This is a genomic window from Flavobacterium adhaerens, assembly GCF_040045115.1.
GTDB classification, from domain to species: domain Bacteria; phylum Bacteroidota; class Bacteroidia; order Flavobacteriales; family Flavobacteriaceae; genus Flavobacterium; species Flavobacterium adhaerens.
Genome location: NZ_JBDLZX010000003.1, coordinates 288,358 through 346,028 on the forward strand (window position 1 = coordinate 288,358; position 57,671 = coordinate 346,028).

The 57,671-nt window shown below is 34.5% G+C and carries 54 protein-coding genes (2 of these 54 only partly in view); 31 read left to right on the forward strand and 23 right to left on the reverse strand.

All coding sequences use genetic code 11. The features are described from left to right. Positions 1-58, forward strand: the 3' portion of a protein-coding gene (locus tag ABEB18_RS05805) for a S41 family peptidase (protein ID WP_348798219.1). 1,583 nt of this gene lie to the left of the window's left edge; only the last 58 of its 1,641 coding nucleotides appear in the window; its start codon lies off the left edge, out of view; its stop codon occupies positions 56-58. A gap of 72 nt (positions 59-130) precedes the next feature. Here ABEB18_RS05805 and ABEB18_RS05810 read toward each other — a convergent pair whose 3' ends face one another. The 6 genes from ABEB18_RS05810 to ABEB18_RS05835 form a co-directional block, all read right to left on the reverse strand. After that, complete coding sequence (locus tag ABEB18_RS05810; RefSeq protein WP_348798220.1) at positions 131-688, reverse strand: DUF4256 domain-containing protein; 558 nt, start codon at positions 686-688, stop codon at positions 131-133. Between the two features lie 146 nt (positions 689-834). After that, complete coding sequence (locus ABEB18_RS05815) at positions 835-1,281, reverse strand: GNAT family N-acetyltransferase (RefSeq protein ID WP_348798221.1); 447 nt, start codon at positions 1,279-1,281, stop codon at positions 835-837. A gap of 54 nt (positions 1,282-1,335) precedes the next feature. Then, entirely contained in the window at positions 1,336-2,304 is a 969-nt protein-coding gene (locus tag ABEB18_RS05820; protein ID WP_348798222.1) for a DUF4837 family protein, read from the reverse strand. A gap of 48 nt (positions 2,305-2,352) precedes the next feature. Further along, entirely contained in the window at positions 2,353-3,021 is a 669-nt protein-coding gene (locus ABEB18_RS05825; RefSeq protein ID WP_348798223.1) for a 3-keto-disaccharide hydrolase, read from the reverse strand. Positions 3,022-3,043: 22 nt separating this feature from the next. Further along, the gene (locus tag ABEB18_RS05830) at positions 3,044-5,050 is read right to left on the reverse strand and encodes a LysM peptidoglycan-binding domain-containing protein (protein ID WP_348798224.1); all 2,007 of its coding nucleotides are present in this window, start codon (positions 5,048-5,050) and stop codon (positions 3,044-3,046) included. A 288-nt stretch (positions 5,051-5,338) separates the two neighbouring features. After that, on the reverse strand, positions 5,339-6,526 hold the full coding sequence (locus tag ABEB18_RS05835; RefSeq protein ID WP_348798225.1) for a phosphoglycerate kinase: 1,188 nt from the start codon (positions 6,524-6,526) through the stop codon (positions 5,339-5,341). A gap of 347 nt (positions 6,527-6,873) precedes the next feature. On the opposite strand from ABEB18_RS05835, the gene ABEB18_RS05840 reads away from it, so the two are divergent. The 5 genes from ABEB18_RS05840 (at position 6,874) to ABEB18_RS05860 (ending at position 10,810) form a co-directional block, all read left to right on the forward strand. After that, positions 6,874-7,989, forward strand: coding sequence for a sensor histidine kinase (locus tag ABEB18_RS05840; RefSeq protein ID WP_348798226.1), 1,116 nt, complete (start codon positions 6,874-6,876; stop codon positions 7,987-7,989). Continuing rightward, a complete protein-coding gene (locus ABEB18_RS05845; protein WP_348798227.1) occupies positions 7,986-8,675 on the forward strand; it encodes a LytR/AlgR family response regulator transcription factor in 690 nt (229 codons plus the stop codon). Before ABEB18_RS05840 ends, ABEB18_RS05845 begins: the two co-directional genes overlap by 4 nt. Positions 8,676-8,817: 142 nt before the next feature. After that, positions 8,818-9,570 (forward strand): dioxygenase family protein, encoded by a 753-nt coding sequence (locus tag ABEB18_RS05850; protein ID WP_348798228.1) that lies wholly within the window; start codon positions 8,818-8,820, stop codon positions 9,568-9,570. An 18-nt stretch (positions 9,571-9,588) separates the two neighbouring features. Then, on the forward strand, positions 9,589-10,284 hold the full coding sequence (locus tag ABEB18_RS05855) for a pirin family protein (protein WP_348798229.1): 696 nt from the start codon (positions 9,589-9,591) through the stop codon (positions 10,282-10,284). A gap of 4 nt (positions 10,285-10,288) precedes the next feature. After that, complete coding sequence (locus ABEB18_RS05860; protein WP_348798230.1) at positions 10,289-10,810, forward strand: hypothetical protein; 522 nt, start codon at positions 10,289-10,291, stop codon at positions 10,808-10,810. A 64-nt stretch (positions 10,811-10,874) separates the two neighbouring features. Here the strand turns inward: ABEB18_RS05860 and ABEB18_RS05865 are convergent, their stop codons facing one another. From ABEB18_RS05865 to ABEB18_RS05885, 5 genes are all read right to left on the reverse strand, one after another. Continuing rightward, on the reverse strand, positions 10,875-13,286 hold the full coding sequence (locus ABEB18_RS05865) for a M20/M25/M40 family metallo-hydrolase (RefSeq protein WP_348798231.1): 2,412 nt from the start codon (positions 13,284-13,286) through the stop codon (positions 10,875-10,877). Positions 13,287-13,303: 17 nt separating this feature from the next. After that, positions 13,304-13,651 carry a hypothetical protein gene (locus ABEB18_RS05870; protein ID WP_348798232.1) on the reverse strand — a complete coding sequence of 116 codons (348 nt, stop codon included), beginning with the start codon at positions 13,649-13,651 and terminating at the stop codon, positions 13,304-13,306. 145 nt (positions 13,652-13,796) lie between these two features. Next, on the reverse strand, positions 13,797-14,969 hold the full coding sequence (locus ABEB18_RS05875; RefSeq protein WP_348798233.1) for an acetyltransferase domain-containing protein: 1,173 nt from the start codon (positions 14,967-14,969) through the stop codon (positions 13,797-13,799). Positions 14,970-14,986: 17 nt separating this feature from the next. Then, positions 14,987-15,538, reverse strand: a complete 552-nt coding sequence (locus ABEB18_RS05880) for a YfiT family bacillithiol transferase (protein WP_348798234.1) — start codon at positions 15,536-15,538, stop codon at positions 14,987-14,989. A 1-nt stretch (position 15,539) separates the two neighbouring features. Further along, positions 15,540-17,066, reverse strand: a complete 1,527-nt coding sequence (locus ABEB18_RS05885) for a GNAT family N-acetyltransferase (RefSeq protein WP_348798235.1) — start codon at positions 17,064-17,066, stop codon at positions 15,540-15,542. A 173-nt stretch (positions 17,067-17,239) separates the two neighbouring features. Here ABEB18_RS05885 and ABEB18_RS05890 point away from each other — a divergent pair, with 173 nt between their 5' ends. From ABEB18_RS05890 to ABEB18_RS05900, 3 genes are all read left to right on the forward strand, one after another. Continuing rightward, entirely contained in the window at positions 17,240-17,800 is a 561-nt protein-coding gene (locus ABEB18_RS05890) for a helix-turn-helix domain-containing protein (protein WP_348798236.1), read from the forward strand. Between the two features lie 84 nt (positions 17,801-17,884). Further along, on the forward strand, positions 17,885-20,386 hold the full coding sequence (locus ABEB18_RS05895) for a heavy metal translocating P-type ATPase (RefSeq protein WP_348798237.1): 2,502 nt from the start codon (positions 17,885-17,887) through the stop codon (positions 20,384-20,386). Positions 20,387-20,570: 184 nt separating this feature from the next. Next, entirely contained in the window at positions 20,571-20,903 is a 333-nt protein-coding gene (locus tag ABEB18_RS05900; RefSeq protein WP_348798239.1) for a single-stranded DNA-binding protein, read from the forward strand. Positions 20,904-20,982: 79 nt separating this feature from the next. Here ABEB18_RS05900 and ABEB18_RS05905 read toward each other — a convergent pair whose 3' ends face one another. The 3 genes from ABEB18_RS05905 to ABEB18_RS05915 all read right to left on the reverse strand — a co-directional run bounded on the left by ABEB18_RS05905 (position 20,983) and on the right by ABEB18_RS05915 (position 23,115). Next, positions 20,983-21,603, reverse strand: a complete 621-nt coding sequence (locus tag ABEB18_RS05905; protein WP_348798240.1) for an outer membrane beta-barrel protein — start codon at positions 21,601-21,603, stop codon at positions 20,983-20,985. 117 nt (positions 21,604-21,720) lie between these two features. Next, on the reverse strand, positions 21,721-22,377 hold the full coding sequence (locus tag ABEB18_RS05910; protein ID WP_348798241.1) for a CoA transferase subunit B: 657 nt from the start codon (positions 22,375-22,377) through the stop codon (positions 21,721-21,723). A gap of 39 nt (positions 22,378-22,416) precedes the next feature. Next, complete coding sequence (locus ABEB18_RS05915; RefSeq protein ID WP_348798242.1) at positions 22,417-23,115, reverse strand: CoA transferase subunit A; 699 nt, start codon at positions 23,113-23,115, stop codon at positions 22,417-22,419. 400 nt (positions 23,116-23,515) lie between these two features. Between ABEB18_RS05915 and ABEB18_RS05920 the strand changes: the two genes are divergently transcribed. The 4 genes from ABEB18_RS05920 (at position 23,516) to ABEB18_RS05935 (ending at position 29,882) form a co-directional block, all read left to right on the forward strand. Beyond that, complete coding sequence (locus ABEB18_RS05920) at positions 23,516-23,884, forward strand: hypothetical protein (protein WP_348798243.1); 369 nt, start codon at positions 23,516-23,518, stop codon at positions 23,882-23,884. A gap of 202 nt (positions 23,885-24,086) precedes the next feature. After that, on the forward strand, positions 24,087-25,169 hold the full coding sequence (locus ABEB18_RS05925; RefSeq protein ID WP_348798244.1) for an efflux RND transporter periplasmic adaptor subunit: 1,083 nt from the start codon (positions 24,087-24,089) through the stop codon (positions 25,167-25,169). 23 nt (positions 25,170-25,192) lie between these two features. Continuing rightward, the gene (locus ABEB18_RS05930; protein ID WP_348798245.1) at positions 25,193-28,438 is read left to right on the forward strand and encodes an efflux RND transporter permease subunit; all 3,246 of its coding nucleotides are present in this window, start codon (positions 25,193-25,195) and stop codon (positions 28,436-28,438) included. Further along, on the forward strand, positions 28,431-29,882 hold the full coding sequence (locus ABEB18_RS05935) for a TolC family protein (protein WP_348798246.1): 1,452 nt from the start codon (positions 28,431-28,433) through the stop codon (positions 29,880-29,882). The genes ABEB18_RS05930 and ABEB18_RS05935 overlap by 8 nt, the downstream gene beginning before the upstream one ends. A gap of 103 nt (positions 29,883-29,985) precedes the next feature. On the opposite strand, the gene ABEB18_RS05940 is transcribed toward ABEB18_RS05935, so the two are convergent. The 6 genes from ABEB18_RS05940 to ABEB18_RS05965 form a co-directional block, all read right to left on the reverse strand. Continuing rightward, the gene (locus ABEB18_RS05940) at positions 29,986-30,384 is read right to left on the reverse strand and encodes a hypothetical protein (protein WP_348798248.1); all 399 of its coding nucleotides are present in this window, start codon (positions 30,382-30,384) and stop codon (positions 29,986-29,988) included. A 290-nt stretch (positions 30,385-30,674) separates the two neighbouring features. Next, complete coding sequence (locus tag ABEB18_RS05945) at positions 30,675-31,457, reverse strand: enoyl-CoA hydratase/isomerase family protein (RefSeq protein WP_348798249.1); 783 nt, start codon at positions 31,455-31,457, stop codon at positions 30,675-30,677. 10 nt (positions 31,458-31,467) lie between these two features. Beyond that, the gene (locus ABEB18_RS05950) at positions 31,468-32,940 is read right to left on the reverse strand and encodes a sensor histidine kinase (RefSeq protein ID WP_348798250.1); all 1,473 of its coding nucleotides are present in this window, start codon (positions 32,938-32,940) and stop codon (positions 31,468-31,470) included. Between the two features lie 85 nt (positions 32,941-33,025). Further along, entirely contained in the window at positions 33,026-33,583 is a 558-nt protein-coding gene (locus ABEB18_RS05955; protein ID WP_348798251.1) for a CopD family protein, read from the reverse strand. Positions 33,584-33,697: 114 nt separating this feature from the next. Beyond that, positions 33,698-34,711, reverse strand: a complete 1,014-nt coding sequence (gene hemH, locus ABEB18_RS05960; protein ID WP_348798252.1) for a ferrochelatase — start codon at positions 34,709-34,711, stop codon at positions 33,698-33,700. Positions 34,712-34,855: 144 nt separating this feature from the next. Next, positions 34,856-35,728 (reverse strand): helix-turn-helix transcriptional regulator, encoded by an 873-nt coding sequence (locus tag ABEB18_RS05965; protein ID WP_348798253.1) that lies wholly within the window; start codon positions 35,726-35,728, stop codon positions 34,856-34,858. A 229-nt stretch (positions 35,729-35,957) separates the two neighbouring features. Between ABEB18_RS05965 and hemA the strand changes: the two genes are divergently transcribed. From hemA to hemF, 5 genes are all read left to right on the forward strand, one after another. Beyond that, positions 35,958-37,208: a glutamyl-tRNA reductase gene (gene hemA / locus ABEB18_RS05970; RefSeq protein ID WP_348798254.1), complete on the forward strand. Its 1,251-nt coding sequence runs from the start codon at positions 35,958-35,960 to the stop codon at positions 37,206-37,208. 95 nt (positions 37,209-37,303) lie between these two features. Further along, entirely contained in the window at positions 37,304-38,230 is a 927-nt protein-coding gene (gene hemC / locus ABEB18_RS05975; protein ID WP_348798256.1) for a hydroxymethylbilane synthase, read from the forward strand. A gap of 11 nt (positions 38,231-38,241) precedes the next feature. After that, positions 38,242-38,895 (forward strand): uroporphyrinogen-III synthase, encoded by a 654-nt coding sequence (locus ABEB18_RS05980; protein WP_348798257.1) that lies wholly within the window; start codon positions 38,242-38,244, stop codon positions 38,893-38,895. Between the two features lie 66 nt (positions 38,896-38,961). Next, complete coding sequence (gene hemE, locus ABEB18_RS05985; RefSeq protein ID WP_348798258.1) at positions 38,962-39,987, forward strand: uroporphyrinogen decarboxylase; 1,026 nt, start codon at positions 38,962-38,964, stop codon at positions 39,985-39,987. Positions 39,988-40,058: 71 nt separating this feature from the next. After that, positions 40,059-40,961 (forward strand): oxygen-dependent coproporphyrinogen oxidase, encoded by a 903-nt coding sequence (gene hemF, locus ABEB18_RS05990; RefSeq protein ID WP_348798260.1) that lies wholly within the window; start codon positions 40,059-40,061, stop codon positions 40,959-40,961. A 157-nt stretch (positions 40,962-41,118) separates the two neighbouring features. Here the strand turns inward: hemF and ABEB18_RS05995 are convergent, their stop codons facing one another. Both ABEB18_RS05995 and ABEB18_RS06000 read right to left on the reverse strand, forming a co-directional pair. Beyond that, positions 41,119-42,966 (reverse strand): hypothetical protein, encoded by a 1,848-nt coding sequence (locus tag ABEB18_RS05995; RefSeq protein ID WP_348798262.1) that lies wholly within the window; start codon positions 42,964-42,966, stop codon positions 41,119-41,121. An 8-nt stretch (positions 42,967-42,974) separates the two neighbouring features. Then, positions 42,975-43,610 carry a hypothetical protein gene (locus ABEB18_RS06000; protein WP_348798263.1) on the reverse strand — a complete coding sequence of 212 codons (636 nt, stop codon included), beginning with the start codon at positions 43,608-43,610 and terminating at the stop codon, positions 42,975-42,977. A gap of 242 nt (positions 43,611-43,852) precedes the next feature. Here ABEB18_RS06000 and hemB point away from each other — a divergent pair, with 242 nt between their 5' ends. Together hemB and ABEB18_RS06010 are read left to right on the forward strand one after the other, a co-directional pair. Then, entirely contained in the window at positions 43,853-44,851 is a 999-nt protein-coding gene (gene hemB / locus ABEB18_RS06005; RefSeq protein ID WP_348798264.1) for a porphobilinogen synthase, read from the forward strand. Next, positions 44,851-45,246: a c-type cytochrome gene (locus ABEB18_RS06010; protein ID WP_348798265.1), complete on the forward strand. Its 396-nt coding sequence runs from the start codon at positions 44,851-44,853 to the stop codon at positions 45,244-45,246. Before hemB ends, ABEB18_RS06010 begins: the two co-directional genes overlap by 1 nt. A gap of 154 nt (positions 45,247-45,400) precedes the next feature. Here ABEB18_RS06010 and ABEB18_RS06015 read toward each other — a convergent pair whose 3' ends face one another. Then, entirely contained in the window at positions 45,401-46,108 is a 708-nt protein-coding gene (locus tag ABEB18_RS06015; protein WP_348798266.1) for a class I SAM-dependent methyltransferase, read from the reverse strand. A gap of 180 nt (positions 46,109-46,288) precedes the next feature. Between ABEB18_RS06015 and ABEB18_RS06020 the strand changes: the two genes are divergently transcribed. The 11 genes from ABEB18_RS06020 to ABEB18_RS06070 all read left to right on the forward strand — a co-directional run. Further along, the gene (locus tag ABEB18_RS06020) at positions 46,289-47,182 is read left to right on the forward strand and encodes a LysR family transcriptional regulator (RefSeq protein WP_348798267.1); all 894 of its coding nucleotides are present in this window, start codon (positions 46,289-46,291) and stop codon (positions 47,180-47,182) included. After that, entirely contained in the window at positions 47,172-47,657 is a 486-nt protein-coding gene (locus tag ABEB18_RS06025; protein ID WP_348798268.1) for a methylated-DNA--[protein]-cysteine S-methyltransferase, read from the forward strand. Before ABEB18_RS06020 ends, ABEB18_RS06025 begins: the two co-directional genes overlap by 11 nt. A 151-nt stretch (positions 47,658-47,808) precedes the next feature. Further along, entirely contained in the window at positions 47,809-48,522 is a 714-nt protein-coding gene (locus ABEB18_RS06030; protein ID WP_348798269.1) for a 3'-5' exonuclease, read from the forward strand. 78 nt (positions 48,523-48,600) lie between these two features. Then, entirely contained in the window at positions 48,601-50,040 is a 1,440-nt protein-coding gene (locus ABEB18_RS06035) for a nucleoside recognition domain-containing protein (protein WP_348798270.1), read from the forward strand. A 494-nt stretch (positions 50,041-50,534) separates the two neighbouring features. Next, positions 50,535-50,993 carry an FKBP-type peptidyl-prolyl cis-trans isomerase gene (locus ABEB18_RS06040; protein ID WP_348798271.1) on the forward strand — a complete coding sequence of 153 codons (459 nt, stop codon included), beginning with the start codon at positions 50,535-50,537 and terminating at the stop codon, positions 50,991-50,993. A 28-nt stretch (positions 50,994-51,021) separates the two neighbouring features. Further along, positions 51,022-51,816: a polysaccharide deacetylase family protein gene (locus ABEB18_RS06045; protein WP_348798273.1), complete on the forward strand. Its 795-nt coding sequence runs from the start codon at positions 51,022-51,024 to the stop codon at positions 51,814-51,816. A 90-nt stretch (positions 51,817-51,906) separates the two neighbouring features. Continuing rightward, positions 51,907-53,979, forward strand: coding sequence for a methionine--tRNA ligase (gene metG / locus ABEB18_RS06050; RefSeq protein WP_348798274.1), 2,073 nt, complete (start codon positions 51,907-51,909; stop codon positions 53,977-53,979). Positions 53,980-54,060: 81 nt separating this feature from the next. Continuing rightward, positions 54,061-54,945 carry a DMT family transporter gene (locus ABEB18_RS06055; protein WP_348798275.1) on the forward strand — a complete coding sequence of 295 codons (885 nt, stop codon included), beginning with the start codon at positions 54,061-54,063 and terminating at the stop codon, positions 54,943-54,945. A 63-nt stretch (positions 54,946-55,008) separates the two neighbouring features. Further along, on the forward strand, positions 55,009-55,713 hold the full coding sequence (locus ABEB18_RS06060; RefSeq protein ID WP_348798277.1) for an HAD family hydrolase: 705 nt from the start codon (positions 55,009-55,011) through the stop codon (positions 55,711-55,713). 133 nt (positions 55,714-55,846) lie between these two features. Next, positions 55,847-56,476 (forward strand): CatA-like O-acetyltransferase, encoded by a 630-nt coding sequence (locus tag ABEB18_RS06065; RefSeq protein ID WP_348798278.1) that lies wholly within the window; start codon positions 55,847-55,849, stop codon positions 56,474-56,476. A gap of 50 nt (positions 56,477-56,526) precedes the next feature. Next, on the forward strand, positions 56,527-57,671 hold the 5' portion of the coding sequence (locus ABEB18_RS06070; RefSeq protein ID WP_348798279.1) for a hypothetical protein. The gene runs 223 nt beyond the window's last position; only the first 1,145 of its 1,368 coding nucleotides appear in the window; its start codon is at positions 56,527-56,529; the stop codon falls past the right edge of the window.

A 57,671-nucleotide genomic window follows, 5' to 3' on the forward strand; every position in this document is an offset into this window, starting at 1 on the left:
GAAAGCCGTTTCTATCCTAAACTCTACTGCTGAGTACAATGCTATTTTGAAAATTTAGTTCACACACCCACCAATATTTATGAACCTGCAGGCATCGCCAAAACTGTGTAACCTGCAAGTTCTAAAAAAATTATACTCTTAGAGAAGCCCGAAATCCTCGGGCAGCATAATACGATTCGGCTCCATTGTGATATACAAATACAGTTTCATATCTAAAATCTGAAAAGAGTGCACCACCGAGTTTTCTAATAGCCGCTGGAGTCACTATCCAACTTGAAGTTTTGCTGTCAAACTTTCCTAATTTTTGCAAATCTCGATATTCGACTTCAGACAATAATGCAACTCCCATTTCGGTGGCTACATCAAGAACATTATTTTTGGGTTTGTTTTCTTTTCTTTTATCTAAAGCTTCTCGGTCATAGCAAAAACTTCTTCGCCCCGATGGACTTTCGGCGGAACAATCAACAAAAAGAAATTCGTTTTTACTTGCATCATAACCAACAACATCTGGCTCCCCTCCTGTAGCTTCCATTTCATTAAGGGACCATAATTTATCAGGATTAGATTCTAATTTTGCCTGTACTGTATTCCAATCGATGTCTTGATGCCTGTTGGTGTTTTTCTCAAAACGTCCTTTAAGGGTCTTCAACAAACCTTCTCTATTTGCTATTGACAATTCTTTTTTCATGATTTTCCCTTTATAAATCGTTAGCTAAAAATATACAATTACCCCAATTTTATGATTATGTATTTGATATAAAGATCAATACAAATTTATACTGTTTCTTTGGCTGTGTCATCAAAATAGTTTGTCAATAGATTTCAAATCAAAAATTAATCTTTCAGCATTTCGATATGAGGAATACCATCTTCTAGATACATTTCGCTAGTCTGTACAAAACCATGTTTTTCATAGAATTTCTTGAGGTATAATTGCGCTCCAATGGTAATTTGGCTTTCGCCAAAATATTCCAAAATTGCAGCAATCGCCTTCTCCATCAATTCATCCCCCCATTTTCGATCTCTATAACCCGCATCGACCACTACTCTTCCTATCGAAGCTGTATCAAACGAAATTCCAGGCTCAAAAAGTCGAGCATGGGCAACAATTTTAGAATCATAAATTCCCAAAAGATGCAAAGCTTGTTTGTCCTTTCCATCAATATCAAGATAGATACAATTTTGCTCCACCACAAAGATCTCACTTCGCAATTGAAGCATATCATACAACTCATTCACCGTTAAAGCCTCAAAAGACTTAATTTTCCATTCTATAGACATTGTTCATTTTTAAAATAATCAACAAAGATAAAAGTTATGAAGCGAGCTAAAAAATCAATTCAATTTCACCCCTTTGATGATCGACTCTAATTCATGCATATAATCACGTCGCTCTCTAGATGGAACATAACTGAATCCTTCAAGAGATACTATTCTGTCGTTTTTAGGATCCAGTATCAAATAGGTGACAAAAGAACCAAACATAAAACTATCACTTAATCTCCAAATCCCCTTAATCTCATAGGCTGGTTTACTATCGATTTTTATTTTTGAAACATAATATGGGTATGACTTATCAATATACAAACAGGACGAAGGCATTTTATCTTTTATATAAAAAGCATTAATAGAATCGTGCACTTTCGTGACCAAATTCATCACTTCATCATTAGATTGTATGGGCTTTAAAGGATATTGGGTCAACAAAAGGTTGGTGTTTCCATACGGAAACTCATGTTTAAGCCAAATGAAGTTGTGACCGTTAAAGTCTATAGAATAGTGTTTTGGAACTTTTAAATCTAATTGAAATTGTTTTGGAATTTCGTTCGAATTATTTAATGAATCATTCAGTAAGAGTTGATGTGCCTTAATTTCACCTTCTTGAATGATTTTAATGATTAATGGACTCTTCATTTCTATCGTATTCAATAAATCGGTAAGTGATTTCCCAGTAATCTGTATTAGGGTTTGCGGTGTAGCATAAACATTTCTTTGAATTTCAAAATGGTTAGTTGCCCCTTTTTTGACTACAATAATTGTTCTGGCTTTGGAGACAAAACCTTCCATAACACTTATGGGATACTGATTAATATCGAATAAAGGCTCTTCTTTGGACAACCCTTCAACTGGTCGGGCAAATTTATTTCGAATACTATCACCGATACTTCCATTCCATAACTGATCGTCCATCACTAGTGAAATGGTATTAATAGCTCCAATAGAGTTTTTGGAATTATTTTCGTCTTTCTTAAAACAAGAAATAAATAAAAACGATAGGCAACAGAAAAAGAAAATTTTATTCATTGATTGGATAATTAATAATCAAAAATAAAAAAGCCTTTTGATATACTTTTAGTTTTTGTCTTTGGAAATGGATTTTAGTTTGATATTTCTAAAATCGATAGGAGATCCTTCGTAATTTAACGAAATTTTCCCTTCTGTAGAAGAAGCTTCGGTACATTGGTTCACCAACTTACCATTGAGATATTGAGTAATTTTTCCGTTAAATGAACGTACAACAACGGTATTCCATTCCCCATAAGGATTTTCGTTAGCCAAAAATTTAGCAGAAGTGACACTTGCTCCAGCTGCAACTAATTTTCCGTTGACAACTGCCGTAATGTTATCCAAAAAAATGAAATCACCCGTAGTATGCTCCTTCATTTGAAATTGAATTCCTTTTGGCCAAATATTATCAGGAGAATCAGTTGGTATATTATACATCAAACCACTATTTTTTTTGGCTTTACTGGGATTCCATTTTTCATCGATATTCCATCTAAACTCCAGTGATAATTCAAAATTTTTATAACTCTTATTGGTCATCAAATAACCAATATTATCCCCATACATCCGAATCATTCCTTCGGAAAACTCATAAACTTGGGAAGGTTTTACTATTCGTTCTTTGTTGGCTTTGGTAAAAGCATACCAATTTTTTTCTGAAAAGTCATTATGCTGAACGGCACACGAAGCCGTAAGCACTAAAAGGGCAATAACAAAGCTGTTTTTTTGAAGCATTAATGAGAAAATTTCACGAAACTTATCCTTTTATTTTTAAATCCATTCCTGGTTTTAAATCGTCTCCCGTGATATTATTCCATTTTTTTAAATCAGAAACGGTTACACCTGGATATTTCTTAGAAATACTAAATAGCGAATCCCCTTTTTGTACTAAATAATTACTTTCAGTACCTTTTGATGCATCTTTCTTTTTAAAAGAACTTACTGTAACATTATTAGTATTTATTGCCACTTCATTCTTGGCTACAACTAAAACATTTCCAACAATCAAATTGTTTGAGTGTAAATTATTCCACTCTTTCAATTCAACAACTGAAGATCCAAATTTCTTAGAAATACTACCTAAATTATCTCCTTTTTGTACTCTATATTCGATGTTTTTTAATTCAGAAACAGGAGTAACGACAGCTGCAACTTCATTGTTTTCAACAACACTATTACTTACTTGTAGTGATGCTCCTAATTTTATACTAGATGAAGTTAAGTGATTCCATTCTTTGATTTCAGCAACTGTAGTATTGTGTTTTTTGGCAATTGTGTTTAGATTATCTCCTTTTTGAACCACGTAATAATTAGTGCTATTGGTAACTAAAGTATCATTTTTACCTGTTTTGGATTCAGTCGTAACCACTACATTCTCTTTTACAACAGCGGTTTTTGAAGCAATTGCCTCGGTAGGAGTGGTTTCTTTTTCGATAATTATTTTTAATGATTTGCCAGCAACCAGCGCATTACCCTTAATTCGATTCCACTTTTTCAAATCCGAAATGGCAACATCATAGTTTTTAGCAATTTCACTTAGATTGTCACCTCTTTTTATTCTATAGTATTTTACTTTACTATTAGAAGCCAAAGCAGTATTATCTTTTATTAGGGATGGTTTTTTGTACTGATTTGTTTTTTCTTTTGCATCTAACTCATGTTGTACATAAGCGTAAATTTTATCTTCATTAGATGTAAAAACGGCTACTTTGCACAACGGGAGGGTTAAGAAATGGTTCTTACCATCATAATTTGGAATAACATTTCGTTTATAGGATGGGTTTAAAGCTTGCAATTGCTCTACTGGAACATCTAATAAATTAGAAATTTGATCAAAAGACATCTCTTTTTTTACCATAACGGTATCCGTTTCAAAATGTCTTACCAATGCTTCTTTTGGGGTTATACCATGCTCATTGTGGTATTTATAAATGTACATCGTAGCCAAAAAAGCGGGTACATAACCTTGCGTTTCTAATGGTAAATGCCTTTTGATATTCCAAAAATTTTGCTGTCCACCAGAACGACGAATCGCTTTGGTTACATTCCCTGGTCCAGAATTGTAGGAAGCCAATACCAAGTTCCAATCGTTGAAAATAGTAAACATATTGGTCATATATTGTGCCGCTGCCGCCGATGCTTTTAAAGGATCTGAACGTTCATCAATATAAGAATCTATATGTAAATTGTATTGTTTCCCAGTATGATACATAAATTGCCATAAACCAGTAGCTCCAACTCTAGAAACTGCTTTTGGATTTAATGCCGATTCTACAACGGCTAGGTATTTAATTTCTAAAGGAATATTTTGTCTTGCTAGTGCCTCTTCAAATATTGGGAAATAATATTGGGCAACTGCCATTTGGTTGGCAAAAGCTTTTTTTCTATTCTTAAGGAAGGATTTTATCAAATTTTCTAATCCTTGGTTGTATTCTATATCAAATGGAGATTGCGCATCCATTGCTGCCAGTCGCTCTTTTAGTAAATCGGTTGGTAATTCATTATCGATATCCTTATCCGTATTTACGGTATTGATTTCGGATGCTAAATCATTATAAATTTCAAGTGAATTTCCAATTTGATTCATCCATAAACTATCCAATTTTACTGTTCTATCATAGGATACGAAAGAATTTTTTATAGAATCTAAGTACGAAATTGGTTTTGGATTACTTACAACTTCTGAATTTTCTACAGTAGCCTGAGAAAATGCAAAAATGGTAAACATCAGAAAAAATGAGAGTGCGGTATTTTTTATTGCCATAACAGTAATTTAATTTGCTATTATTCAATTATTTACAAATAAAGATATACAAACTTAGAATCTATTTTCTAAATAAATCCATAAAGAATGTTAAATATACAAAAAAAATCGACAATTAACCTAATTTTTAAACATTTGTGAGTAAATGGTTTCAAAATTAGCGCAATGGTTTTTAAAAAAAAATGTTAATATAAAAAACTCTCTAGTCATAACTAAACAACTAGAGAGTTTACTTTGTTATAATCTGGTAACTATATCTTTACAAAAAAGATAGTTACCAATAGTATCTTAGTCTAAAATGGCAGCAATTCCTGGCAATGTTCTTCCTTCAAGCATTTCCAACATCGCTCCTCCACCGGTTGAAACGTAACTCATTTTGTCTTCGAATCCAAATTGTTTCACTGCCGCAACAGAATCTCCTCCTCCAACAAGTGAGAAAGCACCATTTGCAGTAGCTGCAGCAATATAATCACCTAAAGCAATTGTTCCTTTGGCAAAAGTTTCCATTTCAAAAACTCCTAGAGGCCCATTCCAAAGAATTGTTTTAGAATCCAATATTACTTTTTCGAAGTTTGCCAAAGATTTTGGACCAGCATCAAGACCTTGCCATCCATCAGGAATTTCACGAACATCAACCACTTGAGTATTCGCATTATTAGCGAAATCATCAGCAGCTACAACATCAACAGGAATATGAATTTGCACTCCTTTTTCCTCAGCTTTTTTCAAAATATCAAGAGCCAAGTCTAATTTATCAAGTTCGCAGATTGAATCTCCAACATTACCTCCTAAAGCTTTTATAAAAGTATAAGTCATTCCACCCCCGATAATCATATGATCTACTTTATCAAGAATATTTTCGATAACCGTAATTTTAGAAGAAACTTTAGAACCACCTAGAACGGCAGTTACTGGTTTTTCGCTGTTTTTCAATACTTTATTTAAACTATCGATTTCTTTAGCCAATAATGTTCCGAAGCATTTGTTTTCTGGAAAAAACTGAGCAATAATTGTAGTTGAAGCGTGTGCTCTGTGTGCTGTACCAAAAGCATCGTTCACGTAAATATCTCCAAGTGAAGCCAATTCTTTTGCAAAAGCAACATCTCCAGCTTCTTCTTCGTCATGAAAACGTAAATTTTCCAACAACAATACTTGACCTGGTTGTAAATTTTTGGCAGCTTCTTGAGCCTCAGCCCCAATACAATTTGCGGCAAATTGAACTTGTACTCCTAAAATTTCTGAAGTTGTTTTTAGAATGTGTTTCAAAGAGTATTTATCTTGAGCTCCTTTTGGTCTTCCAAGGTGAGACATCAAAATAACGCTTCCGCCGTTAGACAAAATATGATCAATAGTTGGTTTTGCAGCTTCGATACGAGTTGTATCGGTTACATTAAAATTTTCATCCAAAGGAACATTAAAATCAACTCTTATTATTGCCTTTTTATTGTTGAAATCAAAATTATTTAAAGTTTTCATTAGTATCTTTTTTTTAATTGGTTTTGAAAGAATGTCAAAGATATAATTTTTAAATAAGTATTAAATTTTAAAAATCTAAAAAAAATATGAATTTACTAACGAAAACGTTGTAATTTGATCATAATATCAAAAAAAGACACAAACCTTTAATTTTCAGATTGTAGATACACGGTCTTTCGAATGGGCATTTGATTCGTTTTCAGAAATGATTTAAAATTTACATGCAATAGATTCGCATTTGGGTTAATCCTTTTAAAAAATAAAAACTACCTTAAAAAACCGGGATTTCACCGTATTAATTTTATTCGAAACCTTAGAAACCATATTTTTGAGTAATTTCTTTTACTATGAAAAAAAACATTTCCTTTTATGCCATGCACTTAGGTTTATGCTTTGTGTTTCTGTTTCTACCCTATTCCTTTTCTAGCACAGGTAGCATTTTTAGTTTACCCAAATTAGCAACGAATCCACATGACCGAATTTACTTTTTCATCTATATTCTATTGCTTATTTTCTTTTATTTCAATTACTATGTTCTAATTCCAAAGTTTTATTTTAAAGAAAAACAAATTAAATATGCCGTTATATTGGTTGGATTTTTATTCTTTTTCCTTCTAATTTCGACCCTATTCGATAATCCGTCACTAAATTTTCTAGATTTCAACAAACCCCAACAACCGCCATTAAACGGTATGCGCCCACCTAATCCACTTGGTTTTGAACACCAAAACCCTCCCTTTCCACATAGACCTGCTCCATCAAATTTTAATTCGATTACCCATTTTGGAGGTCCGCCTACTCGATACAGTCATACCCTTTTTGTTTATTTGATTGGTGTTGTCTCTAGTTTGTTTTTTGCGATAAAAATTAGATTACAAAAAGTTGAAGAAGACAGAATGAAATCTGAATTATCTTTTTTGAAAGCCCAAATTAATCCCCATTTTTTATTCAATACGTTGAATAGTATTTATTCTTTAGCGATAAAAAAAGACGACAAAACTGCCGATGCTGTTGTGCAATTATCCGAATTAATGCGTTATATCATTACCAATGCCAATGATGATGTGATTGGTTTAGAAAAAGAAATCAATTACATAACCAACTATATAGAATTGCAAAAAACCAGATTAGGGAATACCGTTGCAATAGATTATAGCTTAGAAGGAGAACCAATTGGCAAAGCCATAACCCCTTTGATTTTGATATCTTTTATAGAAAACGCATTCAAACACGGCGTAAATCCAAATCAAAATTCCGTAATTTGTATAAGAATCACCATAATTGGAGATTATTTAACTTTATTTGTTTCTAACAATAAAGTGCAATCTATTCAATCCGACAGTGGTATTGGATTGCAAAACACAATAGAAAGACTTAATCTTTTATATTCTCATAACCATATTTTATCTATAGAAGATAAGCCGGAAACGTATCAGATAAACTTAACTATAAAAGTAGGATGATAAAAGCGATTGCACTAGACGATGAACCACCTGCACTCTATATTTTAGAAAGTTTTTGTTCTAAAATTGAGCATATCGATTTGCAAAAAATTTTTACAAAGTCTGAAGATGCTCTCAAATATTTAAAAAAATATCCTGTTGATTTATTGTTTTTAGACATCAATATGCCTGCCATTTCTGGGATTGATTTCTATAAAAATCTGCCCCATAAAACTATGGTAATATTTACAACCGCTTATTCTGAATATGCTGTAGAAGGATTTACCTTGAGTGCAACAGATTATCTATTAAAACCATTTTCGTTTATTCGTTTTGAACAAGCTGTAGAAAAGGCCTATATACAATGGAAAACACAAAATCAAAATCCGGAACAGCAATATCTCTTTGTTCGAGCCGATTACAGCTTAATTAAAATTCTATTATCGGATATTTTATATATTGAAGGTTTAGATGATTACCTTAAAATCCATATCCAAAACCAAAAGACCATTGTTGCCAGAATGACAATGAAAGCACTTTTACAAAAACTACCAGAATCTGATTTTATACGGGTTCACCGTTCCTATATTGTGGCAATTACTAAAATAGATAAAGTACGAAACAAAATAATTTATATTAATCAGAACGAAATACCAGTAAGTACGAGTTATGAAATCACTTTTTTTGCCTTATTAAACAAAGAATAACACTCAATTTTGAATTATAAAAAAACAAAAAATCAATTTTTTAACACATTCACCTCTTAAAATATTCCCCTTACCTCATAAATTTTTATGCTTAATTGTCGTTAAATACTTTTACATACATAAACTGAAAAATGTATTTATTATGGAAAGAAAAGAATTTTTAAGAGGAATTGGTTTGGTTGGATTGGGCACATTATCCATAATCCCGATGATTAATTCCTGCAGTAGCGATGATAGCGATTTGTCATCAACAGACAATTCAGATGGTTCCTCAACAGATACTAGTGGTGGTTCTGGGAGTTGTTCTGTAACTCCATCAGAGACAGAAGGTCCTTTCCCCACAAAATCTCCAACATCCTTAATTACATCCAACATTGTTAGTGATAGAACAGGCGTTGCTCTAAGTGTTGCGATTACGATTCAGAACACCAATGCTAATTGCGAAGCACTCGCTGGAGCTATAGTAGATATTTGGCATTGTGACAAAGACGGTTATTATTCAGAATACGGAGGAACTTCTATGCAATCAGCAGATTTTACCTCGGCTCATTTTTTAAGAGGGAGGCAAACAACCAATTCTGATGGATTAGTTCAATTTACCTCTATTTTTCCAGGATGGTACCAAGGTAGAGCCACACATATTCACGTACACATATACAACTCATCAGGGAAATCGCTATTGGTAACACAAATAGCATTTCCAGAAGGCAGCAATAGCGCAGTTAGTCTTGTAAATGCATCTACTGCCAATGGCTATACAAAAGGGCTTAACGGATATACGTATAATGCCTCAGACAATATTTTCTCGGATTCACTTTCTAGCGAAATGTCAACCATAACTGGAAGCATCGCCGATGGTTATGCATTGACCCATACGATTAAAGTGGCTAATTAATTCTTTTATTTGCTAAAAATGATTCGTCAAAATCCTGCTCAAATTTTCAAATCCGATTTGCGTACCATTACCAAATCGGATCTTGTTATGGCTGTATCTACACTTAATTATGAGGAGAAACTAAATAGCAAACCAAAAACTTTTGGCAGTTTGAAGCTATTCACTGAAATTATTTTAGCTCCTTCAGGAAAAAAATTCACTTATTTAGATACCGATACAGACATCTTTTTATTACCTCTTTTTGGCGGTATCGATTATTTGGACAATTTAGGTGATAAAGATTTCATTCGAGTAGATCAAATCAAACACATCTCTGCACAAAAAGGGATGACTATAGAAATTTCGAATACATATGAAGAAAATGTAAGTTATTTGGAAATTTGGTTCACCCCAAAATCATTTCATTATAATTCGAATGCACATCCGTTTCAATTTGATTTATCAGAACGAAATAAATTATACTCGCTTTTTAGTCTTACCAACGCAAAAGGTTTCATTGGCCTTTATGACGGAAGAAGAGAAGGCAATTACCAGTTAAAAAAACACTTAAACGGTGTTTTTGTTTTTGTGGTTAATGGTGCTTTTGAGGTAGAAAATAGATTACTGGAAGCCAAAGATGGGTTGAGTCTAACCAATACAGGAATCATAGAATGGGAAGCACTCTCGGAGAATGCTCTTTTGATTGTTTTAGAAATTCCTGCCGAAAATTTTTAATCCTATGTACAAGGCCAAAATAAGACTGGCGTACCGAATAGTCATTGATAATTCGGCTACTTTTCTTTGGGACAAATACGTTTGGGAAGACACCTATAAAGAGTATTTGATGCAGCAACAACAATTTAATAACACCGATAACCCAAAAAACACTTTCAGAGAATTATTGACCGAAAATGAAAAAGCAACACAATTGCATTATTTAGTTGGAATTGCTGCTCATAGTTATGTTCTACAATTAAAAGGAAAATTACACCGAGTAACAGACGTATTGGGAAACAATTACTTTCCTTTTATTAACTATCAGTTAGATATTATCAATACAGACATTACCGATCCTTCTAAACACAAAATTGGCATTACATTTTTTTCTCCTTTACTAACATTGATTGATATAGTCGAAAACAACTATCTCGTTTCTATTAATAGCGAAAAAGAAAACAATTGGGAAACTCTTATGTTTCCTGTACAAGCTCGTTTGTCAATTTGTTATTATCAAAAAAAATCTTCTGTAGAGAATCTGTAAAACAAAAAAAGATCGCATTAACGATCTTTTTTTGTTTTACAATTAGAAAAAAATCTATCTGTATTTACAAAGGTTTCACTTCTTTTGCCTTCAAACTATCCTTAACTACACCCAAACTATCTTTCACAATTGGTTTAACCAAATTAGGATCAACAACAGGAACTACCACTTTTCGGGCTCTTTTAATTTTTTGCGTAATAACAACAGCATCATTCAAAACAAATGGTGTTGGCATCATCCAATCTTGTCTTGGATTGATATTAAATAAAGGGTTAACCATTAAATCAAAAGAACTTTCCATAAGATCCATATCCAAAACAGTCGCTTTATTGATGGTAAATTGCAAAACCAATGGCTCATTGTTTACCACATAATAACTTAATAATTTTCGGCCGTTTCGTTCCAATTCGTTTCCTTTTTGGTCTATTGCCGTTACTCCATTTGCTTTAAAATTAAAGAAGCTCATAATTTCGGCAGCAAAAATATCATAACGATTTACTTTTCTATTAGGTGTGATTTTTATTTTCAAAAACCTTCTATGTCCAACAACACTATCTTTTAAGAATGAAATAGTAGGTTTGGCTATTTCTTTGACTGGCGTTTCAATTGCATACGTAAATTGAGAATGGTATTTACTAAACAAAGTCAAATCGTTCAAAGTTCTTGCACTTTTAGGATTTTCGGTTAAATACGTTTTTGTCCAAGAATCCAGGTTTGTGTCATATGTAGTCCAGTAAGCTCTGTTTTTATCAGCATTATAGAGATAAACCAAACTATTGGATTTTGCTTTTCCTACTTCGTAACCAGATTGGTATTGTGCTTTAGCAAAGAATAAAATTGAGATTAAAAACAGTATCAAAGCCCAAACCCCCTTTTGACGAAAATCGCCAAACATAGGCAATACAATAGCAAAAGTTAGCACTGTTAAAATTGCGGTTCCAAATAGTATTTTTAACCCTAAACCAATAGGAAACATTTGGATAAATGGCGCTATTATCAATACTGCCGGAATTGCGCAAATAAGATTTACTATCCAATTGGATCTTTGAGTAAAGATGAAAACGGCAAAAGCAAATAATCCAAAATACACTGGAATAATCAAAAATCCTGCTCCTGGCAAACTGTTAGCCAAAAAACCATTGAGTACGATCCAAAACACCAACGGAACTACATAATGATTCATAGTAACCTTTCGAGCCGATGCTACTTGATAAAAGAAAAAACATATAGAAAGACTCAACAATATAAAAGCATAAATATAATCATGCCCATTATAGGTAAATCCATTAAGCAAATCGTTGTACTGTGGATTTACCAAAAGTAATCCTTGCCAACCATAATACGTAAGCAATCCTGCCAGTATCAAAGCCCCCAAGAAAGGAAAGAAACCTTTCATAATATCGCTCAACTTCAATACACGCTTGATTTTTCCGATAAATACCAAAAATATAAGAACTCCAACCGCAATTAAGGTCATTGGTATTACCCAATCAAAAGGATAACTGATAAACGTAAACGGAATTGTAAAATAAACATCATCCTTGGCTGCAATTGTATTTTTTAAATCTGTATTAGAGAAATAATTCAATAATGGCATCAAATAAGTGCCTTGATGTTTCAACGAATTTTTATTCAAATGAGCCACATCGTCCTGTTGCGTATGATAATTATAATGACCATCAATAAAAGCAAAATTAAAACCCTGAATATCTCCTTTTTCTCTAAAAACGGTCAAATCAGTGTCGTTAGGAAGCATTTTGTAAATGCTGTACATTAAGGAATTCGAAACGGGATGAGAAGCATCGGCTTTGGCAAATTCTTTGACCAAGCCAGCATTACCTTTATTGGTTTCCATCAGCATATAACTTGGTCCAGCAGTACCACGAGCTTCAAAATTCAAGACCAATCCTACCTCTTTGGCCCATTGGTGTTGGGTCACGAAAAGCGCAGCACCATTTAGTCCTAATTCTTCGGCATCTGTAAATAATAGAATAATATCGTTTTGATGTTTGGTTTTGGCATTCAAAAAAGTGCGAATCCCTTCTAGAATTGTCGCTACCCCAGAAGCATCATCACTAGCGCCATGTGAAACTGAATGTGGCGCACTATCATAATGAGAAAGAAGCAACAATGCTTTACCGCCTGCTTTATTCCCATCAATACGACACATGATATTTTTGGATTTCACCAAATTTCCCCATTCTGTCAAAGTAAAACCTTCTTGAACCAAAGGCTCTAATCCCAATTTTTGTAACTCTTTAATAATGTAATTAGCAACAACTTCATGATTTTTGGTACCTACATAATGTGGTTTTTCGGTCATAGCAACAACATGCTCGAGTGCTCTATTGGTCGAAAATTCCGTAACTTTTTCATCCTCATCCGAAGACCAAGAAGGTGTTAAAGTACCAAATAAAAAGGCCAAAATCCCAAGAATAATAACAGCAGTTATTAGGGAAGCGTAATTTTTTTTCATTATTAAAAATTTGGGTATTAAATATCTTTTTTTACGAGCATATAATAATCATTATCCAAAACCATATAACCTTGGTCATACAGAAAATAATAAACATTACCTGTTTTTGTATTCAAAACATTAGTGAAAAACTCAAAATCAAATCCTTTGCTCACCAACTTAGATCGGGTTGTTTTGGACTTTCCATCAACATTTAACTCGGACAAAATTCGGTAATTTTTTCTCAATTTGTTATTGATATTTCGCATATAATTTGTGCTGTCCTTATTTATTTTATTGTTATAGGCGTTTCGACAACCATCGCTACAAAATTTCTTGTCTTCTCGACCCACAATGGTATCTCCGCATTCGAGGCAGGTTTTCATATCGGTATGTAATTTTAATTAAAAAATGAATTAATTATTATCGTATTTTTGCGTTTATAGTTGAGCTAAATTGGCACGAACAAACAATTAGATATTTTATCGAACAGCCAAACGATCGTCTTCTTTTTGCATTTGTCAATCAGTTTTACAAATAACTCAACCAAGTCTTCGGTTTATGATTCTGTTTATAAGCATCAAATTTTTTGCAAATAGGATAAAGTATAGCAACGATTCCTAACCAAACCAAATAAACAGTAATAAGATTGTATCCGTAACCTTTTATTTCTGGGATAAACCCGATCCAAGTTGGCAAAATAAAATGCTCCCAACCAAGTCCTGAAATTTCTGCAAAAATCATTGCTGTGATATGTATGGCGTAAAGATGCAGTATATAATAAAAGAAAGGAACTCGCCCGAACGTACAAAAGAAATTCACCACTCGCCCTTTTAAATTTTCTGAATTAGCCAAAAACAAGAAAGCAACTCCCAAAGTCATCAATAAATACAATAAAGAAGGTGGATATTTATTAGGATTAAAAAAAGAATATAAATCTTTGGTAAAACCTTCATAATCCAGCCATGGTGTTGGATTGCCATAAAAATTGGTTCCTCTTAAAATTAAGAATAGAATGATCGAAACAAATCCTATTGCGTTGAATAATTTTTCTCGCTTGGAGCTATCAAATGATTGGTCGTAATACTGCCCAAAATAATACCCCAAAGCCATAACAGCAATCCAAGGAATAACAGGATAACCAATAAACAATTGTGTATGCGGTGTTACATTTATCAAAGTAGGTTGATGCAGTATATTCCACAATACATTATTATCTAAATCTACCGAATCCAATAGGTTATGTCCAAAAATAAGTACACCACAAAACAACAACAATACCTTTGGCGGAAGATAGATTAGCACAGACAACGCTATCATACATATCCCTAGAGACCAAATAACCAATAAACCAAATGTTCTGAACTCGGGATCAAAAAACCAGCCGAAGTTTACCACAGTTAACTCAATAAGCACTAACCAAAGTCCTCTAGTGGCTAAAAAGACCGACAATTCTTTTGGCGTTTTTCGTTTACCAACCAAAAAAGCCGAAATTCCAGCCAAGAAACAAAATGTGGGCGCACAAAAATGGGTAATCCATCGGGTAAAATAAATTGGAAATGTCGTTTGGGTAGGATCGGTTGGGTCAAAAAAATTGGCCGAATAATGAAAATAATCTCTAACATGATCCAAGGCCATAATCACCATCACTAACCCTTTCAAAAGATCAATGGATACTACTCGATTGTTATTTACTATTGTCATTTTTTGAATTGTAACTTTTACAAAAACTCCCCCTTATACGATAGTGCCTGCTCTATATGTGCCAAATGATGATTGCAATGCCACGCATAAATACCAATTATTTCATCTAAACACGAAGTTTTTTGATTGGCTGGATGCGTAAATTGTCGCTTCAATTCTGTTTCGCCAAAGGATTTCAAAAGCAAAACCCATCGGGCATGAACACCTTCTATTATTTTGATAGAAGCCGAAACATCATCCGATTTGCCATCAATGAGTTCTGCCCATAGCTGTTCTTCATAGGGTTTGATAACAGGAATATCTTCGGTCAAAGCTAATTTGAAACGAATTAAACTATTCATATGACTATCGGCACAATGATGCACTACTTGTTTGATCTTCCACCCATTAGGTCGATAAATCCAATTTAATTGTTCTGCTGAAAGATTCTCGGTTAGTGATTTTATTTTTTTGGGAAAACTTTCAATAGTAGCAATCCATTTATTTAAATCAGAGGATGTAATTATATCAGGTTTTTGAAATTCACCAATTGGAAATCTTAATTTTTCAAGGTCAATCTGTATTTCCATTTTATTTTAATTTTTTGATTTCGTACAAGTCGGTTCTACGGTCTTTTAGAATTCGGGCACTTCCGTGTTCGTGTAACTCTTTTAGTAAATCCAAATCGACATCAACAATCAAAGTCATTTCGGTATTTGGGGTGGCTTCAGCTTTTACACCAGTGCTAGGAAAAGCAAAATCCGAAGGAGTAAAAACGGCTGTTTGGGCATATTGAATGTCCATATTGTTCACTTTCGGGAGATTCCCCACACAGCCAGCAATGGCAACATAACACTCGTTTTCTATAGCTCGTGCTTGGGAGCAATGTCGGACTCTAGTGTATCCTCCTTGGGTATCGGTCAGAAATGGTACAAACAAAATATTCATGTCTTCGTCTGCTAAAAGTCTGGAGAGTTCTGGAAATTCGACGTCATAACAAATCATTATTCCAATTTTTCCGCAATCGGTATCAAAGGTTTTAAACTGCGAACCGCCTTTCATTCCCCAATGCAGTACTTCGTTGGGTGTAATATGAATCTTGTAATACATCTCCGAAGTTCCATCTCTTTTGCAAAGAAACCCAACATTGTATAAGTTGCCGTTTTCCAAATAGGGCATACTACCCGAAATAATATTGATATTGTAAGAAATGGCAAACTCCTGAAATTTTTTACGAATTGGATCTGCATATTTCGCTAGTTCTCTAATAGCTTCAGATTCATTTAAATGATTGTAATCGGCCATAAGCGGCGCAATAAACAACTCTGGAAATAATGCAAAATCGCTTTTATAACCCGATACGGCATCAATAAAAAACTCTGCTTGTTCGAATAAGGCATCCAAATTAGACAAAGGACGCATTTGCCACTGAATCAGTCCCAGTCGAATGACACTTTTGGTGGTGTTTATCAATTGAGGACTTTCGTCATAATAAACGTTATTCCACTCGAGCAATACAGCAAATTCTTTGGAGCCTGTATCACCCTCGAGATAATTTTTCATAATTCGGATTACGTGAAAATCATTACTCAATTGAAAAGAAAGCACAGGGTCGTGTAATTCCTTTTTTTTGACTTTTTCGATATATTTTTTGGGAGATAACTTATCGGCGTGAGCGCTGTAGTTTGGAATTCTTCCTGCAAAAACAATTGCTTTAAGATTCAGTTGTTCGCACAACTCTTTGCGAGCATCATACAATCGGCGACCTAATCGTAATCCTCTATATTCTGGATGAATAAACACATCTATTCCGTACAAAATTTCGCCTTCGGGATTGTGTGTCGAAAAAGTATAATTGCCTGTAATTTTAGCATAATTGGGGTTTTTATCTACTAAAACCTCATCGACAATTAATGACAATGCAGAACCTACCACTTTCCCATCGGCCAAGATAACCAATTGTCCTTCCGAAAATATCTCTAACAAATTCTCTATGTCTTTTTGTTCCCAATAGGGATCTTCCATACCAGGATAAGCCTGAATCATAGACTTTTTCAATTCTTTATAATCTTCAATCTTAAGATTTCGCAGTTCGACCTTCTTGATTTTTGTTTGCATAAGTAGCTGATTTACATCAAATATAACGAATAAATTTCCATTTACAAACGATTACAAATAACACAAAAAAGGATTTATTTTCAATATGTTTAAAACCACCTGACAACCAACCATAATGTGGTATTCTAAAATTTAATTCCTTACATTTATAACACCTAAGAGAATTAAAATTGATGAAATTACACATAAAAAACATGGTTTGTGGTCGTTGTGAAATGGCTGTAAAAACAATACTCGAAGAAATGGAAATACCCATTCTTTCTATAAAACTTGGTGAAGTAACAACTGGCAGAGATTTTGAGCAAAACGAAAAACATCAATTTTCGGAAAAACTCTTGAATCTTGGTTTTGAATTATTAGACGATAAAAACAGTAAAACAATAGAGCGAATCAAGAATTTAATTATTGATCTTATTTATTATCAAAATCAGAAACTAAAAATCAATTTGTCGGCTTATTTAACCTCCGAAATCAATCAAGATTACAGTGCATTGAGTACTCTTTTCTCAAGTACAGAAGGAGTTACCATCGAGCATTACTTCATTGCTCAAAAAATAGAAAGAGTAAAAGAATTATTGTTTTATAATGATATGACCCTGAGCGAAATTGCCTTTTTACTTGATTACAGTACGGTATCGCATTTGAGCAATCAATTCAAAAAAGTAACGGGTATCTCTCCATCAAATTTTAAAAAAATGAAGCAAATAAAAAGAAAACCGATCGATCGTTTATAATTATACAAACCTTTTCCAGAATTGTGCAACCTCTATCTTCCCCTTTAATATGAACTTTGCATTGTAAATCATTCTAAAGTCATCATGGAAAAAAAATATACGATTAATGGAATGTCCTGTAATAGTTGCAGAACAAAAGTAGAGAACTCATTGAATACTATCGATGGTGTTAAGGCTAGTGTAACGTTGAATCCACCCGAAGCGACAATAATTTCAGAAAAACCAATTTCCTTTTTCAAATTACAAAAAGCCTTATACACTGCTGGAAATTATACCATTAGCGAAAGCGGCAATTCAAACTCCCATTCGATTTACCATACCCATAATCCAAAAGAAACTACGGTTAATTTACCCGAGTCGGCTTCCGGTAAATATTACTGTCCTATGTTTTGCGAAGGCGACAAGGTCTATGATGAACCTGGTGATTGCCCTGTTTGCGGTATGGATTTAGTAAAAGCTCCAGAGATAAGTACTGCCAAAAAGCAATATACTTGTCCTATGCATCCTGAAATTATCTCAGATACACCAGGTGATTGCTCGATTTGTGGAATGGGTTTGATTTTGATACAGCCCAAAACTGAAGATGAAAATAAAGCGTACTCTGATTTATGGCACAAATTGAAAATAGCATTGGTATTTACAATTCCTATTTTTGCAATTGCCATGACCATAATGATCCCGAATAATCCATTAACGGTATTGTTAGACATTCAAAAATGGAACTGGATTCAATTTTTGCTAACCTTACCTGTAGTATTTTATTCGGGATGGATTTTTTTCAAGCGAGCTTGGAAATCAATTGTCAATTGGAATTTAAACATGTTTACCTTAATCGGGATAGGAACAGGTATCGCCTTTTTATTTAGTGTAGTTGGGCTTTTGTTACCAGATTATTTCCCAGAAGAGTTTAAACATCACGGTTCTGTGGCTCTTTATTTTGAAGCTACTGCAGTGATTTTAACATTGGTTTTAATTGGTCAATTAATGGAAGCCAAAGCTCATGGCCAAACAAACGCTGCTATAAAAGAATTATTAAAACTTGCCCCTACAGAAGCTACTTTAATCGTTGATGGAGTCGATAGAATAATCGATATTCAGGATATAAAAAAAGGCGATATTCTACGTGTAAAACCAGGAGAGAAAATCCCTGTTGATGGTAAAATTTATAAAGGCGAAAGCAGTATAGACGAATCTATGATTACTGGTGAACCCATTCCTGTAGATAAAACAATAGATGATACTGTCATTTCTGGAACTATAAATGGGAATAAATCTTTTGAAATGATTGCCGAAAAAGTCGGATCCGAAACGTTACTTTCGCAGATTATAAAAATGGTTAATAACGCTAGTCGCTCCAGAGCACCAATCCAAAAATTAGCCGATAGTATTGCACAATATTTCGTTCCAATTGTCATCGGAATTTCAATAATTACTTTTGGGGTTTGGGCTCAATTTGGTCCAGAACCAGCTTTAGTGTACGGCTTTATCAATGCGATTGCGGTATTAATAATTGCTTGCCCATGTGCTTTAGGGTTAGCAACCCCAATGTCTATAATGGTTGGTGTTGGCAAAGGAGCTCAATCAGGAATTTTAATAAAAAATGCCGAAGCTTTGCAAAACCTAGATAAAATCGATGTTTTACTGACTGATAAAACAGGGACTATTACCGAAGGAAAACCCTCAGTTGATACAATATTTTCAATAAATCATAATGAAGAACTGTTATTGCAAAATATTGCCTCATTAAATCAACACAGCGAACATCCTTTGGCTCAAGCCATCGTAGAATTTGCTAAAGTAAAAAACCTTCCTCCGTTAGAAGTAAAAGGTTTCGAAGCAATTTCTGGCAAAGGCGTTTTGGGCTGGATAAATGATAAAAAAATCATTTTGGGTAATTTAAAATTAATGACCGATGAAAAAATAATTATTCCAGCCGATTTGGAAGCCAAAATAAAAGAAGAACAAAGTCACGGCAAAACCGTTTCATATATTGCTTTGGATACCATTATGGTTGGATTTGTTGTTATTTCCGATAAAATAAAAGCAACCAGTAAATCAGCCTGTGAACAATTACAACAATTAGGAATTGATGTGATTATGCTCACTGGCGATAATGAAAATACAGCCAAAGCAGTTGCCAATGAATTGGGAATTACCAATTATTTTGCCAATTGCTTACCCGAAGACAAGTTAAACACCATCAAAAACCTACAACAAAAAGGCAAAATTGTAGCCATGACTGGCGATGGCATTAATGATGCTCCAGCCTTGGCTCAAGCCAATATAGGAATTGCAATGGGAACTGGAACAGGAGTAGCAATAGAAAGCTCCGAAATCACTCTAGTTAAAGGTGATTTACAAGATATTGTAAAAGCAAAAAAACTAAGCCATGCTGTGATGCAAAACATTAAACAAAACTTGTTTTTTGCTTTTGTTTATAATGTTTTAGGAATTGCTATTGCAGCGGGTATCTTGTATCCTTTTTGGGGATGGTTATTATCACCAATGGTCGCTGCAGTAGCTATGAGTTTTAGTTCCGTTTCGGTAATATTGAACTCATTGCGATTGAAAAGTTTTAATCTCTAAAAAAAGGGTATTGCTCCCCTCTATCAAAACGTATCCGTTTACAAACGGTTACAAACAGTTACAACCGAAAGTAAATAGTTAGCAACCGAATATCTTTTGAAAGCTGTCGCAACTTTGCCTTGTTGAAATCAAATAACGCATTTCAAAAAAATATTTATACACTAACATTTAAATTTTACACGCCATGAATGCAATGAAAAACAGAGTACAATTGATCGGTAACGTAGGAAACGAACCAGAAATCAAAACGTTTGAAGGAGGTAAAAAGAAAGCCAGTTTAAATATCGCTACCAGTGACAGTTATAAAAACGAAAAAGGAGAGCGTGTCGAACAAACCGAATGGCATACCGTAATCGCTTGGGGAAAAACAGCTGAGATTATTGAAAAATTTGTCACCAAAGGCAAACAAATAGCACTAGAAGGAAAATTAACCCATAGAAGTTATGATGATAAAAATGGCGAAAAACGCTATATAACCGAGGTCCTTATTAACGAAATTATGTTACTCGGTAAATGATAAAGTTTGAAAAAAACTTTGAACCACAAAAAAAGAGTTTGCGGTGCAAACTCTTTTTTATGTTCTAAAAGAAATATTTTTATTTAAGGTTGAAACCAATAATCGCTCCTAAACCAAATTGATAAGAATAAGCATAATCTTGTAACGTTACAGGCCCCCAATAACCCCAATAAGTATCGGTTCCAGCAGGTGTTACTGTTGAGATAAGATTAGCTTGAAGGCTTACAGAAACACTAGAATTCGTTTTAATTTTAACACCTCCTTTGATCTCCCAAGCAAAGTTTGTATCACCGCCTCCATTAGGGCCATCAGTAATAGACATACCGATTCCTCCACCTAAATAAGGCACTGCACTATTTCCTGAATCAAAATAGTAATTTCCTCCAATTAAGATATAATTAAAAGCTACGTCACCATTCAAAAATTTTGGATCGATAGCTACCCCTGGTGCGTGTGCATTCACAGATGTGTCTAATCTTAAATACTTTAGCTCTATAGAACTCGATTTTTGAGGAAAGAATTCCAATCCAGCTCCATACGTAAAACCATCTCCAACATTTAGATGACCATAATCAAAATTAATATTATTCGAAAAGGTATAAGTCCCATACGCATTAAGAACAACTGAACCTCTATCTTGAGCCATCATACCAACGGCTGAAAACAGAAATGTAATTACAAATAATTTTAAATTTTTCATAGTTTACTTTCTTTAGTTTGTTTCTATAAAATTAAAAAAATAAAATTAAAAAAATAAAATTAAAAAAATAAAATTATTACAAATAAAATGTTAAAAAAAATTATATATGTCTAAATACTAATCAATTATCATTTCTGGGATTTCACCTTCAATGATCAAATTTGCTTCGGTAGCCTCAATAATTTGTTGAACCGTAATACCAGGAGCACGCTCAATAAGTTTGAAACCTTTTGGAGTGACTTCTAAAACGGCCAATTCGGTGACTACTTTTTTTACACAACCAACTCCCGTTAAGGGCAAGGTGCATTTCTTAAGTATTTTGGACTCACCTACTTTGTTTACATGCATCATTGCAACGATAATATTCTCTGCAGAAGCTACTAAATCCATTGCTCCACCCATTCCTTTTACCATTTTTCCAGGAATTTTCCAGTTGGCAATATCACCATTTTCAGAAACTTCCATTGCTCCCAAAATAGTCAAATCAACATGTTGTCCTCGTATCATTCCAAAACTTGTAGCTGAATCAAAAAAAGAAGCCCCAGGCAAAGTGGTAATGGTTTGCTTCCCTGCATTAATAATATCAGCATCTTCTTCTCCTTCAAACGGAAAAGGCCCCATACCTAGGACTCCATTCTCACTTTGAAACTCAACTGCAATTCCATTTGGAATATAATTGGCTACGAGTGTTGGTATTCCAATCCCTAAATTCACGAAATAACCATCTTTTAACTCTTGTGCAATTCGTTTGGCAATTCCTATTTTATCTAACATAATGATCTAATGATTTAAACTGAATACTAAAACGGAGCACTACTTTTTGCGAACAGTCCTCTGTTCTATTCTTTTTTCAAATTTTTCTCCCTGAAAAATTCGCTTTACCAAAATACCTGGAACATGTATTTGATTGGGATCAAGTGCACCCGCTTCGACAAGTTCTTCGACTTCGGCAATAGTAATTTTAGCTGCACCACACATACAGGGATTAAAATTCCTGGCAGTTCCCTTAAAAATTAAATTCCCAGCCGTATCTCCTTTCCAAGCTTTTACAATTGCAAAATCGGCTTTGAAAGCTTCTTCCATAATGTGCATTTTCCCGTTGAACTCACGTACTTCTTTTCCTTCGGCTACTTCAGTTCCGTATCCAGCGGGTGTAAAAAATGCAGGAATACCAGCTTGGGCCGCTCTACAACGCTCAGCCAAAGTTCCCTGTGGAATGAGGTCTACCTCGAGCTCTCCTGATAACATCTGACGTTCAAATTCAGCATTTTCTCCCACATAGGAAGATATCATTTTTTTGATTTGTTTTTTTTGCAAAAGCAAACCTAGTCCAAAATCATCAACTCCTGCATTATTTGATATACACGTTAATTGATTAGTACCCTTGCTGACCAGCTCATTAATAGCATTTTCTGGAATTCCGCACAAACCAAATCCTCCCAGCATGAGAGTCATACCGTTTTCAATTCCTTGGAGTGCTTCTTGTACTGAATTTACTTTTTTAGTAATCATACTGACTTTTTATTTACGATATTGATTTTTTTTCCACCTCAAATACCACTTACTTCCAAAATTAAATATTATCATTTAATACATCGAAAAAGGAGTCTGAATTGTCAAAACAAAATTTAATGAATAAATATAGTAAAATAATCGCAATTTTTATTCCATAACACCGATATCTGAGATATAAACATTTTCCAAGTAAATTATTTTTGTGGCTTTTAAATTCATAATTTTTAGTATTGATTTTCATTGAATTTGCTTTTTTTTTGACTTACATTATCAAATTCATAAATATAAAGTTAGCGCTGGATTATTAACAATTTTTTAGGACTGACAACTTGTACCAAACTATTTTGCTAATTAGTTTTGTACACTGATGAACATAAAATTAAAATATATAATCTGTTTGGGCATTCTACTGTTTTTAAATAGTGGTTCACTCTTAGCTCATAAAGTTCATCCAGATCTACACCAAGAAAATAGCACGTTCGTTTCTAAATTTCTTTATGATACTATTTTTACTGTAACAGTAAAAAGTCCTGTAAAAGAGGATTTAAAAAAAGGAATAGAAAACACTGACAACGAAATAGAAGAAGAAGAGGTAATGATTACCAAAAAAAGCTTTGAAAAAAGCAATTTGGTATCCAATTTTTTTACACTACTCTCTCCTAAACACATTTCAACTACTACCAATAGGGCTTCTTTTTATGATAAAAGAATCTCTATTTCTCCTTCCAATTCTTTATACATTTTATTCGAGGTTTTCCGAATTTGATACCCTGAACACACCTAATATTCTGTATTTAACTTCATATTGAAGTTAAGTATATTCCTGTTTTCGGATTTTTCAGAATTTAGGTTTCAACATCAGCTATGTAGCATTTTTGATATTGTTTATAAACAAACGATACCTTCATTCTATGGCTACATTTAAAAAAAATCACCATTATTTTCTCGTTTAAAATTTAAAAAATATCATGAAAAAAATCAATTTTTTCATTGGTCTTATGGTTATTGTATGCGCCATAAGTTGCCAATCTCATAAAGAAGAAAAAAAAGAAGAAAGGACATTTGAAGTGACTAATCCTGTTGTTATGGATACTGCCATTGTCAAAGAATATGTTTGCCAAATACATTCTATAAAGCACATCGAAGTGCGATCTATGGAGAAAGGCTACCTGCAAAAAATCTTCGTAGATGAAGGACAAAAAGTTCGAAAAGGACAGCCGTTATTTGAAATCATGCAAAATATTTATCAAGCAGATTTACAAAAAGCAAAAGCAGAAGCCAATGCCACCGAAATTGAATACAAAAACACAAAACTATTGGCAGATAGCAAAGTAGTTTCTCCAAACGAATTAGCATTAGCAAAAGCAAAATTGGCAAAAGCAAATGCCGAAGTCAATCTCGCCGAAACCCATCTTGGTTTTACCAATATCAAAGCTCCGTTTGATGGTATAATTGACCATTTATTGGCTAGAGAAGGAAGTATGTTAGAAGAAGGAGAACTACTAACATCCCTTTCAGACAACAGTAAAATGTGGGTTTATTTTAATGTTCCGGAAGCAGAATATTTGAATTACATAATGAGTAATGGCAAAAACAAAAAAGAAAGAGTAGGCTTGCGAATGGCTAACAATATGGAGTTTAATCAAACAGGAATTGTAGAAACCATCGAAGCCGATTTTAATAATGAAACCGGGAATATTGCCTTTAGAGCCACATTTCCTAACCCGAAAGGCATTTTGAGACACGGTGAAACAGGAACCATTTTAATGACCGTTCCGCTAAAAAATGTGCTTCTAATTCCTCAAAAAACCACTTTTGAAATTTTAGACAAACGCTATGTTTTTGTAATTGATAAAAACGGAATCGTTAGACAACGAGAAATTACAATTGGGACCACTTTAGAAAATCTTTTTGTTGTAAAAAAAGGGTTAGACGCAAACGATCATATCCTTTTGGATGGACTACGATTGGTTAAGGCCAATGAAAAACTGAAATATCATGTTGAAGACCCTAAAAAGGTAATGAAAACGCTTGATGTTTACGCTGAGTAAAAACCCCTTTAAAACACAACAAAATGTTTAAAAAGTTTATCCAAAGACCCGTTTTAGCGATTGTTATTTCGGTCATTATTGTATTTATGGGGATGCTTGCCATCAAACAATTACCCATTTCTCAATTTCCTGAAATTGCGCCAACAACAGTAAATATTTTTATTGCTTATCCTGGTTCAAGTTCAGATGTATTAGTAAAATCAACTTTAATTCCATTAGAAACAGCGATTAACGGAGTTCCTGGAATGCGCTATATTGCTTCAGATGCTACTAGTGCTGGAGAAGGAACCATACGCGTTATTTTTGAACCCGGAACCGACCCAAATGTCGCCGTTATCAGGGTCAAGACCAGGGTCGATCAAGTGATGCCTTTGTTACCTGATTTGGTTCAACGTGAAGGGGTTATCATTACACCTGTTCAGCCAAGTATGCTAATGTATGTGGATTTGTATAGCAAAAACGGACATCAAGTCGATGAAAAGTTCCTTTATAATTATGCCTATACCAATATGCTTCGTGAAATTCAGCGTATCAACGGAATTGCGAGTGCCCAAATTTTAGGAAGCCGTAAATATGCTATGCGTATTTGGTTGAAACCTGACAGAATGCGTGCTTATAATATTTCTGCTGAAGAAGTGATGAAAGCCATGCAAGAACAAAGTATCCTAGCAAGACCAGGAAGGCTTGGGCAAAGTTCGGGTATAAAATCACAAGCACTCGAGTATGTATTAACCTTTAGAGATCGTTTTAGCGAACCTGAAGAATACAAAAATGTTATCATTAGATCCAATGCTCAAGGGGAAATGATCAAATTAGGTGATATTGCCAATGTAGAATTAGGAAGTGAGTTTTATGACATTTATGATAATTTGGACGGAAAACCATCGGCTTCTATCGTTTTAAAACAAACTTTAGGGACTAATGGTAGTGATGTAATCCGAGATGTAAAAGCCAAATTAAAAGAATTAGAAAAAGACCTTCCTCCAGGAGTAGGTTACAAAATTAGTTATGATGTATCGAGTTTCTTAGATGCTTCTATCGAACAAGTTTTAGATACACTTAGAGATGCTTTCGTATTGGTGTCTATTGTAGTATTCTTGTTTTTAGGAGACTGGCGTTCGACTCTTATTCCAGTTATTGCAGTACCCGTTTCCTTGATTGGTGCCTTTTTTGTAATGCAAATGTTTGGTTTATCGATTAACTTAATCACGCTATTTGCCTTGGTATTAGCTATTGGTATTGTGGTCGATGATGCCATAGTCGTCGTCGAGGCCGTCCATGTAAAAATGCAGGAAGAACATCTCACGCCTTTTGAAGCTTCAAAAGCAGTATTGGGTGAAATTGGAGGAGCCATTATTGCCATCACTTTGGTAATGGTATCTGTATTTATTCCTATTTCGTTTATGACAGGACCTGTGGGAGTATTTTATCGTCAATTTTCAATTACAATGGCAGGATCAATCATCATCTCGGCCATCGTTGCTTTAACACTTACGCCAGTACTTTGTGCTATGTTACTGAAACACAACCATGGCGAAACCAAGAAAAAATCGCCTATGGATCGATTTATTGATTGGTTTAACAAAGGATTTGAGAAATTAACTGGCCATTACGCTGGTATATTAAAGCACATTGTAAACCGAAGAGTAATTACTTTCGGAATCTTAATTGGATTCTGCTTTGCGACCTATTTTACAAACAAAGCTCTTCCTGCTGGATTTATTCCAAGTGAGGATCAAGGAATGATTTATGCCATTATCCAAACACCCCCAGGAACAACCTTAGAACGAACTAATGATGTTGCCAAAAAACTACAACGCATTTGTGAGGAAATTGATGGAGTATCTTCGGTATCCTCTTTGGCTGGTTATGAAATTATGACCGAAGGCCGAGGATCAAATGCGGGAACTTGTTTAATTAATTTAAAACCTTGGGACGAAAGAAAGCATTCTGTACATGAAATTATGGAAGAATTAGAAGAGAAATCCAAAAATCTAGGTGCCGTTATCGAGTATTTCGAACCACCTGCTGTCCCTGGTTTTGGTTCTTCTGGAGGATTTTCTTTGCGTTTATTAGATAAAACCAATGGAACGGATTATCAGGAATTTCAAAAAGTAAACAACGATTTCATGGCTGAGTTGGAAAAACGCAAGGAGCTAACAGGAATCTTTACTTTTTATTCTGCCAATTATCCTCAGTTAAAGCTGAATATTGATAACCAAGCAGCCATGCAAAAAGGAGTTTCAATTGGCAAGGCCATGGATAACTTGAATATCCTTATCGGAAGTACTTACGAACAAGGATTTATTAAATTCGGTCAGTTCTTTAAAGTTTATACTCAAGCAGCTCCTGAATATCGAAAAATCCCTTCGGATTTGGAGAAATTATTTGTAAAAAATGAAGCAGGCGAAATGGTCCCTTACTCTTCTTTTATGAAAATTGAAAAGAAATTAGGCCCTAATGAGATCACGAGATACAACTTATACAACTCGGCATCTATCCGCGGATTACCCGCCAAAGGCTATACCAGTGCCGATGCAATTAATGCCATTAAAGAAGTTGCCAAAGCAAAACTACCTAGAGGATACGATATTGCTTGGGAAGGCTTGTCTTATGACGAAGCCAACCGAGGAAATGATGCTTTGTATGTGTTTGGTATTGTATTGGTATTTGTGTATTTGGTTTTAGCAGCTCAATACGAAAGCTTTTTATTACCTCTTGCCGTATTACTTTCATTACCAGTAGGATTTTTTGGTTCATTCGCTTTGTTACAATTGATGGGATTATCTAATGATGTTTATGCTCAAATTGGAGTCATTATGCTTATTGGATTACTGGGTAAAAATGCCGTATTAATTGTAGAAGTCGCCGTCCAGAAACGCGCTCAGGGGATGAGCATTGTCGATGCGGCAATAGAAGGAGCTAAACTGCGATTCAGACCTATTTTGATGACATCATTTGCTTTTATCGCTGGATTAATTCCGCTTGTTATTGCTACTGGAGCTGGTGCAATTGGTAACCGAACTATTGGTGGTTCGGCTATGGGAGGAATGGTTATTGGAACCTTGTTTGGGGTTTTTATTATTCCTGGATTGTACTACACTTTTGCCAAAATGGCCGATGGTCGCAAGTTGATTCAAGGAGAACATCAAGAGCCAGCATCCGAAGAGTTTATGCATGCTAGTGAAAACGAAAGCAATTTCAAATTGAAATTGAAAGAAATGAACAAACAATTGAAAAAATTAATGAAAAGAGATGAAAATGAATAAACCAATTTTCAAATATATAAACATAAGGTCAGGACTAATCCTGACCTTATCTACCATCGCATTGCAAAGCTGTGTCCCTACAAGAGAAACACGTGATGAGAAGGTTTCATTACCTCAGAAATATCAAAACGTAGCCAGCAATGACACTATAAATTCGGCACAAATTAAATGGACAGCTTTTTTTAATGATGAAAATCTGAAAACACTAATTGATTCTGCCTTGGTAAACAATCAAGAGTTGAATATTATGTTGCAACAAATAGACATCGCTAAAAATGAAATACAAGCCCGAAAAGGAGAATACCTTCCTTTTGTTGGGATTGGTGCTGCTGCCGAAGTTGAAAAAGTAGGTCGTTACACCAGTCAAGGTGCCAATGATGCTAATACCGAAATTAAACCGGGTAAAGAATTCCCAGAACCCTTGCCAAATTATTCGTTAGGAGCTTATGCCACATGGGAATTAGATGTCTGGAAAAAGCTTCGCAATGCTAAGAAAGCGGCAGCAATGGAATACCTTTCGTCTGTAGAAGGGCAGCATTTTATGGTAACTAATCTTATTGCTGAAATTGCTGATTCGTATTATGAATTGGAAGCTTTGGATAACAAATTAGTAATTTTAAATCAAAATTTAGAACTTCAAAATAACGGATTAAAAACTATTCGTTTACAAAAAGAAGCTGCCCACGCCACCGAATTAGGAGTACAGCGATTAAGCGCCGAAGTATATAAAAACACGGCTGAACTATACAATGTGCAACAAGAAATTGTAGTAATGGAAAATAAAATTAATTTCTTAATTGGTCGTTCACCACAGCATATCAATCGAAATTCGGATAGTTTTATTGATAAACAAATTGGTTCATTAGACTCGGGGATTCCTTCGCAACTTTTGACCAATCGCCCTGATATCCGAAAAGCAGAATATGAATTAAAAGCAGCTAAATTAGATACCAAAGTCGCTCGTGCCAATTTTTATCCATCCTTTACTCTAAGAGCAGGTGTTGGTTTTGAAGCTTTTGATTTAAAATATCTTATTCAATCACCAACTTCACTAATCTATAATTTGGCTGGAGATATGATTGCACCAGTGATTAACAGAAATGCTATCAAAGCTTCGTATTACAATGCTAATGATAAACAATTACAGGCTGTTTTTGAATATGAAAAAACCATCTTAAATGCTCATATTGAAGTTTTAAATGGATTGTCTAAAATTGAAAATCTGAAGAAAAGCTACGACCAAAAAGAACATCAGGTCGAAGCTTTGACCAATTCTATCGAAATTACCAACAAACTTTTTAGTGCAGCAAGAGCTGATTATATGGAAGTTTTATTAACCCAACGCGATGCTTTGGAATCGAAAATTCAATTAGTAGAAACCAAAAAAGACCAAATGACTGCTAGGGTAAACATGTACAAAACTTTAGGTGGAGGATGGAATTAAAATCATTTTTTTACGTTTGATGTTTTTTTTAAATTCTCTTTTTAAAGCAACAAAGCCACTAGTTAAGTGGCTTTGTTATTTTATAATGTTGTTTTAAATCTTCTTACATTCCCTTCTCTTTCATTTCCAAAATCACATCTGAGGCATGTAGAAAAGTTGGAGCTTGTTCTATAATACTCCCAGCTCTTTTTTTATTGATTTTGAAAGTAAGATCATTTTCAATAGTAAACAATATTGCTGTCAAAAATGGATTGTTCATATAAGGCGCTAAAACAAAAAAAGCTTCTTCCAGCGAATGAAAACTTTCTATTTCTTCCATTCTATATCGGGCAATTATAGAAATCTTAACCTCATCATTCTCTAATAAAACCGGACGAACATAAATATTTTTCAATTCGGTGTTACCAATTGTTTTGGCCAAAGTGAGCTTAGCAAAGGTTTTATCTTCGATGCTTTCTTTTACTTTTTCCCAGAATTCGGCAAATACAGGTTGGAAGGACATACGTTAGTTTTTTTATGGAGTTATATTTTGAAAGTTTACAAAAATATAATAATATGAGATTACGATATCAAAAAAGTATAATAATATGATATTTGAAAAGAGAATTCAATTAATCCAAGATTATGCAATAGACCATGGATGACACGGATTAAACTGACAAACACGGATTTTTTGTTTTTTAGCGATCTAAAAATCTGCGTGAATCTGCGGAATCTGCGTGAAAAATGATCTAATGTAGAATTGGCTAATTAACAACTGAACACTAATTCCTGCCTACTGAATACTTATTCCTATTTCCCCTTAAAAACTGCTTTTCTTTTTTCTAAAAATGCCTTGGTCCCTTCATTAAAATCAGCAGTCCCAAAACAACGTCCGAAGTTTTTAATCTCGGTTTCGTATCCATTTTTACCATCGGCAAAATTAGCATTGATCGATTTTATGGCTCTACCAATGGCATAAGGAGAATTCTTCATTATTTTTTCAGCAATTGTTGTCGTAAACGCTAAGAGTTCCGATTGCGGAACCACATGATTCACTAAACCGAAATTTTTGGCTTGCTCAGCCGTAATCATTTCGGCCGTCATAATCATTTCCATGGCACGTCCTTTACCCACTAATTGTGGTAATCGTTGTGTTCCTCCATAGCCAGGAATAACACCAAGAGAAACTTCTGGAAGTCCCATTTTGGCATTTTCGGAAGCAACTCTAAAATGGCAAGCCATTGCCAATTCTAAACCGCCTCCCAATGCAAAACCGTTAATGGCCGCAATTACAGGAGTTTTTAGATTTTCGATATAATTAAAAAGCAATTCTTGACCTTGAAAAGCCAATTGTGCTCCTTCTTCTATAGTAAAATGAGCAAATTCCGAAATATCTGCCCCAGCAACAAAAGCTTTTTCACCACTTCCAGTAAGTATAATGACTTGAATTTCTTTGTTTTTCCCCAATACCTTGATTGCTTTGTGCAAATCATTTATAGTTGCAATATTCAACGCATTGAGTTTTGCAGGTCTATTAATAACAACGGTAGCGATGTTATTCTCAATTGTAATTAAAAGATTTTCGTAATTCATCGTTATTTTTTTAGTTGTGAGTTATTGGAAGTGTTACGGTAAAAATAGTTCCTCTTCCGAATTTAGTTTCAAAGGTAATTGTTCCGTTATAGTTTTCTATGATGTTTTTGATAATTCCTAATCCTAAGCCCATTCCGCTATTTTTAGTAGTAAATTTGGGTTCAAAAATATTATCCATATTTTCTGGTTTTATTCCCGTACCGTTATCTTTGACAATGATTGTAAATTGATCATTTTCTCTGGTAATGGCAACCAAAACCATCTTTGTTTCTTGGTCATCAGGAATGGCTTGAGTGGCATTTTTGACTAAATTGGTAACAATTCGTATGAGTTGAGTGCGATCTATTTTGGTAATAATCTCATTTTCGGAACATTCAAATACGATATAATCTTCATTAAAAATATCCAATGTCAATTCGACTACCTCAACTACATCCAAGATTTCATTTTGCTGAACTGGCATCGAAGCAAAGTCCGAAAATGCCGAAGCCACAGAAGTCATCGTATCGATTTGCTGAATAAGAGATTCGGAGAAATCATTGAGTTTTTGTCTGATAGTAGCATCCGCAGGATCAAACTTTCGTTGAAAACTTTGAATCGTGAGACGCATAGGCGTAAGTGGATTTTTGATTTCGTGTGCTACTTGTTTTGCCATTTCTCTCCATGCCAAATCGCGTTCGTTTTGAGCTAAAACTATAGCGTTTTTTTCCAGCTCTTCGGTCATTCTATTATAAGCCAACAATAACATATTGATTTCTTTGATTTTGGTCGAAAATGGAATTTTTTCGATCTTCCTATTCAAACTAGTTTCTCTTAATCTCTCGGCAAAATCATATATTGGTTTGGTAATAAAAGACGAAAGAATATACGCCAAACCAAATGCAATTGCAATCATCAACGAATAAACTTGTGCTAACTGAACCAAAAAATTGTTGAGTTCCTTTTCATAATAACCATCATCGGGAATGTTCGGTAATTTTAGGATCGCAATGGGTTTGAATTTTTTGTTTTTAATCAAACTGTAGGAAGAACGGTATTTGATTCCGTTAATGGTTTTGACCTCGACAAATCTTTTTTCGATAGAGGCATTAACTAATCGAAGAATGAATTTAGAAACCTTTGGTGATTTTTCTTCAACTAAAAAAGTTTCTTTTGAGGATTTTATTAGATTCCCATCCAAAGAATAAATTTGAATTTCGGCGTTTTGAATATCCGAGATTTCATGAATTTTATCTTTAAAAATTAATTTAATATTATCATCTGTAAGAGGGTAAGAAATGGTTGAAAGCATGTAATCGATATGCTTTTTTACATAACTTTCCATGCTTTCTATTCGTCTTTGATTGTACTTTTTTGCGACATTTTTATATTGAAAAATCGAAATACTTAGGAGTAAAAAAGAGGTAGCAATGATTATGATAACCATCGAAAAGAAGATTCTAATACGCAATGAAATTAATGGAATCTTAAAATTTCTAAACATATTCTTTGTGTTCAATTTTTTGAGTGTTCAGTATTCAGTATCTGAGTATTCAGTCCTTTCTAACATCTGATCACTAAAAAACTGTTTACTGTTTACTGTTTCTCTCTCTGATTCTTTTATAAAATTTAAAACCCAGCATGATTAAAACCGAAAATAATACAATCCCAATTACACCATAAATCCAGTTAACAGCATTTTTTAAAATCACTAAAAACACTACTGCAAAAAGAATGATGGTAGCTCCTTCATTCCACAGACGCATGAAATTTGTCGTGTATTTTACGGCATCATTTTGCAATTGTTTAAATATTTGGTGGCATTTTAAATGATACAAATACAACACAAAAACAAAGCCAAGTTTAACATGCATCCAGGGCATTTGCAACCAGGCATTTCCCGTAGGGGTAAAAAACAACATCCAAAAAGCAAAAATACTCGCTAAAATTGCCGATGGCCAGGTGATAATATACCACAGTCTGTAACTCATGATTTTGAATTGTTTTTGCAAAATCTCCTTTTCGGGAGAAGGTTTATCGGCTGCTTCAATTTGATACACAAACAAGCGAACAATATAAAAAAGTCCGGCGAACCAGGTGATTACAAAAATTAAATGTAGCGATTTTAGGTAGTTGTAATATTCCATAAAGAATTTTAGATTTCAGATTAACGATTTTAGATTTCTGATATTATGTATTCTGAAAACATGAATTTAATATTTAAATCTGAAATCGTTAATCAACATTCAGTAATCTTAAATCTATTTTGCCCAATCATTGATCCAGTTCCCAACCGTTTGACACCATTCGTCATCATCATTCAAACAAGGAATTGCCAAGAAATCTTCACCACCATTTTCTTCAAATTCTTCTTTTGCTCGCATGGCAATTTCTTCTAATGTTTCTAAGCAATCCGAAACAAAAGCAGGAGTTACTACAGCTAATTTTTTAATTCCTTTTGCCGGCATATTGTTGATTTCAACATCGGTATAAGGTTCCAACCATTTGTCGCCTGCTAATCGGGATTGAAAAGTCAAACTATATTTGTCTTTTGGAATACCAAGTTTTTCAATTACCAATTTTGTGGTTTCATAACACTGGTGACGGTAACAAAATTCGTGTGCCGGTGATGGCGTATTGCAACAAGAACCATCAATTTTACAATGCGATTTGGTCACATCCGTCTTACGAATGTGACGCTCCGGAATTCCGTGATAAGAAAACAACAAATGATCGTATTCAAAACTTTCTAAATGTTTTTTCATCGAATCCGCCAAATTCTGAATATAATCTGCTTTATTGTAAAACGCAGGAACATCCGTAAATGTCATTTGAGGAAATTTCTTTTTGCGAATTTCTTCTGCTTTTACTAAAATTGTCAGTGTTGAAGCCATCGCATATTGTGGATACAACGGGAAAAGCAATACTTCGGTAACGCCTTTATCGTGCAATTCCTGTAATCCTTTTTCAATGGTCATAGTTCCGTAACGCATTGCCAGCGCCACGGGAACATTTACTAAAGGCTGTACTTTTTGCTGCATTCTTTCAGAAAGAACTACTAAAGGCGAACCTTCGTCCCACCAAATTTTTGCGTAAGCATGAGCTGATTCTTCCGGTCTTTTTCTTAAAATAATACCACGAACTAATAAGGCACGCAACAAATACGGAACATCAATTACGTATTTATCCATTAAAAATTCGTCTAAATACGGTTTTACATCTTTTGGAGTTGGACTTTCTGGAGATCCTAGGTTTACTAATAATACGCCTTTCATTATTCTTTTTTTTGCTTTTGCTTTAAGTTCTAGACTTTAAGCAACTGTTTTATAAATTTTTGTCAAAAGTAGCCAATGCCCCTTTTTCGAAATATGATAAATGTTATTTTTTAGTTATGTTTTGATTTGTAAAATCGATAGTGATTATACATTTGTATTAATAGACATTAAATACTTTTTAGGAGTTGTCCCAAATTTCTTCTTGAAAGCAGCAATAAAATGACTTCCTGTGCTGTATCCGATTTTAAGACCAACTTCATTCACGTTATAAGATCCGCTATCCAAAAGCTGACGTGCATAATCCATTTTGTAATCAAAAAGATAGCCATAAACGGTGTCTCCGTAGATTTGCTTAAAACCCATTTTGAGTTTTTTTAATGTCAATCCTATTTCATCGGCCAATTCTTGTAATCCTGGAGGTTCAGCCATATTGGCAATGATAATTTCTTTGGCTTTTTTGATTTTCAAAACATTATCTTCATCAACAAGAAACGGACATTGTTCTGCATTTGGATCTTCGGTTCTATTAAAATACAGACTTAATAACTCATACCCTTTCCCTTTATAATATAAATTTTTGATCGAAGGATTTAAGTTATAATGAAACAACTGGCTTAAAACTATTGCCATCGATGGACTGATATCACCATCTTTGTAATATTTTTTGTCTTTATTTTCTTCGCTTAAAAAAGGAATATGACCAGAATCATTAGAAAATAATCGATGAAATTTTTGAATCGATATCAAAATCGAAATTACCCAAGTATTGGGTGCCAATTCCAAATTAAGCGGTAGTTCCTTTTGCGGATTGTATAAGAGTAATGATTTTTCATCATTTAACTCCAAAGTATAATTGCCTTGGTTAAACAAAAGTTTTGCATGACCTTTCAATCCAAAATGAAATTGAATCAACCCACTATTAACCTGATGCTGCGCTTGAAAACCTATTTCACTATCATTTTGAAAACGGATTAATGTAAAATCATCTTCGATAGTTATAATTTCTTGAGAACCCATAGCGATATTTTTTTTATAAAAAAAAGACTTTTGGAGATTGTTTTTATTTAGAACGACTCTAAATAAAACAAAAATAAACCCTTGATAATGCTACAAAAATAATTGTTTTTATTAAAAAACAACGAATTAAATTCAAAAAAGCACTAAGCGTTACAAAAAGAACTTTTAGCGTTGTTTTTATCGAAAGTATAATAATAATTTTGTAGAACTTTTAAGTGAAAGTGAAAATATGGAAAATCATACTATTTCGAAGCATCTTTATTTTTATTCAATAGGCCTTAGTTACAAAAAGGCAGATGCTGAGATAAGAGGTAAATTTAGTTTAGATGCTACTGCCAAAACAAATTTACTAAAACAAGCCCAAAACGAAGGAATTCAAAATTTATTTGTTACCTCAACCTGCAACAGAACCGAGATTTACGGTTTTGCAGAACATCCATTTCAATTAATCAAATTACTTTGTGACAACAGCAGTGGTACTGTCGAAGATTTTCAAAAAGTAGCCAACGTATATAAAAATCAAGAAGCGATTTCGCATTTATTTCGAGTAGGAACAGGTTTAGACAGTCAAATTCTAGGAGATTTTGAAATCATCAGTCAAATTCGCAACGGATTTGCAGAGGCAAAAGCTATGGGCTTAGCCAATGCCTACATGGAACGATTGGTAAATGCTGTAATTCAGTCCAGCAAAAAAATTAAAAATGAAACCGAAATCAGTTCGGGAGCTACATCCGTTTCGTTTGCATCAGTACAATATATCATCAAAAATGTAGAAGATATCGGAAGTAAAAATATTTTACTTTTTGGCACAGGAAAAATCGGTAGAAATACCTGTGAAAACCTCGTAAAGCATACCAAAAACGAGCACATCACTCTAATCAATAGAACCAAGGACAAGGCTGAAAAATTAGCTGGAAAACTCAATCTAATTGTAAAAGATTACTCCGAGTTACATCTTGAATTGCAAAAAGCAGATGTTGTTATTGTTGCCACTGGTGCTCAAAATCCAACTATTGACAAAGCGATCTTGAATTTGAAAAAGCCATTATTGATATTAGATTTATCGATTCCAAAAAATGTCAATGAAAATGTAAAAGATTTGGATGGAGTTACCTTAATCCACATGGATCATTTATCGCAAATTACAGATGAAACTTTAGAAAACAGAAAAGCTCACATTCCTGCAGCCGAAGCTATTATCGAAGAAATCAAAGAAGAATTTTTGGCGTGGACGAAAGTTCGAAAATTTGCTCCAACGATAAATGCTTTGAAAGAAAAATTAAACTCTATTAAAAATTCAGAATTAGATTTTCAAAGTAAAAAAATAGCAGATTTTAACGAAGAACAAGCTGAAATTATCAGCAATCGTATTATTCAAAAAATCACTACACATTTTGCAAATCACTTAAAAGATGACAACACCATGGTCGATGAAAGCATCGAATGGATTGAAAAAGTTTTCAAAATAAAAGCATCTTAAAAATTCTAAAAAGCACATAAGCTCTATAAGTTTGATTATAATAGAAAATAACTACACATCATCCTCAACTTGTAAAGCAAAAAACAAACAACAAAATGGCCCAAAAAACAATCAGAATAGGAACTCGCGATAGCGAATTAGCACTTTGGCAAGCCCACACTGTCGAGAAAAAACTAAACGATTTAGGCTATAAAACAGAAATTGTTGCGGTAAAATCAGAAGGCGATATTATCCTAGACAAACCACTTTATGAACTGGGAATTACAGGAATTTTCACCAAAACGTTGGATATTGCCATGATTAACGGTCAAGTGGATATTGCTGTTCACTCTATGAAAGATGTGCCAACGACTTTACCAATTGGAATTGTTCAAGGAGCCGTTTTGGAAAGAGCTAATACAGTAGATATTTTGGTTCACAAAGGCAATCTGAATTTTCTAGAAACAAACGGAATCATTGCTACCGGAAGTTTGCGCCGTCAAGCCATGTGGCTCAACAAATATCCAGAGCATACGGTAGTCGATTTGCGCGGAAACGTAAACACGCGTATGCAAAAACTAAAGGACAACGATTGGAACGGTGCTGTTTTTGCCGCAGCTGGTTTAGAAAGAATCAACCTGAAACCAACCGAATTCATCAATCTAGATTGGATGATTCCTGCACCAGCACAAGGTGCAATGGTAGTTGTGGCAATGGCAAATGACGAATATACTTTAGATGCTGTTTCGCAATTGAATGATGTTGAAACTGAAGTTTGCACTCATATCGAAAGACAATTTCTAAAAATTCTAGAAGGAGGTTGTACTGCGCCTATTGGTGCATTAGCTACCTATAGCGAATTAGAAGATACTTTTACTTTCAAAGGCGCTTTGTTGTCTATAGATGGAAAACAAAAATTAGAAATCGAAAAAACAGTTCCAGTTGAAGATTGGAAAAAATTAGGGTTCAATTGTGCTAAAGAAATTCTAGAAAACGGTGGTACCGAATTAATGGCAACTATTAAAGCTACTTTGAAAAAATAATAAAGCAACAAATGAAAATACTTTCTACCAAAATACTTGCTGATTATCAAAGAAAACCAGTTGTCGATGCAGGTTTCGAACTCATTGAAAAAGATTTTATTGCCACTAAAAACAGACCTTTTGATTTAAAAAAACTAAACGAAAGTTTGATTTTCACCAGTCAAAATGCTGTAGAAAGCATTTTACAGCATCCTGATTTAGAAAAATTAAAAGTCAAAAAAGTATATTGTGTAGGGCTAAAAACCAAAAGTTTGCTCGAAGAAAATGGTTTTGAAGTAATAGCATACACTGGATATGCTGCTGATTTGGCCGAAATTATTACGCTAATTTACAAAACAGAAAAATATACTTTTTTTTGCGGTAACAAACGCCGTGATACCTTACCCGATGCTTTAAAACAAGCTGGAATCGTCTTCAATGAAATTGAAGTGTACGAAACCACCCTTACCCCTCATAAAATAAAAGATCCTGTACAAGCCATACTTTTTTTTAGTCCATCGGGCGTAGAAAGTTATCTAAAACAAAATACCATTAAAAAAGAATTTTGTTTTTGCATTGGCACAACTACAGCACAAGCATTAGAAAAAACAACCAAAAACATCATCATTGCTGAAGAACCAACCATTGAAGATGTGATTGAAGCTGTATTTGGAGAATATTTATAATAAAAACCTAATTAACAAACCTAACAGGTCTTAAAAACTGGTTAGGTTTAAATACATAAAACAAAAATGTTAAAAAACGACCTATTTTTAAAAGCATTAAAAGGAGAAACAGTTCAACGCCCACCAGTATGGATGATGCGTCAGGCAGGAAGATATTTACCAGAATTTAGAGCTTTGCGTGACAAATATGATTTTTTCACCCGTTGCGAAACTCCAGAATTGGCTGCCGAAATTACGGTTCAACCTATCCGAATAGTAAAACCCGATGCAGCAATTTTGTTTTCGGATATTTTGGTAGTACCAAGAGCGATGGGAATTCACGTTGAGTTGAAAGACAATTTAGGTCCCATTATCCCAAATCCAATTCGTACAATGGAGCAGGTAAATCAGGTTTATGTTCCGGATGTAAATGAAACTTTAGGTTATGTTTTTGACGCGGTAAAATTGACCAAAGAAATGTTAGATAATGAAGTGCCTTTGATTGGTTTTGCAGGTTCGCCTTGGACGATTTTTTGTTATGCTGTAGAAGGAAAAGGCTCAAAAAGTTTTGACACTGCCAAAGGATTTTGCTTCTCTAACCCAGTTGCAGCGCATACTTTGTTGCAAAAAATTACTGATACAACCATTTTATATTTAAAAGAAAAAGTAAAAGCGGGTGTCAATGCAGTTCAGATTTTTGATTCTTGGGGCGGGATGCTTTCTCCAACAGACTATCAAGAATTCTCCTGGAAATACATCAACCAAATCGTTGAAGCTTTGGCTGAGGTTACTCCAGTTATTGTTTTCGGAAAAGGTTGTTGGTTTGCTTTGAACGAAATGGGAAAAAGTAAAGCTTCGGCATTGGGTGTAGATTGGACTTGTACTGCCAGAAATGCCCGTTATTTGTCAGGAGGAAATATCACTTTACAAGGAAATTTTGATCCATCGAGATTACTTTCGCCAATTCCAACCATCAAAAAAATGGTACACGAAATGATTGACGAATTCGGAAAAGACAAATACATTGTAAACTTAGGTCACGGAATTTTACCAAATATTCCAGTAGATCACGCTAAGGCGTTTATCGAGGCGGTTAAGGAATACAACTCTTAGTACAAAGAATTAAGAATTAAGTATCAAGACAAAATCTTTATACTTGATACTCAATACTTAATACATTCACAATGAAAAACCAATTCTACACATACATACAAACCCTTCAGGATCAAATCTGCAAAGGTTTAGAAAACATTGATGGATCAGCCAAATTCCGTGAGGATATTTGGGAACGACCAGAAGGCGGTGGCGGACGAACTCGAGTGATTGAAAACGGAGCCGTTTTCGAAAAAGGCGGTGTAAACATTTCGGCTGTACACGGTAAATTGCCCGATACGATGCAAAAAATGTTCAATGTGGGCGAAGCCGATTTTTTTGCCTGTGGACTGAGTTTGGTTATCCATCCAAAGAATCCAATGGTGCCAACGGTGCATGCCAATTGGCGTTATTTTGAAATGTACAATCAAAAAGGTGAAATAATCAATCAATGGTTTGGTGGCGGACAAGATTTAACGCCTTATTATCTGTTTGAAGAAGATGGAAAACATTTTCATCAAACTTGTAAAACTGCCTGTGACAAGCACAATTCCGAATTTTATCCGTTGTACAAAAAGAAATGCGACGAATACTTTTGGAACGCACATCGTAACGAAGCTCGTGGTCTTGGCGGTTTGTTTTTTGACTATTTAAAAGCCACAGAAGAACGTTCGATGCAAGACTGGTACAATTTTGTAACCGAAGTAGGAAATAGCTTTTTACAAGCTTATTTACCAATTGTAGAGCGCAGAAAAGATTTGCCTTATACTCCAGAACAGCGAACTTGGCAGGAAATTCGTCGTGGTCGTTATGTTGAGTTTAATTTGGTGCATGATAAAGGCACGCTCTTCGGCTTAAAAACCAACGGTAGAATCGAGAGTATTTTGATGTCTTTACCTCCTCACGTGCAATGGGTGTACGACCATCATCCCGAAACTGGAAGCGAAGAAGAAAAATTGGTAAAAATATTAGAAAACCCAATTGATTGGGTATAGTCTATAAACAAAAAGTTGCTATCCAAAAGGCCTTGTTTTTGTCATTCCGAATTTATTTCGGAATCTAAAAATAATCAATAGTTAAGCATTTAAAGAAGCTGAAACAAGTTCAGCTTACAAGATTATGACTTTTCGGATAGCTTCTTTAAACCATTTTTTATTTCATCTCTTGAATAGCATCTAAAAATTGTAGAATGATATTTTTATCATTTTGAGTAGAATTTAGCTTCATTTCAAAACGATATTTATTGTCTTTTAGTTTTTTAGAAGAATTCATTTCGAAACTATTGAAGTGTTGCCCCAAACGTAAAAATTTATCGTCATAAATTGTTTTCTCTTTATTTTGGAGATAGGTACTCATCACTTTTTCAAAATCAACTTTGGCAATAAAAGAATTTCTCTTCAAGTTGCTTTTAACGTCTTTTACGAAAGTGCCATTTGAAGTTCCATTAAAAGCATCGGGATCATTAGCAATCACAACAACATCTTGGTCTTTTAAGATAAAAAGATCTCCATACTCACTCGTTTTTGTAAAATAGTATCGATTATTTTCTTGTTTTAGCATTCCTTTTCGAACAGCCAGTTGCATTAATTTATCAACAAATGTAGGGTGTGTAGAGGTAAAAACAGCCGTGAAAAGAGGAATAGATTTGGTTACAATTTCTTCTTTTTCTATCTCTTCAAAATTCTCATTATAATCATACGTTTTGATTTTGATTTCTTTTTGAACAACATCGTTTACAAAAAAACTGAAATCACCATCTAATAAAGTTGCCGTAGCCTTTTCGTCAATTATAGTCGAAATTAAATCGGTCAACAAAGTAATATCTTCATTAAAAAGAGATGACCCACTAAATAATTGGTTGGTAAAGGATGGGAAATTGGTCAGTAATTCTTTGGTATCGATGTGATAAGAAAAGAAACCAATTGGTTTTTCGGTTGGAAAATAAGAATAGATTTTTTTATTGATTTTTCGATCCATTATTTTTTCAACCATTTTGATTGATGCCTCATCATACTCGATCAATTCTTCAATGCGGGCATTATTGGGATCAAAATAAGCATTAACATTAATGCCTTTGATAAAATTACCAAGGCCATTAGCTCTAGCAAAATAATTGTTCATACCACCCGTAACACTCGAAATACCATAGGTTTTGTATGCATTTTTTAAAAAAGAATCACAACTAATCCACGATGAAATATCAGCGTTGCCATCAACCTTATCGGAATGCGGTGGCACAAAACCATCTTTAAACAACAATTTTACAAACTCTTCTTGATTTTGGCTTTGTAAACGTTCGAATGCCGCTTTTTGAACCAAATAATTGTCATACGAATCATTATTTTCAAAATAATTTGTATCGGCATTATCTTCCTCTGTCGTTACAACATCCGTTTCTACAGTTTCATCTTCTATAATCACAGTCGATTCGTTGGGTACTTCTATAGCTGTTGAATCTATCTCAGAGGTCTCAGCATCTATTTCTTCAAGAACTTCCATGTTGGCAAAATTGTCATAAGAATATTTGTCGGTTAATTCTAAAATAACCAAATAATCCTGATTCCAAGCTATAGTGGCTTTCTTAGAAATAGTATCTGAGAGTACCATAGAAAAATTTCCAAAATCTTCGACTTTTTTTACTGTTTCAACCGCAACAGAATCTTTAAAAACCTTTCTTTTGCGTAGCATAATTTCCTTTAACAACGAGCTATTTTTTACAGGAATTGTAATTTGATAAAACGAAAGTGTATCGGCAAAAACCCCATTAGCCGTAATTTTTTCATTCATTTTAAAAACCAATTCCATTTCTTGAGCAGTAAATTCTTGATTTTCTTTATTGTATTCTTTAAACAATGAATGGTTTAAAACCTCAGCAACACTTACTTTTTTAGTAAGCTGATCTCCATTGTATTGTACAAAAAAATCGTGAGCTTGATGTTTTGTTTGTGCTATGGCAAAAGAACTACACAGTAATAGAAATTGGAAAAAAAGATTTTTCATGATAGGGTTTAATGGGTTAATTGAATACTATTATTCATCAAAGATGATTTTTTGAGAACATTATAAACCGTGTGCTTTAAGAAAACAGACTTTTTGTTCTTAGAAATCTTACTGCTCGCATTGTTTACAGTTGCAATTTCGGTATCGAAAGTATAAATACTTATAACGTTGGCTTGTTCCAGATCCGATTTTCGTTTAGGGTCGTTGGCGAGTTTTTCTGGGATAGGATAATTGGCACGACGCTCAAAGGAGTTCGCATTATTGGATACAACATAAACTCTTTCGTTTTGCTTGTTAACCGCGTTCATTGCCGCATTCAATGCCGCTACATTTTTATAATTAAGACTAATGGTAAAAATATAATCATCAAAATTAGTGGTGGTTATTATATTCGAAATCCCATCAATCTTGGATGCCGTACGTTTAAAATCATTAAGCTTTTGAGTAATTTCGTCTTCATTTGGAATTTTCGTACCGTCAATTTCTTCTAATAGCATTGCCGATTTGGTCTTTAACCAAGATTTTGAAAAATCAACAGTAATCGAATACTCGCCACTTTGATCTCGGTGATGTTTGATTTTTTCGGTGATTTCAAAACAACTTGTACACAAAAAACAAATAAGTAGAATAAGAATTTTCTTCATATAGCGAATTTACTATTAAATTTCGAAAAACCAAACCCATCAAAAAAGCCTAAAATTTTATTAAAGTAAGCCTTGTTTGTAGATTTGCTCACCGTAATTTAGACCAATATCCGTAACTTTGAGACTTTCAAAAAAAATCTATTTAAACTATTGATTTTGTATTGCTTTTTTATGAAATTATTGATTCCCTCAATTTGTTTTAATCCTAAATCTGCAATCTAAATCTACAATCTATAATCATTATGTTCCCATTACAAAGAGGTAGAAGATTACGTGTTAACGAATCCATTCGTTCATTAGTTCGTGAAACAACTTTAAGTCCATCCGATTTTATGTTCCCAATGTTTATTGCCGAAGGCGAAAACGTAAAGGTTGAAATCCCTTCAATGCCCGGGATTTTTCGTCGCTCGATAGATTTAACAGTTGAGGAAGTAAAAGAATTATTTTCTCTTGGGATTCGTGCCGTAAATATCTACGTAAAAGTAAGCGAAAACCTAAAAGACAATACTGGTAAAGAAGCATGGAATCCAAACGGATTGATGCAACAAGCTATTCGTGCCATCAAATCGGCTTGTCCGGAAATGATTGTGATGCCAGATGTGGCTTTAGATCCGTATTCTATTTACGGTCATGACGGAGTTATCGCTAATGGCGATGTCGAAAACGATGCTACCAACGATGCTTTGGTAAAAATGGCAGTTTCGCATGCCGAAGCGGGTGCCGATTTTGTAGCACCATCGGATATGATGGACGGACGTGTATTGCGCTTGCGCCAAGGTTTGGATGCTGCTGGTTTCCATAATGTGGGAATCATGAGTTATTCGGCTAAATATGCTTCGGCTTTTTACGGGCCTTTCCGTGACGCATTGGATTCTGCTCCAAAACAAGCCGATGTCAAAGTACCAAAAGACAAAAAAACCTACCAAATGGACTATGCTAACCGCATCGAAGCGGTAAAAGAAGCCCTTTGGGATGTCGAGGAAGGAGCCGATATGGTCATGGTAAAACCCGGAATTGCCTATTTGGATATTGTTCGCGAAGTAAAAAACGCAGTCAATGTTCCTGTAACCGTATATCACGTTTCTGGTGAATATGCAATGATCAAAGCCGCAGCTGAAAAAGGTTGGTTGGACAACGATAAAATCATGATGGAGCAACTGATGTGTATCAAACGTGCCGGAGCTAGTTTGATTTCGACTTATTTTGCCAAAGAAGCAGCGATACTTTTAAATCAGAAATAATGAAAAAAATAGTACTTATAACTCTAGCTTTTCTTGCATTCTCTTGTAAAAAAGAAAGTCAGGAATCCTTTGGAAAACCAGAACAAACGGCAACTGAAACAGAAGTTGCAGCTCAAACACCTCAAGCTTTAGGCAAAGAAATTTTCGAGGGAAAAGGCAACTGCACCGCCTGTCATCAGCCTGACCAAAAAGTAATTGGTCCAAGCATCAAAGAAATTGCCAAAATCTATAAAGAGAAAAATGGGAATATGGTACATTTCCTTAAAGGAGAAAGTGAAGCTATCGTAGATCCAGCACAATTTGCCGTGATGCAAGCCAATCTGGAAATTACCAAAACCTTTACAGATGAGGAATTAAAAGCGGTAGAAGCTTATATGTATTCAAATTTGAAATAATTATCATCCTGAGTTTATCAAAGGATTAGGAGCTTAATCCTGCTATCCGCTATATCTCTTGTGGCGAACCCCGCCACAAAAGGATGCCGCTTCTATCAGGGCTAAAAACACAAAACCATCTCAAAAACAGGGATGGTTTTGTATTTTTAAATCATTATTTTATCGCTCCAAACGCTCCAAAACAACTGTTTTTATGTAAAATTTCGGTGCTTGAAAAACCCACTTTTTTCATCAAATCCAATTGGTACGTCATTGAACGTGGCGTGTCTTCCATTTCAATATAGTCAAACACTTTTTGTTGGTATTCTGCTCCACCGTGTTGATGTAAATAATCCCCATATTTACCCCAAACCATTTCATTTACGCCATCGTGATCTTGCACCAACAAATCCGAAATCATCAAACATCCGCCTGGAGTCAAACAATCATATAATTTGGCAAAAACAAATTCCCAATCGGCATCATCACGCAAATGATGCAAAACGGCTCCAGCCAAAATAATATCAAATTGATTTTTACCTAAATCAATCTCTCGGATATCGCCTTGTACAATTTGTACTCTTCCAGTAGTTACAGCCGATACACGCTCTTGGGCTCTTTCCAACATAGGCAAACTCAAATCAATCAAAGTGCAATTTAAATTGGGGACTTTCGAAAGTATTTTCAACGTATAATTCCCTGCTCCGCAACCAATATCCAAAACTGTGGTTGCATTGGGTTTTATAGCTTTGGCGGCAGCCGTAATCAATTCTAACGAAATTTGAGCATCCATAGTTGCTACTTGTCCAGTTTCTAAATTGGCAAAACGTTCTACATCGTTGTCAAAACGTTCTTTGATTTGTGTTACTGTTGATTTTTCCATAACATTTTTGGTTTAAGTTCTATTGTCAAGTTGAGCGCAGTCGAAACTCTTTTTTACAAAAAACATGAATCACGACTTCGCTCGATTTGACATATTTGATATTGATATCACAAACCTAAAATTTTTATATATGACTTAAAAATACTTATTTTTACAATAATCAATACCTAATAAGTATTTATGGAATTACGTCATTTAAAATATTTCCTCAAACTCGCCGAAGAATTGAGCTTTGTTCGGGCTGCAGATAAATTGTTTATTTCGCAGCCACCGTTGAGTCGCCAAATCAAAGAATTGGAAACCGAATTGGGAGCAACTTTATTTGAACGAAACAACAAGCGTGTAGTTTTGACCGATGCAGGAAAATATTATCAAAAAGAGATAAAAGAATTGGTTCAAAATTTGGAACGCATCAATTTGACCACCCAAAAAATCAGTCAAAACCAAAGCGGTGAATTCCGAATTGCCTATGTGAGTTCTACTTTTTCGGGAGATATTTCAAAATTACTTCAGTTTTTATCGGAAAAATATCCTTACGTGAATTTCCGTTTGTACGAAGTCCCAACCGTTAAACAAATTGCAGCTCTCGAAGAAGGAAAAATAGATCTCGGAATCATTCGTGCGCCTTTGCATTCACCCAAAATCGATTCGCAATTGTGGTTTAAAGACAGTTTTTCGTTGGTTTTTGATCGAAATAAATACGATATAAATTCAGAAGAGGATTTAGTACATTTGAAAAAAGAAACTTTTGTCTTTTTTAATAAAGATTATGCGCCGCGGTATTATGACCAGTTATTGGAAATTTGCGCTCGCTTTGGGTTTGAACCCCAAGTAGTTCATGAATCTAATAATATTTCGTCGATTATTCAATTGGTCAAAAACGGTTTGGGTATTTCGATTGTACCCGCCAATGTGGCCAAAAATTACCAAGAACCTGAATTGGGATTTGTCGAGTTGAAACAATCGAATCTATTTACCGATATTTTGCTGGCAACACCAAAAGAGAATCTGTCCGAAATAGCGAAAATAGCTATTGAATTTTTAATGAATCTGAAAAGAAAGCATGAAAAATAACAATCAAATAACGGTTCACATCAAAACACCATTAGGAATAGCCAAAATTTCTGGGGACGAAATGGGAGTGAGTTCCATTTCTGTTTTAGACGATGGCAATGTTTCCGATGAAATTCCGTCAGAATTACAAGAATCTGTTTCGCAACTCAACGAATATTTTGAAGGCAAACGAACCGATTTCGATTTCAAAATCAATCCAAAAGGAACCGATTTTCAGCAAAAAGTATGGCAATCCTTACTCGAAATTCCATTTGGAAAAACCATGTCTTATTTAGAATTATCTAAAAAACTGGGCGAGGTGAAAGCCATTCGTGCAGTAGCTTCGGCCAATGGAAAAAATCCGCTTTGGATTGTTGTTCCCTGTCATAGAGTGATTGGGACTGATGGTTCGCTTACTGGTTACGCAGGTGGTTTGTGGCGAAAAAAATGGTTGTTGGAACATGAAAATCCTACGAAACAGCAAAGCTTATTCTAAGTAGATAAACACGAATTGCACGAATTTTCACCAATTAAAATAGTAGAATAATAAATTTGGTTAATTTTAAAACTTTAAAAAAGTTCGTGAATTTATTCAAGTGTAATGAATTCGTGCTAATTAGTGGAATTTGTGTTTAAAATAAAATTGTATGATCGAAAAAATAAACCTCAACAACATTCTTTTCTTAGATATAGAAACCGTTCCTGAAACCGAAAATTACAACCAACTCGATTCGGAAATGCAAATGTTGTATGAGCAAAAAACACAATACCAACGCAAAGACGAAGTTTCGGCAGAAGAATTTTATGAGCGTGCTGGCATTTGGGCGGAGTTCGGGAAAATCGTTTGTATTTCGGTAGGTTTTTTTGTGATCAAAGGAGATATCCGAAACTTTAGAGTAACTTCTTTTTTTGGCGAGGAGGTTAAACTTTTAAAGGATTTTAATAATTTACTGAACAACCATTTCAACCAACCGCAACACCTTTTGTGCGGACACAATGCCAAAGAATTCGACATTCCTTTTCTTGCCCGCCGAATGATTATCAACAACATTCCGATTCCAGATAAACTGAATTTATTCGGCAAAAAACCTTGGGAAATCCCGCATCTCGACACTTTAGAATTGTGGAAATTTGGCGATTACAAACATTTCACCTCTCTAAAACTGATGTGTAAAGTGCTTGGAATCCCATCGCCAAAAGGCGATATCGATGGCAGTCAAGTAGCACAGGTTTTTTATCAGGAAAAAGACATTGACCGAATAGTCACTTATTGCGAAAAAGATACGATTGCCGTAGCGCAGATATTTCTTCGTCTTAGAAGAGAAGATTTACTGATTGAGGATGAGATTATTCATGTGTAAAGTATAGACCTTATAGGTTTTGAAAACCTGTTAGGTCTTTTTTGTAATAAATAATTACATTTACAAAAATTCTAAATTATGGTATTAAGCAGATTTTGGCTGGTCATTTTCATTTCGTCAATTGCCTTTGTGATTTTCAGTTTGTTTTCTGGTGGCAGTTATACAATAGATCACGTTTTAAACGGGAAAAAAGACGATCCTATTTTGATTTCTGAACAATATATAGATCAGATTCCAGCATTCATAAAAGACAGCATCCAAAAATCAGAAGAAAAAACTTTTATCATCAATAGAGATACGCTCAATGCCGATACTACTTATGTCTATAAAAATAAGGTAGTCAAAATGTACAGTGGAGTTCAAAAATCCGATGGTTTATTGCCTACTTGCAAAAGTACTTTGCTGGATTTGATTTTACCGCTTATCGCCTATTTGGCTTTTTTCTGCGGATTGATGGAACTTTTAATCATTTCGGGAGTATCCGAAAAACTCGCCAAAGTTCTAAGCCCAGTATTTGTAAAAGTATTTCCAAGTATTCCAAAAAATCACCCTTCGATATCGTATATGACCTTAAACTTTGCTGCCAATTTCTTAGGATTGGATTCTGCCGCCACACCATTTGGACTCAAAGCGATGGAGAGTTTACAGGAAATCAATCCCGAAAAAGACAAAGCCAGCGATGCCCAAATAATGTTTATGTGTCTGCATGCTTCAGGGCTAACATTGATTGCAACTTCTATTATTGGATATCGTGCTGCTGCAGGAGCCGCAAATCCGGCCGATGTAATGTTGCCTTGCATTATTACATCCTTTATTGGGACAATCGCTGCCTTTCTGATTGTTGGAGCTAAACAAAGAATCAACTTCAAAAGTGCTTCATTGGTCATCGGATTAATGGCGTTAATTGGAGCCATAATTGGTTTATTGATGTATGTAAACCATTTAGATTTAATTGGTAAAAACTACTTCACTTCTAATCTATCGGCCTTAATATTGGTTGGAATTATAGTTTTTACTTTAATCTTTTCATTTCTAAAAGAGAAAAAATTTACCGAAGCCGATACTACTGTTTACGAAGCCTTTGTATCAGGAGCCAATAACGGAGTCAAAACGGGTGTGACCATTTTCCCTTATGTTTTGGGAATGCTGGTCGCAATTTCATTGTTCCGAAACAGTGGATTATTCGAAATCATCAGTAACGGACTTGGATTTATATTCTCGAATATGGGAGTAAGCAAAGAAATTGTAGATGCCTTGCCAGTGGCTTTGTTAAGACCTTTTAGTTCTGCAGGTTCAAGAGGATTCCTAATTGATTCAATGAATACTTTTGGTGCCGATTCGATGACTGGAAGATTGAGCAGTATTTTCCAATGTAGTGCCGAAAGCACTTTCTATGTAATTGCGGTTTACTTTGGTTCTGTAAACATCAAAAACACGCGTTATGCTTTAGGAACGATGCTTTTGGTCGATGTGATTTGCGTGATTACGGCCATTTTTGTGGCGAGTTGGTTTTTTTAAAAACAAATCAACTCAAGTACAACCAAATTGTATGTTGGTAGAATGACAATCAAAACGTTGTCACGAATGGAACGATATTTTTTTTGGAATTTCAATCTATTTTTCATTCTTTTGAAAACAGTACAATTAGCATAATTTTATTAACCCTAAATCATTAAAAATGTCAAAATATTCAAAATACATTGCCATAGGTTTACTAATTCTATTTTTAGTTACCGCATTATTAGGAGCCTAATTTGGCCTACTTTTTATAAGGAGCAGGAATCATTTGGAATATCAGTCCACATGGTTCCTGCTCTTTGTTTCAATTTTATTGCCCAAACTCCGGGCAATAAAGATTTTCACTACGATCAGGGCTAATAGAAAGCAAAGTGTCTCTTTGCTATCATTTACAATCGCTTTCAATAGGTCAACAGATCAATTTTTAAGAAATCCTTATCAATTTTTGCAAACCCAAAAACATATATTTGCCCTCAAATAAATAAAATTCAATTATGAAATACACATTCATAGCCATTATCGCTACCCTTTTCATGTCATGCAGCAACAATGATTCTAACAAAAGCATTGATTATACCGAAAAAAATGAAGAAGAAATCACCAAGTACATATCAGACAACGACTTAGATGCTACCAGAACCGAATCAGGTTTGTATTATGTAATAAACGAAGAAGGAACTGGAAAAAGACCAACTGCAACATCCAATGTAACAGTAGCCTACAAAGGTTATTATACCAATGGAGAAGTTTTTGATGAAAGTGATGCTGAAGGCGTTTCATTTCCATTGCAAAGAGTTATTGCAGGTTGGACAGAAGGAATCCAACTTTTCAAAGAAGGAGGAAGTGGTATGTTATTAATTCCATCTCATTTAGGATATGGCAGTTATTTTTACAATGGAATCCCAGGAGGTTCTGTACTGATTTTTGAGGTTACATTAATTTCTGTAAATTAGTTAAAAAGAAATATTTAAATCAAAATCTATGAAAACACAGCACCTTTTTATTGCTTTAGTTGCCTTTTTGGGACAACAAATTCATTCGCAAGAAACAGAACTTTGGAACAATAAAAAGTGTGCTGTTGTACTCACTTATGACGATGCTATCAATGTTAATCTTGACATTGTAGTTCCTGCTCTGGATTCTCTTGGTCTTAAAGGCACCTTTTATTTAACGGGAGATTCGCCCGTTGTGAGTAAAAGAATTCCAGAATGGAGACTGGCCGCTCAAAATGGTCATGAATTGGGAAACCATTCGTTAACTCATCCTTGTGATGCTAGTCTAGAAGGAAGATCTTGGGTAAGTCCAGACAAAGCACTCAATACCTATACGGTAACTAGAGCGGTAAACGAAATCCGAATTGCCAATACCCTAATCGAAGCAATCGACGGTAAAAAAGAAAGAACCTTTGCTTATCCTTGTGGCGATACCAAAATTGGAGGGGTAAATTTTTATGATTCGGTACAAAATGAATTTGTTGGAGCTCGTGGCGTACAATCAGGATTTCAACATATCAAAGAAGTCAATTTAAACGATATTAATGCTTTTGGGATAAACGGTCATTCAGCAGAATACATGATCGATTTGGTCAAAAAAGCCATCGAAACTCATACTTTGTTGGTGTTTTTATTTCATGGCGTGGGCGGAGATCACCCTATAAATGTTTCAGCCAAAGCACACAAAGAATTACTTCAATTTATAAAATTACACGAAAAGGAAATTTGGAATGCACCTATGGTAGAGGTTGCGAAATTTATCCGAAAAAATCAAAAGTCATAATCTAGACATTTCCATTTCTAATCCCTCCCAATAAAAACCTTTTAAACTCTCAATTCTATTGCTTATTTTTGCAGGCAATAAAATTGAATCATGATACAAAATCCAAGAAGATATACTATTACAGCGGCATTGCCTTATACTAACGGACCAATACACATTGGGCATTTAGCAGGGGTTTATGTTCCCGCCGATATTTATTCGAGATACTTACGCTTACAAGGAAAAGACGTTGCATTTATTTGCGGAAGCGATGAGCACGGGGTCGCTATTTCGATGAAAGCCAAAAAAGAAGGGGTAACACCTCAGGAGGTAATCGATAAATACCACGAAATTATACGTAAATCATTCTCAGATTTTGGAATTGCATTTGATAATTATTCTCGAACTTCGGCCAAAATCCATCACGAAACAGCTCAAGAATTTTTCAAAAAATTATACGATAACGGCGATTTTATCGAGGAAGTAACCCAACAATTGTATGATGCCAAAGCAGATCAATTTTTGGCAGACCGCTTTGTTACTGGTACTTGCCCAAAATGTGACAATCCAGAAGCGTATGGCGATCAATGTGAAAAATGTGGTTCGACTTTGAATGCTACCGATTTGATCAATCCAAAATCAACTATTACTGGCGAAACTCCTGTTCTAAAATCGACCAAGCACTGGTTTTTACCTTTAGACAGATATTCTGATTTCCTAAATGAATGGATTTTGGTTGGTCATAAAAACGATTGGAAATCGAATGTTTACGGTCAAGTAAAATCATGGATTGATGGTGGTTTAGAACCTCGTGCGGTAACACGTGACTTGGATTGGGGAATTGATGTTCCTGTAGAAGGTGCCGAAGGAAAGAAACTTTACGTTTGGTTCGATGCGCCTATTGGATATATTTCATCTACCAAAGAATGGGCCGCTCGCGAAGGAAAAGATTGGAAACCTTACTGGAAAGACCAAGATACAAAGCTAGTACACTTCATTGGAAAAGACAATATTGTGTTTCACTGTGTAATTTTCCCTGCAATGCTAAAAGCCGAAGGAAGTTATATTTTACCAGACAATGTTCCAGCAAATGAGTTTTTGAATTTGGAAGGAAATAAACTATCCACTTCAAAAAACTGGGCGGTTTGGCTACACGAATACCTTGAAGAATTTCCAAATCAACAAGATGTTTTACGTTATGCTTTAACATCAAACGCGCCTGAAACTAAGGATAACGACTTTACTTGGAAAGATTTTCAAGCCAGAAATAATAATGAATTAGTTGCCATTTTTGGAAATTTCATCAATCGTGTGGTGGTACTTACCAACAAGTATTACAACGGAATTATTCCAACTCCATATGAACTTTCTGAAGTTGACGAACAAACTTTAGCCGAATTAAAAGCATATCCTTCAGTAATTTCAAGTTCGGTAGAAAGATACCGTTTCCGTGAAGCATTAAGTGAATTGATGAATGTGGCTCGTTTGGGTAACAAATACTTGGCCGACGAGGAGCCATGGAAAATGATAAAAACGGATGAAGAACGTACCAAAACGCAAATGTACGTCGCTTTGCAAATTGCAGCTGCTTTGAGTGTTTTAGCTGAACCGTTTTTGCCATTTACTGCTGAAAAATTGAAACGCATTTTGAAAATTGACAATCAATTGAATTGGAATTCAATTTCGGAAACCTCTGATTTATTACCAGCTGGACATCAAATTGGAGAAGCCGAATTGCTTTTTGCAAAAATAGAAGACGAAGAAATTCAAAAACAAATAGACAAATTGGAAGCTACAAAAACTGCCAATATGGAAGAGATTGCTTCGTCCCTCGCAATGATTGAACCACAAAAAGATCTGATTCAGTTTGAGGATTTTGCCAAAATGGATATCCGTATTGGTACGATTCTAGAAGCGGAAAAAATGCCAAAAGCCAATAAACTTTTGGTATTAAAAGTAGATACTGGAATTGATGTTCGTACGATTGTTTCGGGAATTGCAGAAAGTTTCAAGCCAGAAGATATTATCGGGAAACGTGTATCTGTATTGGTAAACTTAGCACCAAGAGCACTTCGTGGTGTAGAAAGTCAAGGGATGATTTTGATGACTTCAAATGCTGAAGGAAAATTGGTTTTCGTAAACCCAGATGCTGATGGTGTTGTAAATGGCGCTACAGTTAATTAAAAATAATAAAACATAACAATACAGATTGCCACAGATTAATTAGTAATTTGTGGCAATCTTCATTTATAAACAATCAAAAAATTGAAACTTACTAAACCAAGATTAGCTCTACTTTGCGGAATACTATGTATCTCAATTTTCCCGATATTAATCAAATTGCGATTAGCACCGGGGCTCATTTCGGCTTTTTATCGAATGTCCTTCGCGGTAATTTTACTCTTGCCTTATGTTCTTATAAGTGGAAAATTCAAACTTCCTAATTTAAAACTGACACTTTTGGCATCACTTTGCGGTGTTTTATTTTCATCCGATGTTGCCGTTTGGAATATCGCCATTCAGGATTCGAGTGCAACACAGGCATCATTGCTTACTAATCTATCTCCAGTGTGGGTGGGTATTGGTACTTTTTTGTTTTTGAGCTCAAAACCTGCAATCAATTTTTGGATAGGAACGCTCATCGCCTTATTTGGAATGATCGTATTTGTAGGTTTTGAATTTTTTATCCAAATGAATTTTGATCAAGCCTTTTGGTTTGCTATTTTATCTGGAGTCTTGTATGCTGCCTATCTTTTGGTTAGCAAAAATGTGCTTTCTGAGGTTGATGTGCTTTCGTTTATGACCATTAGCTTAACGGCATCGAGTATCTATCTAGGAATTCTTTGTTATGTGCTCAACGAACCTTTTACAGGCTTCACGAATATGGGCTGGTTCGTATTGCTGCTTCAGGCTTTTATTTGTCAATTGTGTGCTTGGCTATCGGTTAGTTATGCTATTCAGCACATGCGTGCAACCAGAGTTTCACTGAGTTTGCTTAGTCAAGCGATACTTACCGCTATTTTGGCTTGGTTTTTTTTGGAGGAAAAAATAACTTTACAGATGATTCTCGGAGGAATTATTTTGCTTTTCGGAATCCGAATAACTTTTTACCAAAAGACAATTTCTATGAAAAAATTGTTTTCAAAATAAATGAACTCTCGGTTCATGCAGATTATTTTATTATTTGTACTGAACTTTAAACTTAAACTACCCATGCTAATCGATAAAATACCCAACTTAAAAGTAATCGCCTTCGATGCTGATGACACTTTGTTCATCAACGAAACTTATTTTGAAGAAATTGAGAAAAAATTCTGTGGTTTGATGGAAAATTACCTTTCTCATCAGGGAATTTCACAAGAGTTATTTAAAACTCAAATAGCCAATCTCAAATTGTATGGCTATGGAATCAAGGGTTTTATTCTCTCAATGATAGAAGCCGCAATGGCAATTTCGAACAATACAATCCCTGTTGAAGTAATTGAGAAAATCATTCAATTTGGCAAAGAATTATTAGAAAAACCCATTGTTTTACTAGACGGAGTAGAAGAAACTTTACGAGCGTTGCATGGCAAATACAAATTAGTTGTGGCTACCAAAGGTGATTTGCTCGATCAACGCAGAAAATTACACAATTCGGGATTGGGACATTATTTTCATCATATCGAGGTAATGTCAGACAAGCAAGTGATTGATTATTCAGACTTGATTAAGAGATTAGAAATCGAACCAGAGGAATTTTTTATGATAGGAAATTCATTAAAATCGGATGTATTGCCCGTTTTAGAAATGGGTGGTTATGCTGTACATATTCCGTTTCACACCACTTGGGCACACGAAAGAATTGATCACAAGATTGTACATAAAAATTTTCAAGATTTTGAAAAAATCATCGAAGTTTTACCCTTATTAGTCTAACAACAACAGACAACAGAAACAAACACCTAGCTATAATGCATTTTATTTAGTATTTTAGCTAGGTTTTTATATTTAAACATATTTGCCCTTACACTCAAATTTTTATAAAAATTAGCCTTCCTAGACACAAAAAATGAGAACTCTTTTAGACTTAGACAAATGGAACCGAAAAGAGCATTTTCTTTTCTTTAAACAAATGCAGGAACCCTTTTTTGGTGTTACCCTACTCATTGATAGTACAAAAGCCTACGACAATGCTAAAGCGTTAAAAACATCATTTTTTATCTATTACTTACACAAGACCTTGATAGCGGTCAATGCTATTGAGAACTTTAGATACCGAATAGACAATACCCATATTTATATTTACGATAAAATAGATGGATCGGCAACCATAGCCCGTACGGATGGCACTTTTGGATTCTCATTAATTGAGTTTGATCCTGATTATTCAGTTTTTGAAAAAATTGCTTTGACCGAAATAGAGCGCATACAAAATACAACTGGATTATTGACCCGCGATTTTAGTATGGCCAATCTAATTCATTTCTCGGCAATTCCGTGGATAGAATTCACTTCATTATCACATGCACGAAATATGGCCTATCCTGATAGTTGCCCTAAAATTTCTTTTGGAAAAATGAAGTTATCAGAAGATGGGAAACGAACCATGCCAATGTCAATACATGTTCATCATGGCTTGATGGATGCGCAACATGTTGGACAAATGGCCGACTATTTCCAAGAAATAATGAACCAATAAATAAACAGTTCACCTGCTTCTAATACAAATTGTCAAAGTTTACACTCTATATGAAAAAAATAATCACTTTTTTACTGCTTATCCAAAGTACGTTGCATTATAGCCAAACCATTTTGGCCACCTATCCTTTGGAACTTAAAAAGTCTAAAGAGTATAGACAAATCATAAATGCCGAAAACAAAATTACTCACGAGTTCTTTGCTTTTATTAGCGACAAAGAATCCCTTACAATCCTAAAATACAACAGCTCGTTATTTTTGAACAAACAATTTACATTAGCAAGACCCGACATTAGCTACAAAAAATTGACAGGTTATAGCTTTGATAAAGATGGCAACCCTACTCTATATTGGTCCAATCAAGATTTAACAAAGATTATGGCTATCCAATATGATTTAGACAACCATACAACGTCAGCGATTATTGAGGTTGAACTTCCTTTTTTCAACCAATCTATTATAACACAGTTTCAGGAAAACAATATCTTTTATATCCTCGCTCAAAAGCATTTTGAAGAAAAATTGATACTGTATCGTTTTAAAGATGGAAAAAAGCAAGAAAAGGAATTGGACTTTAGTAATTTTAAATTTAAAAACACCTTAAATCAAGAAATCAGACTCAGTAAAATTCTGGAAGTTTGTCCGATAGAAAAAATAGAGACCAGTCAATTCAACCCTTTATTCAAAGGCACACAAAGAACAAAACTGTACATTCTTAGAGATAAGATGCTCCTCACTTTTGATCATAATGATAACGAAACACAAGGTTTTGAGATAGACCTTGCTAGTGCAGAAATTCAAGAAAAAAACTATCCTAAAACCGCAACTAAAGACCCTGTATGTTTATCAAACTCTTATTATCACGAGAACAAAATTTACCAATTTAAGGCCAACAGAGCCGAATTACTATTTGATATAAAAGAGTATAAAACTGCCGAATCCATTAAAAGTATTAATGTTTTAGAAACAGAAATAATTCCGTTTAAAACATCTCCTTTGTGGTTGCAAATTGAGAATCAAAAACCAAGAGAAATAAAAAATACGGCAAAATTTTTAAATCAACTGGTTCAACAAGACGTAGGGCTAACGGTTTATAAAACTTTAAATTCTATCTTAATCACAATTGGAGGCACAGGAATAACCCAATTTCTCAATAATTCCAACAATGAAAACAATGCTATGTTCACTGATTATCC

What these genes read in the sequence shown, in the direction of transcription:
- ABEB18_RS05810 (WP_348798220.1), bottom strand. Translation starts at nt 688, where the DNA reads ATGAAAAAAGAATTGTCAATAGCAAATAGAGAAGGTTTGTTGAAGACC.
- ABEB18_RS05815 (WP_348798221.1), bottom strand. Translation starts at nt 1,281, where the DNA reads ATGTCTATAGAATGGAAAATTAAGTCTTTTGAGGCTTTAACGGTGAAT.
- ABEB18_RS05820 (WP_348798222.1), bottom strand. Translation starts at nt 2,304, where the DNA reads ATGAATAAAATTTTCTTTTTCTGTTGCCTATCGTTTTTATTTATTTCT.
- ABEB18_RS05825 (WP_348798223.1), bottom strand. Translation starts at nt 3,021, where the DNA reads ATGCTTCAAAAAAACAGCTTTGTTATTGCCCTTTTAGTGCTTACGGCT.
- ABEB18_RS05830 (WP_348798224.1), bottom strand. Translation starts at nt 5,050, where the DNA reads ATGGCAATAAAAAATACCGCACTCTCATTTTTTCTGATGTTTACCATT.
- ABEB18_RS05835 (WP_348798225.1), bottom strand. Translation starts at nt 6,526, where the DNA reads ATGAAAACTTTAAATAATTTTGATTTCAACAATAAAAAGGCAATAATA.
- ABEB18_RS05840 (WP_348798226.1), top strand. Translation starts at nt 6,874, where the DNA reads ATGAAAAAAAACATTTCCTTTTATGCCATGCACTTAGGTTTATGCTTT.
- ABEB18_RS05845 (WP_348798227.1), top strand. Translation starts at nt 7,986, where the DNA reads ATGATAAAAGCGATTGCACTAGACGATGAACCACCTGCACTCTATATT.
- ABEB18_RS05850 (WP_348798228.1), top strand. Translation starts at nt 8,818, where the DNA reads ATGGAAAGAAAAGAATTTTTAAGAGGAATTGGTTTGGTTGGATTGGGC.
- ABEB18_RS05855 (WP_348798229.1), top strand. Translation starts at nt 9,589, where the DNA reads ATGATTCGTCAAAATCCTGCTCAAATTTTCAAATCCGATTTGCGTACC.
- ABEB18_RS05860 (WP_348798230.1), top strand. Translation starts at nt 10,289, where the DNA reads ATGTACAAGGCCAAAATAAGACTGGCGTACCGAATAGTCATTGATAAT.
- ABEB18_RS05865 (WP_348798231.1), bottom strand. Translation starts at nt 13,286, where the DNA reads ATGAAAAAAAATTACGCTTCCCTAATAACTGCTGTTATTATTCTTGGG.
- ABEB18_RS05870 (WP_348798232.1), bottom strand. Translation starts at nt 13,651, where the DNA reads ATGAAAACCTGCCTCGAATGCGGAGATACCATTGTGGGTCGAGAAGAC.
- ABEB18_RS05875 (WP_348798233.1), bottom strand. Translation starts at nt 14,969, where the DNA reads ATGACAATAGTAAATAACAATCGAGTAGTATCCATTGATCTTTTGAAA.
- ABEB18_RS05880 (WP_348798234.1), bottom strand. Translation starts at nt 15,538, where the DNA reads ATGGAAATACAGATTGACCTTGAAAAATTAAGATTTCCAATTGGTGAA.
- ABEB18_RS05885 (WP_348798235.1), bottom strand. Translation starts at nt 17,066, where the DNA reads ATGCAAACAAAAATCAAGAAGGTCGAACTGCGAAATCTTAAGATTGAA.
- ABEB18_RS05890 (WP_348798236.1), top strand. Translation starts at nt 17,240, where the DNA reads ATGAAATTACACATAAAAAACATGGTTTGTGGTCGTTGTGAAATGGCT.
- ABEB18_RS05895 (WP_348798237.1), top strand. Translation starts at nt 17,885, where the DNA reads ATGGAAAAAAAATATACGATTAATGGAATGTCCTGTAATAGTTGCAGA.
- ABEB18_RS05900 (WP_348798239.1), top strand. Translation starts at nt 20,571, where the DNA reads ATGAATGCAATGAAAAACAGAGTACAATTGATCGGTAACGTAGGAAAC.
- ABEB18_RS05905 (WP_348798240.1), bottom strand. Translation starts at nt 21,603, where the DNA reads ATGAAAAATTTAAAATTATTTGTAATTACATTTCTGTTTTCAGCCGTT.
- ABEB18_RS05910 (WP_348798241.1), bottom strand. Translation starts at nt 22,377, where the DNA reads ATGTTAGATAAAATAGGAATTGCCAAACGAATTGCACAAGAGTTAAAA.
- ABEB18_RS05915 (WP_348798242.1), bottom strand. Translation starts at nt 23,115, where the DNA reads ATGATTACTAAAAAAGTAAATTCAGTACAAGAAGCACTCCAAGGAATT.
- ABEB18_RS05925 (WP_348798244.1), top strand. Translation starts at nt 24,087, where the DNA reads ATGAAAAAAATCAATTTTTTCATTGGTCTTATGGTTATTGTATGCGCC.
- ABEB18_RS05930 (WP_348798245.1), top strand. Translation starts at nt 25,193, where the DNA reads ATGTTTAAAAAGTTTATCCAAAGACCCGTTTTAGCGATTGTTATTTCG.
- ABEB18_RS05935 (WP_348798246.1), top strand. Translation starts at nt 28,431, where the DNA reads ATGAATAAACCAATTTTCAAATATATAAACATAAGGTCAGGACTAATC.
- ABEB18_RS05940 (WP_348798248.1), bottom strand. Translation starts at nt 30,384, where the DNA reads ATGTCCTTCCAACCTGTATTTGCCGAATTCTGGGAAAAAGTAAAAGAA.
- ABEB18_RS05945 (WP_348798249.1), bottom strand. Translation starts at nt 31,457, where the DNA reads ATGAATTACGAAAATCTTTTAATTACAATTGAGAATAACATCGCTACC.
- ABEB18_RS05950 (WP_348798250.1), bottom strand. Translation starts at nt 32,940, where the DNA reads ATGTTTAGAAATTTTAAGATTCCATTAATTTCATTGCGTATTAGAATC.
- ABEB18_RS05955 (WP_348798251.1), bottom strand. Translation starts at nt 33,583, where the DNA reads ATGGAATATTACAACTACCTAAAATCGCTACATTTAATTTTTGTAATC.
- hemH (WP_348798252.1), bottom strand. Translation starts at nt 34,711, where the DNA reads ATGAAAGGCGTATTATTAGTAAACCTAGGATCTCCAGAAAGTCCAACT.
- ABEB18_RS05965 (WP_348798253.1), bottom strand. Translation starts at nt 35,728, where the DNA reads ATGGGTTCTCAAGAAATTATAACTATCGAAGATGATTTTACATTAATC.
- hemA (WP_348798254.1), top strand. Translation starts at nt 35,958, where the DNA reads ATGGAAAATCATACTATTTCGAAGCATCTTTATTTTTATTCAATAGGC.
- hemC (WP_348798256.1), top strand. Translation starts at nt 37,304, where the DNA reads ATGGCCCAAAAAACAATCAGAATAGGAACTCGCGATAGCGAATTAGCA.
- ABEB18_RS05980 (WP_348798257.1), top strand. Translation starts at nt 38,242, where the DNA reads ATGAAAATACTTTCTACCAAAATACTTGCTGATTATCAAAGAAAACCA.
- hemE (WP_348798258.1), top strand. Translation starts at nt 38,962, where the DNA reads ATGTTAAAAAACGACCTATTTTTAAAAGCATTAAAAGGAGAAACAGTT.
- hemF (WP_348798260.1), top strand. Translation starts at nt 40,059, where the DNA reads ATGAAAAACCAATTCTACACATACATACAAACCCTTCAGGATCAAATC.
- ABEB18_RS05995 (WP_348798262.1), bottom strand. Translation starts at nt 42,966, where the DNA reads ATGAAAAATCTTTTTTTCCAATTTCTATTACTGTGTAGTTCTTTTGCC.
- ABEB18_RS06000 (WP_348798263.1), bottom strand. Translation starts at nt 43,610, where the DNA reads ATGAAGAAAATTCTTATTCTACTTATTTGTTTTTTGTGTACAAGTTGT.
- hemB (WP_348798264.1), top strand. Translation starts at nt 43,853, where the DNA reads ATGTTCCCATTACAAAGAGGTAGAAGATTACGTGTTAACGAATCCATT.
- ABEB18_RS06010 (WP_348798265.1), top strand. Translation starts at nt 44,851, where the DNA reads ATGAAAAAAATAGTACTTATAACTCTAGCTTTTCTTGCATTCTCTTGT.
- ABEB18_RS06015 (WP_348798266.1), bottom strand. Translation starts at nt 46,108, where the DNA reads ATGGAAAAATCAACAGTAACACAAATCAAAGAACGTTTTGACAACGAT.
- ABEB18_RS06020 (WP_348798267.1), top strand. Translation starts at nt 46,289, where the DNA reads ATGGAATTACGTCATTTAAAATATTTCCTCAAACTCGCCGAAGAATTG.
- ABEB18_RS06025 (WP_348798268.1), top strand. Translation starts at nt 47,172, where the DNA reads ATGAAAAATAACAATCAAATAACGGTTCACATCAAAACACCATTAGGA.
- ABEB18_RS06030 (WP_348798269.1), top strand. Translation starts at nt 47,809, where the DNA reads ATGATCGAAAAAATAAACCTCAACAACATTCTTTTCTTAGATATAGAA.
- ABEB18_RS06035 (WP_348798270.1), top strand. Translation starts at nt 48,601, where the DNA reads ATGGTATTAAGCAGATTTTGGCTGGTCATTTTCATTTCGTCAATTGCC.
- ABEB18_RS06040 (WP_348798271.1), top strand. Translation starts at nt 50,535, where the DNA reads ATGAAATACACATTCATAGCCATTATCGCTACCCTTTTCATGTCATGC.
- ABEB18_RS06045 (WP_348798273.1), top strand. Translation starts at nt 51,022, where the DNA reads ATGAAAACACAGCACCTTTTTATTGCTTTAGTTGCCTTTTTGGGACAA.
- metG (WP_348798274.1), top strand. Translation starts at nt 51,907, where the DNA reads ATGATACAAAATCCAAGAAGATATACTATTACAGCGGCATTGCCTTAT.
- ABEB18_RS06060 (WP_348798277.1), top strand. Translation starts at nt 55,009, where the DNA reads ATGCTAATCGATAAAATACCCAACTTAAAAGTAATCGCCTTCGATGCT.
- ABEB18_RS06065 (WP_348798278.1), top strand. Translation starts at nt 55,847, where the DNA reads ATGAGAACTCTTTTAGACTTAGACAAATGGAACCGAAAAGAGCATTTT.